Here is a 57,671-nt window from a genome sequence, read left to right on the forward strand (position 1 = left end):
AGGAGGCGATTTTGCTTCCCGAACTCGCTGCAGCATAATCAGAGAACTGACCTGCACGGTGTCGAGAAACTCCACCACTCAGCGGGACGTAACCATCCGCTTCGTGTCGATCTGCTTTGCTCGGAGGCTATCGAGGGCATCGGCCAACAAGCACAACAGCCCCAGTACGGAGGCTCGAGCCATGTTTTCCGGGCTCATTGACGCTCGTGTGAGACCGACGAGACTGCCTGTGGCCTGGGGAAGGTTGGGAGTTCGTTCCCCATCCAGGTAGGGGACGAGGGTCAGCCCCTGGGCATCAAGGGGCGCCGCCGAGGCCAGGGCGTCAAGACCGGCCAGATCGACACCGAGCATGGCCGCGGTCGAGCCGAGAACCCGTGCGCCGTTGATGGTAGCCAGCAGCGGCAGCTTTTGGCCGCTGGCGTCGGCGAATCCGGCGATCGCACCGGAAGGATCACTGATCTGGTGTTCGGTCGAGGCGAAGACAGTTCCGCTCGTTCCAATGGATACGGCGACTTCACCGGGCTGCAGGGCGAGGCCCAGGGCAGCACCGGCATTATCGCCGCAGCCTGCGGCGACCAGTGTCCCGGTTGAAGTTTCGCCTGCCGGTTCGGCGGGCCCGATCACCGTGGGTAGATCGGGAGATCTTCCGAACGCCCACTTCAGGAGATCCTGCCGGTAGCAGTCTTGGGGCACCGAGTAGTAGCCGGTGCCTGAGGCATCGCTTCGGTCCGTAGTGGGATAGCCATTTCGGCCCAGGATCTGCCATGTGAGCCAATCGTGGGGAAGCAGCACTTTACTGACGCGGTCGGCAAGATCGGGGTGGTTTTCGGCTAACCAGGCCAGTTTGGTGATGGTGAATGAAGACACCGGGACGAGGCCGATCTCGTCGGCCCACTTCTGCGCGCCCAGCTCTTCCCGTAGCCGTTGGGCCTGGGGTGCACTTCGGACGTCGTTCCACAGCAGTGCATCGCACACGGGGGCATCATCCTCGTCCAAAGCGACCATGCCATGTTGTTGAGCGCTGACTGCCAGGGCGGTGACGTCGGCGAGTCCGGCCCCGGCTGCGGCTTGTAGTGCTTCCAGCCAGCGATCGGGATGGACAGCGGTTCCGTCAGGGTGGGGAGCAGAGGAGGTACTGAGGACCCGACCTGTTTCGGCGTCGACCCTGACAACTTTGCAGCTCTGGGTCGACGAGTCGATGCCAGCGACAACGGTGCCGGTAGTCATGGATAGCTCCTATCGTTTCCGCAAATGGCTGGCGGGTCAGGGATCGAGGGTGGTTGTAGGTGTGGCTCCGTCATGGCAGGCACCTGTTGCGCCAGGAGGCGGTCGATGGGAGGCCTTGCCTGCTTTACGTGTAAGGCCTCCCACGGTAGCCGGAGTTTCAGATGCTGGAGTAGCCACCGTCGATGAGGATGTTTTCCCCGGTGATCATTGCTGCTTCATCTCCGGCAAGGTAGGCGATGAGCGCGGCTACTTCTTCCGGTTGAGCGAACCGTCCCACAGGTATGAGCTTCTTCATGGCATCTCCCTTGTCTCCGGCCCACGCTTTTTTGCCCAAGGGAGTTTCGACGACTGTGGGGGATACGGCATTGACGGTTACTCCCCGGGGTGCCCATTCCATGGACAGGACTTTGGTCATCCCGACAAGTCCGGCCTTGCTTGCGCAGTAGGCAACGTGCTGGTCCAACCCGATTACGCTGGCTTGGGATGCAAGGTTGATGATGCGGCCGTGCCCTTTGTCGGTCATGACACGGCCGGCGGCCTGTGCCATCTTGAAGCTGGCGCTGAGGTTAACGCTGATGGTTGAGTCCCACATCATATCGGACAGGTCGAGGGCGCTGTCGAGCAGTACGACGCCGGCTGAGTTGACGAGGATGTCCACTGTTCCTGCTGCCCGCAGCGCCTCGTCGATCACCTGTGGGGCTGCGCCTTCGGCCGTCAGGTCTTTGGTAATCCCATGATGTCCGTCGCCGGGAAGGTCGGCCATCGCGGCAGTGATGGAATCACTGAGATCAACGCCGATGATCCGGGCGCCGCGTTCTGCGAAGTAAGCGGCAACCGAGTTGCCGATGCCGCTCGCGGCACCGGTGATGATGGCCACTTTCCCTGAGAAGTCTTGTCCCATGTCTAGCCCTCGTAACTGCCGATGGCAGCGACCTTTTGGGCGGAAGTGCTTTGCGGGTCAAACCGGTAGGCTACCCACTCCCGGACCAGATGGCGGGCCAGCTCGATTCCCACTACCCGCTGCCCCATGCACAGTACCTGGGCATTGTTGCTCAGTACCGAACGTTCAACGGAAAACGGGTCGTGGGCGGTGACGGCGCGGATACCTTTGACCTTGTTGGCGGCGATGGCAACTCCCAGCCCCGTACCGCAGACCAGCAGGGCGCGGTCGGCTTTGTCTTCGGCGATGAGCGTGGCCGCGTCAACAGCAATGTGGGGGTAGTCGGTATGGCCTTCGGCATCGACGCCAACATCTGCTACAAGTTCCACGTCCGGGTGGTCGTTCAAGTCCTTCTTGAGGATCTCTTTATAATCGAAGCCGGCGTCGTCGCAACCAATGACTACCCGTAGTTTCTTGTCCATAGTTGTACTCCTTGTGGTTGTGCTGTCAAAGACGTTTGAGTCCGGTGAGAATGAGGGCCATGGACGTGGCGCCGGCATCGGGAGTTCCAATGCTCTTTTCCGCTAAGGGCCGGGCCCTGCCGAGTTTTGGCTTCAGAGCGGCTGTTGCGGCTGCCGCTTCCGTGGCGGCGGAGGCCGCGTGCTCCCACGCAGACGGTAAAGGTGAATCGTTGCCCACCGAATGTCGAAGCTCGTCCAGGAATGGCACGAGGGCGTCGACCAAGGTTTTATCTCCGGGCTTGGCCCCGCCAAGTTCCGTGATGGCTTGGACGAAAGCCTCGACGGCGTTCACCGCGTCAACATCCGTGTAGTGTTCACGGGTATCAGTCAGCGAGGCGGCGGCGGCCTCAAGGGCGGCACCCCATAAGACGCCGGAGGTTCCACCGGCCGATTCAGCCCATGCGCGTCCGGATCTTGTCAGCAGCCAGGCGCCGCCGGCAGCTCCAGGGTATTCCGTTTGGGCGGCGGCCAGCGCCGCATCGATGCCCTTGACCATTCCCCGGCCGTGGTCGCCGTCACCGGCTACCGCGTCGATGTCGCCCAGCAGGGTTTCGTTGGTGTGCAGTATGTCCCTGGCCGTCTGGAGTCCTCGGTACACGGTCCCGGCCAGGGTGCGGGCGGCGCGCGTGGCGTGGGGGGCTTTTTCCTGCTCCGCTTCGGATCCGGCGTCTGTGTGTGCTGCGGCAAGCAGGGATGCGGTGGCTTCTTTTTGCTTACGGTAGGCCGGCGTGTAGGCGTCTGCAGTCCAATATGTTTCCAGTTCTTCGGTCAGCCAGGTGAGGGTCAGGGAGCAACCTCCCATGTCCAAGCTGGTGACGAGTTCTCCGACTTCTACGTCTACAGGTTCCAAGCCGGCGGTTTCCAGTTCGGTGGAAACGTGTTTCCAGAGTAGGAAGAGTTCTTCATATTTAGTGGTTCCGAGGCCGTTGATGATGACTCCAACACGGGTGCCGGGTTGGTCGGGTGCCTCTTTGAGGACGGACGTAACCAGGGTTTTGGCGAGTTCGTCGGCCCGCGGCAATGGTTCGTCGCGGATGCCGGGTTCGCCGTGGATGCCCAGCCCTAAACCGAGGTGGCCGTCGGGCACGCTGAAAAGGGGTTTGTCCGACCCGGGCATGGTGCAGCCTGAAAAGGCGACTCCGAGTGTCCGGGTAGCTGCATTTGCTTCCCGTCCAACGCGTTCTACCTCGTCGATGTCCAAGCCGGCAGCTGCTGCTGCCCCCATGATTTTGAAGACGGTGAAGTCGCCGGCGATCCCGCGGCGCTTGTCCTCTTCGGGAGCGGATGCGATGTCGTCGGTGACGACGACGATGCGGGTGTCGATGCCTTCCTTGCGGAGGCGTTCGGCGGCTATGCCGAAGTTCATGTTGTCGCCTGCATAGTTGCCGAAGCTGAGGATCACGCCCTGGCCTTGATGGGCTGCTTTTGCTACCGAATAGACGTGGGCGGCAGATGGCGATGTGAAGATATTGCCGACGACGGCGCCTGTGGCGAATCCGGGTCCGACAAGGCCGCAGAAGGCCGGATAGTGGCCGGATCCACCGCCGATGATGACGGCCACTTGCGGTTTGTCGGTCCGGAGGCTTACCGCGCCGCCCGGCACGCCGCGGATCCGGTCCTTGTAGAGGGATAGAAAGCCTGAGAATTGCTCTTCAGCGAACTCAGCGGGGTCATTGTATAACTGGGTCAAGGCGTGCTCCGCATGGGGGTTGGGGTTTTGTGGCAGGTGGACAGGGCCCGGAATGATCCGATCCGGGCCCTGCCGGTCGCCGGGGAGTTACTGTTCCTGTCCGGGGAGCCCCTCGTAGGCGATGTTTCCGCTTTCGAGGTTGCTGTCGATCATCTGGGGAAGTTTTTCCAGGAAGGCTTCGCGTTCGGTCACGACGTTCTTCATGGCGGCGTCGACGTTCTCGGGTGTGATGGCCGGCATGATGTACTGGGGCGTGGCTTCTACGGTTTCCCCACGGGCGAGTTTCGCCGCGACGGCGAGGCCTGCTGCCATCTCAACGGTTCCGTGCTGGAGGGATGTGCCGATGAAGTCTCCGCTCTTGACGGCCTTCAGGCCGTCTTCAATGCCGTCGATCCCGACGATTTTGACGTCGTCAATGCCGGACTCGTTCAACGCCTGAAGCGCACCCAGACCCATGTCGTCGTTCTGGGAGATCACGCCGTCGATGTCGGAGCCAAATGCCGAGATCCAGTTTTTCATCTTGTTGACCGCTTCATCGCGCTTCCAGTTGGCCGTGTCTTTGGCGAGGACCTTCACATCGGGGTTTTCGGCCAGTACCTTGTCAATTCCGGCGCCGCGGTCGATCTGGCCGGAGCCACCGATGGGGCCTTCCAGAATGACGACGTTGCCTTTACCTCCAAGGGCCTCCATCATCATCTTTGCCTCCTGTTCGCCTGCGGCGACGTCATCCGGCTGAACTGAGCCGGCGAGCTTGTCGCTCTTGAGGGATGAGTTGACATCGATGACAGGGATGCCGGCTTCTTCAGCGGCGGCAATCTGCGGCTGGAGCGAGTCTGCCTGCACCGGGTTGATCAGAATCGCGTCGACTCCCTGGTTGATGTACTGGTCAACCTGGTTGGCCTGGGTAGCCACATCGAGACCTGCGGAGTTCCACAGCATTTCGATGTCATTGGCCTTGGCATAGGCCTCCATGCCTGACTTGCCCTGCGTAACGAAGGAAGACATGTCATAGACGGTGACGCCGATGGTGGTCGCGCCGTCTTCGCTACTCCCGGCGGAGGTGTCTCCGGCCCCGCACCCGGACAGGGCGAGGGCCGCCGCTGCGGCAATGCCAGCGGTTTGGAAGATCCTTGAGGTGCGCATGGCTTTCATCTGTTGTTTCCTTCTCTTGTTCTTACGTTTGACGGGATGCGTGTCTAGCTGGTTCGGCGTTTGGCAGCCCAGACGTCGATGGCGACGGCCAGAACGATGAGCACACCCTTGATGACGTCCTGCCAGTACGAGGGGACGATGAGCAGGTCAAGGCCGTTGTTGAGCGTCTGGATCAGGAGGAGGCCGATGGCTGTTCCCCAGATCGTGCCCCGGCCGCCCATGAGAGACGCGCCGCCGATTACGACGGCGGCGATGGCGTCGAGTTCGTACCCGACACCCAAATTGGGTGCACCGGAGATGACGCGGGACGCGAGCATGAGGCCGGAGACCCCGGCCAGGACGCCGCTGATGGTGTAGACGCTGAAAAGGATCCGCTTGGACTTCACTCCGGCGATTTCAGCGGCGAGCCTGTTGCCGCCTACAGCGTAGACGCGCATGCCGTAGGAGGTGCGCTTCATGACGATGGCCAGGCCCACGATGCACAGGATCATTAAGAGGACGGGAATTTTCAGGCCCAGGACTTCCGTGTTGGCGATCGATCCGAAGCTGGCCGGCAAGCCGTTGATTGGTGCGCCGCCCCCGATAACGTAGGCGATGCCCGAAGCGAGGGTAAGCATTCCCAGTGTGGCGATGAAGGGAGGCACGTTCATCCGGCTGACTACGAAACCGTTGATCGCCCCTGCAGCCAGCCCGACGGCTACGGCGATGAGGATCGTCAGGAGGAGGTTGCCGTTGGTGGCTTTAGCAACGTATGCGGCTGCCATTGCGCTTGCGGCGATAACGCTGCCGACGGACAAATCGATGCCTCCGGTCAGGATGACCAGTGTCTGTCCCAGCGCGATGAGCGCGAACGGTGCGGCGGCGATCAGGATGGTCGTCAGGTTGTCCATCGTCCCGAAGCGGGCGCTCTTGTAGAGGAAGAACGCGATTACGAACAGCATGACCACGACCATCGCGTGGCGGATTGCGAATCCTTCCATCTTGGCCCAGGTAAACCGTTTGCGGGTCTCCTGTTGGCCGGGTCCGGTGACAGAAGGTTCGAGCGTAGTGCTTCGATTACTTGTCATTGTTTTCGATGTCTTTCTTTGTGGAGGCTTCCAAGCCGGACGCCAGCCGGAAAATCTTTTCTTGGGCAGAGGGCTCCAGCAGTTCGGCCTTGTCCAGTTCCCCGGCCACGGCCAGACCGCGCATGACAAGGGCCCGATGGGAGAGGCTAAGGATCTCCGGCATGTCGCTCGAAGCCATGACCACCGCCATGCCTTGCTCGGCGAGATCGACGATGATCCTATAGATTTCACTGCGGGCGCCTACATCCACGCCCCGGGTGGGCTCGTCCAGGAGGAGAACATCCACCGGGCCGGTCAACCAACGGCCGAAGACCACTTTTTGCTGGTTTCCGCCCGAGAGCGTCTCCATGCTCTGTCCAAGACCCCGGCTCTTAAGGTTCAGGGATGTCATGATTTCGCCGATGCTGCCGGAGCGCTTTTTGTTGTTGATCCAGCCTGCACTGCTGAAGGAACCGATCCTCGGCAGTGACGCGTTGTCCAGCACGCTCATGGACAGCACGGCTCCCGCGCCCTTACGGTCTTCGGGAACAAGTGCGATCTTTGCCGCGATCGCGGCTGCCGGATTTCCCGACGCGACCGTCTTACCCCCCACTTTTACGGAACCGCTCGAGGCTTGGCGCATGCCGAAAATGCTTTCCAATAATTCAGTGCGTCCGGCGCCGACGAGCCCCGCCAGTCCGAGAATCTCACCCCTGCGGACGGAAAAGCTGATCGGCGGCGTTCCGGAACCGATCACGAGATTGTTGACAGAGAGCGCGGTCTCTTCCCCGGCAGTGCCGATATCCGGGAACATGTCCTCGAGTTCCCGCCCGATCATTGCCTCGATAATGTCGTCGTCCGAGAGCTCACGTAAGGGCTTGTCTTCAACGAGGTTGCCGTCGCGGAGGACGATGACCCGGTCCGCCATGGCCCTGATCTCTTCCATCTTGTGAGTGGTAAAGAGCATGGCTACGCCCTGGTCCCGCAGTGACCGCACGACACTGTACAGGCGTTCGACCTCCTGCTCGGCGATGGCGCTGGTCGGTTCATCGAGCAGGAGGACGCGGGCGCCTCGGCTTGTGGCTTTGACAATCTCAATGATCTGGCGGATTCCTACGGGCAAAGATCCCATCCGCAGAGCCGGGTCGATGTCCAAACCGAAGGGCTTCAGGAATTCCTTGGCTTTGCGTATCATCGCGCGCCGATTGAGCAATCCTATGGGAGACCGCAGCTCACGACCGACGAACAGATTCTCGTAGACGGTCATCTCGGGGATGGAAGCCAGTTCCTGCGGAACGATGGCTACCCCGAGCCGGTGTGCCGCTTGGATGTCACCGGAATGAAGCTGTTCTCCACGGACTTCCACGCGGCCTTCATCAGGTTTGTATTGGCCGGAAGCGATTTTCATCAATGTTGACTTTCCAGCGCCGTTTTCACCCGCCAATGCGGTGACGGTACCGGGTTCGAGGGCAAGGGAGAATCCCTTCAACACGGGGATTCCGCCGAAACTCATGCGTATTCCGTGGCACTCGATCATCGCGGTGGAGACCAGGGTCGCGTCATTTGGGTGCATTATTCACACCCCCGGGCGCACGATGGTTTTCATGCTTTCAGGTTTAGTGGAATTCAGGAGGGCCTGCGGGACTTCGGCCAGCCCGTAGACTCCGGTGACCAGACTATCCAGATCGACCTTGCCGGTCCGCACCAAGTCGATAGCGATGGGCCAGGTGTTCGCGTACCGGAAAATGCCCGTGACGACGAGCTCCTTGCTTTGAATCAGGGAGATGGGCAGGGCAACTTCATCTGCTCCCATGCCTACCAGCACGATCCTGCCGGCCGGTGCGACATTACGGATGCCGCTCTGAAGCGCCGGAGTGGCCCCGGAGGCTTCAATGAAGGCGTCAACATCAAGTCCCAGATTGACCATGTCGGTACTCATGGGGTCGATTACCCTATCTGCGCCAAAGTGCAGCGCTTTCTCCCGACGCTGGCCGTTGAGATCGGAAACGATCACCTCCGTGGCGCCATATGCCTTGGCAACCTGGGCGCAGATGATGCCGATAGGCCCGGCACCTGTAATCAATACTCTCGCGCCGGGGGTTACCTGTGCTTTTTGCATGGCGGCGATGCCCACAGACAGGGGTTCCATGAGGGCTGCCGCCTCGTCGCTGATCTCGTCCGGCACGGCAAAAGCAAAGTGAGACTGGATTTTCACGTACTCCATGAAGGCACCGTCTACAGGAGGTGTGGCATAGAACTCCATGGACGGATCCAGATTGTATGCCCCCGCAAGTGTCTGCTTTGAGTGGGGGTTGGGCCGCTGCGGCTCAATCGAAACACGCTCGCCCAACCGCCCCGGGTTCACCGCCGTCCCCACGGCTACGATGGTGCCGGCCGCCTCGTGTCCGAGGACCAACGGTGACTTCACCACGAAGTCGCCGATCCGGCCTTCATTGAAGTAATGCACATCAGAGCCGCACACACCCACTGCGGAGATGCGGACAAGAACCTCGTCCGCCTCCAACTCGGGCAGCGGACGGCTTTCGACCTCCACCGAGCGGGGTCTGACCAGCACGCTGGCCTTCATGCTCTCCGGCAATTCAGTTTCCACCGATTGCTTCCCTCCGTACTTGGATACCGATCGCAGATCAGAAGGCTGACGTGGCCTGCGACACCTGCTGGGAATGAGTATGACCTATATCTCCTCATATGTGCAAGTGATTGCTCACATGAGCAGGCTGTGAAAAGATACTTGTATGCGCGAAGGTGAAAAGATGAGATACGGGGCGAGGAAATGACGCCGCTGGGGCCGGACGCTCTCGTCCGCGCGGCATACATTGCCCAACAGCATTTCATCGAAGGAAAAACGCGTATCGAGATTGCCGAGGCTACCGGGCTCAGTCGCTTCAAGGTTGGCCGGTTGCTAGATCAAGCTATAGCCATGGGCGTAGTGAAATTTGAGATCGCGAGCCCGTCGTCCATCGATCTTGAGCTTTCCGTCGAGCTGCAGAAGGCCTACCGGCTTGATCGGGCTGTCGTCGTTAATCTGCCTTCACAGACCCCCGACATTGTCCAGCAACATCTTGGCAGCACCGCCGCAGATCTTCTGTCCGAAATTCTGACCGACGACGACGTGCTGGGCCTGACTTCGGGCCGCACCGTCAATGCTCTGGCCCGTGCTCTTCGATTCCTGCCTAGGTGTGAAGTCGTACAGCTGGCCGGTATCGCAGGTCCGATACAGGAGACCGGAGTCGAAACCATTCGGCGGGTGAGCGCTGTGGCCGGGGCCAAGCCATGGACCATATATGCGCCACTGATCGTCAGCGATGCGGCTACCGCTGAAGGCCTGCGCAGGCAGCGCGATATTCAGGCAACCTTTGAGCAGTTTGACCGGGTAACCGTCGCCGTGGTGGCGGTGGGCAGCTGGTCACCAGCCGACTCCCAGATGGTAGAGAACCCCGCCCTTGAAGAGCATGACCGCGACAGTCTGGTGGCTCAAGGTGTACGCGCGGAAGTTTGCGCAACTCTGATTACTGACGAAGGTCAGATCATTCATGACGTGGATGAGCGATGTGTTGCAATTTCTGAAGCCCAGCTTCGGCGAATCCCACATGTAATAGCCGTGGCCGGTGGCAAACTAAAAACCGCAGCCGTCCGTGCTGTACTGGCTTCCGGACTGGTACATTCGCTGGTAACCGACGCGGATACGGCACGCAGTCTTCTTCCAAAGTAGGAAGCCCGAAAGTGGAATGCTCCGGCAGAGGCCTCGGCGCCCATCCGACTGATGTCCTCGGCCGATCCGTATAGGACCACGAATGCGCAAGGGAGGCCGCCGGCAGTTTTGGCGGCGGAACGATCCGCCAAGCCTGCTTTCTCTCATTCCACTGCTGGTTGTCCTGTGTCGATAACCGCTGATCTGTCCGAGCAAATACTGGTTGGGAATACTTCACGTGAACGATAACTAGTGATTTCGGCGGCGTTGCCAGCGGGCGCGGAGGCGGAGCGCCAGCGCCTGTCCGCGGGTTCTGCCGCAGGTTCTGTCGCGCGGTGCGGCATGATTATGGCGGGGCGTCCGGAGAGTCACGCTGGAGACGTTTTCGTGTGCTTGGGGTCCGTCGTCGCCGGCAGGTTACCGGTCCGTTCATCGTCGAAGGTGTTCAGGTGTGCCAGCCGGTACGCCAGGCGCATTGCTTGGCGGGCGGCTGCGATTTCGGCGTCGGGGCTGCCGGCGCTTCGGTGCAGGGCGGCTGCCCATTCGAATTCCTGCGCCGCTTCCAGATGGCGGCCTTCTTCGAGGAGTCGGCGCCCGGTGTGGTGGTGGACGCCGGCCTCCGCGGACGGGGTTCGGGCCAAGCGTAGGGCTTCGCCCTGCAGCCATGCTGCTTCGTCCCAGCGGTACTGGCATTGGTAGATATGTGCCAGCAGCAGCAACGGGCCGAACCGGTTGTCGGAGCCGGCGAGCAGTTCTTCGGCCTCGGCTGCGGCGTCATTGAGGCGTCCGAGCTGGCACAGCGCCCAGATCCGTTTCGTCGGCGTGCCCTCCCTGGCCTGCGCTCGGGCAGCGTCCGGTTCCAGGAGGACCTCGCGCAGGGTGCCCTGGTCCGGGACCCCGATCGGTACGGAGGCTTTCTCATCCATGGCTCTAACGGGCAGGCTTTCTGGAACGGGGAACAGGGACGGCCGCGCGGAGCGGATATGTCAGCCTAGGGCATAGCGCAGGCAAGTTGAAACGTTTAATTGATTTTTGTTCCAGAAATTAGGGTAGCCGCCCAGCTCTGAGCCTGGCTGGTGCACCAGCCAGATCGGGTTGGAGGGGCACCGGGCTGAGCAGTACTGCAGGTCCCCGGTGGAGGATGCCGTCTGATAGTGGTTGGCAGCGCAGGCCTCCTCGCCCGCGCATTACGGCGTGGGCGCCGGGAGCCAGCATCCGGTCCATCCAGACGCAGGGATGGGCATGCCGTCCGCCTCGGAGCTGCACGGTTTCCCCACGGGATTCCAGTGCGAATTCCTCACCGATGAGTGGAGCCAGATGGGCTCCGCGCAGGACCACGTTGCGCCGGGCCAAGAGCGGATCAAACGGCGGGACCTCGAGCTCGGCGGCGATGGCTTCGAGGGATTCGACGGCCATCAGCGTGACCGCCGCATCCATGTGCGCTGCCTTCCCGAAGAATCTGTCGCCCACAATTCCTTTGCCCGCTACCACTTCGACCCGGTCGAGATCCGACGTGGGGACGCTGGCAGCGCCGTCCTTTGACCGGCCGAAGTAGGCGTGGCCCGATGACACCAGCAGGTGAAGGATCTCCACGCTGTACCTGTACGTCGTCGTCATTTCACTGTGCTCTCTCGGACTGCTCCACGTCTGTAGGGCGACCCTATCGGTCGGGAGTGTGTCGTGTATACGGCGCCGTGCTGCTGCGGATTCGGTAGTTGTGATCGGTTATCTGACGGGCAGGGTCTCGGGGCTGGTGGTAACCGGAGGGCGGTTTCCGGTGCGGGTGGCGCCGATGCCGGCGGTGATGACCAGGACGATCCCGAGGATCGCGAAGGGACTGGGCGCCTGGCCGAGGAAGGCGAGGCCGACGGCCATGCCGATGGCCGGTTCCAGGCACATCAGCGTGCCGAAAGCCGCGGCGGTGAGCCGGCGCAGGGCCAGCAGCTCGAGGCTGAACGGCACTACCGGCAGCAGCAGTGCCAGTCCGACGCCGGCCAGCAGCAGGCGCCAGTCGAGGTGTGTGAACGCTTCCGGTCCCACTGTGAATGTTGCGACGAGCGCCGCGACCGGCATGGAGACGGCCAGGGCGCCCAGTCCTTCGGCGGCGTCGCCCGCGCGCTGGGTCAGGAGGATGTAGGCGGCCCAGCAGAGGGCCGCACCCAGCGCGAAGAGCACGCCCACGCCGTCGGTCTGGCCATGCCAGGGCTCGGTTAGTGCGACTACGCCTGCGCCGGCTACGAGTGCCCACAGCCGTGACACCCCTCGCCCGCGCACCAAGGCCACGCCCAGCGGGCCGAGGAATTCAAGCGCGACGGCGGTGCCCAGAGGCAGTCGCTCGGCCGCGGCCATGAACAGGATGGTCATGCCGGCCGTGGCGACGCCGAGCAGGACGCAGGTGCGCAACGCCGCAGGGCTGAAGCGGATCCGCCAGGGGCGTGCGATGGCGACCAGGATCACGGCCGCCCACGCAAGGCGAAGCCATGCGACGCCTCCGGCGCCGAGTCGGTCTACGAGTCCCACCGAAACGGCCAGACCTATCTGAACGCAGCACATGGCGGCGAACGCCATGGCGGTGCCGGAGGTCGTGCCGGAGATGCGGAGCGTAGTTGTCATCCCACTAGTAGAACCGGAATTCTCTCTTCACGTCCACGTGATGATTACGCGCATACCGTTCATAAAACATGGACAATCAAGGAGTGGATATTCGACGGCTCCGAACGCTGCTTGAGCTCTCGCGCAGCGGGTCGATGCGGGAGGTGGCCGACCTGCTCGGCACTACGACCTCGACGGTCTCGCAGCAGATCGCGCTGCTCGCCCGCGAGACGGACACGGTCCTTCTGGAGCCTGAAGGCAGGGGCGTGCGCCTCACTCCAGCCGGACGGCGCTTGTCCGAGCACGCCGCCACTATCCTCGCCGCGGTCGAGGCCGCGCGGGCCGACCTTGACCCGGAGGCCGCACCATCGGGCACGCTCCGGGTGGCTGGCTTCGCCACCGCGATCCGCAGGAACATCATCCCCACCGTCAAAGAGGCCGCCGTCAGCCATCCGGCGCTCAGGATCGCCGTGCAGGAACATGAGCCGGCCGAGGCACTTGAAATGCTCCTGGCGGACAGGACGGACCTCGCACTGACCTACGACTACAACCTCGCCCCGGTCCTCGACGATCCCCGGCTCGACAGACTTCCGCTCTGGTCCACGCCTTGGGGCCTTGGCGTCCCTGCACATGACAAGCAATTGGTGCAGGGAAGCGCCCCGGAGGTCTTCAGAGCCTTCCGCGACCGGGACTGGGTCGGCAACTCCCGCAACCGGGCCGACGAGGTTGCGGTGCGGTCTATCGGCTCCCTCGCCGGCTTCGAACCCCGCCTGCGCCACGAGGCCGACAGTCTCGATCTAGTCGAGGACCTCATCCTTGCCGGTATGGGGGTCGGGCTGCTGCCCGCGGATAGGAAGCCGCCACCCGGCGTCGTAATCATCCCGCTTGCCGAGCCCGAAGTCCGGCTGCGCGCCTACGCCCATACGAGGAAAGGGCGCACCACGTGGCCGCCGTTGCGTTACGTGCTTGCCCGGCTCAAGGTCCTGAATGGACCTGTCTCACAGCAACAGGGATTCCGCCAGAAGGTTGTGAGGCACACTTAACGAGAATCCTCGTCCCGGAAGAAATTTAAGACGATGAGCCGTCTCATATCTTTAGGGATGCGAGACGCCAGAATAACGACGCGCTGTGGCCAAACGGCCAGTATCATCGAAACATGCCTTATCAGCCCATCGTTCCCGAGGGCCAGCACCTCGGGACTTCACACAAAGTCGATGGTGCTGTTACTGGCCACCTCTTCGAAGATGGCACCAACGAACTCAAAGGACACGCCGCCTGGCAGTGGGTCGACGAGCCCGAACCGGACTACTCGCCGAGCTACGAATACGAGTGGTCTCGTGAACCGACGCCAGCAGAGCCGCGTCAACTGACGCCAGAAGAGCGGGAGCTGGCCGAGAAAATTGCTGCACTGATCGTGGCAGGCACCGTTCGGGCCGTCGCAGCGGCGACGCCGCACATGAAACGCTGGTGGAACGAGAAGGCCGTTCCGCCCGTGAAATCTGTCTGGAAGCGCGTTACCTCGCCGCGCAGGGCGAACAGCCAGGCCGCTGCTGCCACGTCTTCCTCTCTGAGCCAGGCCACGTTCGTAGCGTCCGCAACGGGAGTGGAGGTTGCGGTCAGGGAATCCAAGATCAGTATGGGAAGTGCCGAGTGGGCGCAACGCTTCCGAGCAATGCTGGCAGCTGGTGCTTTCAAAGACGAGCAGCTGCGAATTCTCTCCAGCGCCCGAATCGAGGATGGCGACCCACTCCTGGAAACGCAGAGCAAAATGGAGCAGCTGACGCCTCAGCAGTTTGCCGATCGCATCAAGTTGATGCTTGAGGCCAATCCCTCGTTGCTTGACGAAGAGACCTCAGCGGAGTTGACGAGAGTCTTTAGCGCGTTGTCAAAGCCTTCTAATGACCCTGGACTGACGCAATCAATGCAGTGACGACGCGGTTGGTCGCTCATCCAGCGAACTTGACGATCTTCATCAGGCATTCGAGCTGACAGGCCGGGCTACAACCTCTGCCCATGGCCTTGAGTCAGAGTTCCTTGAGCCAGTGGAACGCGGTCAAGGGAGAGTAGAACGCCTCATCCCATGCCCCCAACACGGGGATTCCAGCGTCTCCGACAAACGTTACCGCGAGTCTAGTTCCTAGGTTTCGCGCACGGTTGGTGGCGGAAGCTTGATCGCTCCCGCCACCAGCGATTAGACGAGGGACGCGCTGAGGTTCGCGTCCGCCGTCGTTGTTTGGATGGTTTGGCTGGCCTGGATGAGGTCGGCGCAGCGCTCGCCGATCATCATGACGGTGAGGTTGGGGTTGACCGTCACGTGCTCGGGCATGACCGAGGCGTCGGCGACGCGCAGGCCGGTGCGGACGAGGTTTTAGTGCGGCCATCGGTTCCCTCGCAGGCTTCGATCTCCGGCTGCGCCACGAAGCTGACAGTCTCGATCTCGTCGAAGACCTCATCCTTGCAGGCATGGGCGTCGGATTGCTGCCCGCGGACAGGAAGCCGCCGCCCGGCGTCGTAATCATTCCCCTCGACGAGCCCGAAGTCCGGCTTCGGGCCTATGCCCATACGAGGAAAGGGCGTACGATGCGGCCGCCGTTGCGCTACGTGCTTGCCCGCCTCGAACGGGGAGCGCGCTAGACGCCCTCTCCGCAGTAGCGAGGAACGGGGGGCCAGTTACCAGCCGTGGGCTTCCAGTCATCGCGCGCGGACGAACTCGTACGGTTCTACGACATCGGGAGGACCCGAATCTGGGCTAGGCGTAGGGTGGAATCTAGACGATAGGAGCACTTCATGAAGAAAATCCTCATGGTACTGACCAGCGTTTCCGAGTTCGGCGATACAGGCGAGAAGACCGGCTACAACGTGGCCGAGGCTGCACATCCCTGGAAGGTCTTCAAAGATTCCGGGCATTTCGTCGACTTCGCGTCCATCCAGGGCGGCCAGCCCCCGCGCGACGAGGTGGACTCGGAAGATCCTATCCAGGTTGCCTTCACGAAGGACGAGGTCACGCGCGCTGGGCTTTACAACACTGCCCGCGTCGACGTTATTGATCCCGGTCAGTACGACGCCGTCTTCCTCGTGGGAGGCCACGGCACCATGTGGGATTTCCCGGATAGCGAAGGCTTGCAGAATCTGGTGGCCAGCGTCTACAACGCCGGCGGCGTGGTGGGCGCGGTCTGTCACGGGCCGGCCGGCCTGCTGAACGTGGAATTGGAGAACGGGCTTCGCCTCGTCGAGGGCCGGAGGGTGGCGGCCTTCACCAACGAGGAGGAGGTTGCCGCGGGGAAGGACAAGGTCATCCCGTTCTTTTTGGCAGACCGACTTGAGGAACAGGGGGCCACCCACGTCTCCGCTGATGTCTTTGAGGAGAAGGTCGTGGTCGACGACCGGCTGGTGACCGGCCAGAACCCGGCTTCAGCCGCCGGCGTGGCCAAGGAGATGGAGAAGCTCCTTGCGGAGGTCATCCACCAGGAAAAAGCCGAGGAACAGCACGAGACGGAGACTCTGCGCGCCGAGAAGGACGCCGAGAAAAACGCCAAGAAGGCTGCCGCAGAAGCGGAGCACTAAAACCAAAAGGGCGGACCACGTGGCCGCCGTTGCGCTACGTGCTTGCCCGCCTGGAACCGGGAGCGAGCTGACGGCTTGCGGGCACCTTGTTCGGGATGCGGTTGTTCATCCAACGAACGCCATTCAGGATCCCGCCGAATGGGTAAAGGTGGTACATGACGGTTCCGAGATTCCCGCCGTCCATCCCGGCCGCGAGGTGATCCCAATAGCGTTCCGGACCGATGTGCTGGTCAAGGTTGGACATGGACAGTCCATACCGCCGCGCGACAGCTGCCGACGGTTCCACGCCAAACTGCTTGGCATACCTCAGGAGCTTCCCGGCATCTGCTGGCCCCGGCACGCCAATGCGAACGGGCGCGTCGATTCCTTCACGGCGCAGGCGCACTATCCATTGCACAACGGCATCGGCGTCAAATCCGAACTGCGTGGTGATCTCAACCGAGCAGCCTTCGTCCTGAAGAAAGCGGACTTTCCACTTCAGACAGCGCCAGAGCGTGTTCGTGTCGATCTTCGGGTGTCCTTCCGGGTAGCCCACGATGCCCACATGATGAATGGAATGGCGTTCCAGGAGGTTGCTTCTCAGGAGGGCCAGGGAATCCTCAAAGGGGCCGGCTGGGACCGCCGGGTCTCCGCCCACCAGAATGACCCGCGACGGGGTAGCCGCTGCGATGAGGGCGCCGAGAAGATCGTCGCGGTCCCTTTCGGAGCGCAGGCGTCGCGAGGAAATAATTGGGACAGGATCGAAGCCGCTGGCTCGTATGACCCGTGCTGCATTGACGCGCTGGGCATGGTCTTCATTTCCGAGGAACGCGATGTTGATCGGCGTTCCTGGTGGAATGTCAGCCTTGGCGGCCTCGACTTGTGCGATGTCCTTCCCAGTAACCTCCAGCGCGTAAAGCCCGCCTTGGGGCGGCGGTGCGGATTGGTACTGACTGTCGAGGTTAGGCACACCATCACCAGGCTTTCTGAAAGAAACGTTCAACTTGTCAGGGTAATGCCGGACTGGAAAAAACGCAGGTTGGTGGCGGAAGCATGATTGGCTTCCGCCACCAACTTTTTAGACGAGGGACGCGCTGAGGTTCGCGTCCGCCGTCGTTGTTTGAAGGGTTTGGCCGGTGCAGATGAGGTCGGCGCAGCGCTCGCCGATCATCATGACGGTGTTGTGCGTCTTGCGGATGTAGTCCTGCAGTTCCTCGTCGGTCTGTGGCTCGATACCGGGGGGACAGCTCGCGGCCAGCCCATTCGGCCATGGCGGGCTGGAGGGGAGCCGTGGCTCCCCCTCCATCGTTTATTCCAATACTGTCTACTTCGGTTGGTGAGTTGGGTCGCTACCCGAGTTCGTTGATGCCCATCTCTGGCACAAGGGGGAGTTGGTTGATTTCATTGTTGGTTGCGTCGTCTAGCAGCTTTGCGAGGTGGATTCCCCGCCTGTCGCTTAAATCCTCCAGTTGTGTACGGCAGGAGTAGCCGTCGGCGAGGATAAAGCTCTCGGCAGCTGCTGCCTTGACGGCCGGGAGCAACTGTTGCTCGGCGACAGCCAAGGAAACGTCGTAATGGCCCTTCTCTACGCCGAAGTTCCCAGCCAACCCACAACAGCCGCCTAGTCTCTGGACCTCGGCGCCGGCACGCTTCAGGAGCGCTTCATCGGCTTCCCACCCCATGACCGAATTGTGATGGCAGTGCGGTTGAGCCACGATATTGGTCCCGTTCAGTGCTGGTGGTTCATATCCTGCCGTCGTAGCCAGCAACTCAGCGAGGGTCCTGGTCGCGTCAGCGACGGACCCAGCGACTTCACCCCCAAGGAGTTCTACGGCATCTGAACGCAGAACCGCGGTGCAGGATGGCTCCAGACCGACGATGGGAATTCCTGCCTTAGCCGTCTCAGTCAAAGAAGCCACGGTTTGTCCCAAAACTGCTTTGGCCTTGTCCAGTTGGCCCGTCGATATGAAGGTCAGGCCGCAGCAAGTTTGGCTTTCAGGAATGCGTACCGAATAGCCGGCATTTTCAAGTACTCGAACTGCAGCAGCTCCGATCTCGGGATTGAAATAGTTAGTGAACGAGTCGATCCATAGAAGGACGGGGGGCCTGCCGGTTGCCTCCGAGGCAGGCCGTCTCTGCATGAACCACCTGCGGAAGGTCCGAGAGGGGAATTCGGGTATCCGGCGGCGCGCATCTATGCCTGCGGCCCATAGGGCGATGCTGCGAAGACCCGGAAATTTCGTTACAGCATTAGCAAGCTGCGGCGTTGCTGCCGCCAATTTGGCCCACACCGGCAGCCATCCGAGTGAATAGTGCGAACGCGGCCTGACTCTCCCCTTGTAAGTCTGATGCAGAACTTCGGATTTGTAGGACGCCATGTCAATGCCCGTGGGACAGTCCGAAAGGCAGCCTTTGCAGGACAGGCATAGATCGAGGGCTTCGTGAACCTCCTTAGAACGCCATTGCGGCGGGGCGCCGGAGGCGATCATTTCCTGAAGCACGCGAGCCCTGCCGCGAGTGGAATCCTTTTCTTCCTTGGTCGCCTGGTAAGACGGGCACATGACCGTCTGGCTATGGCGGGTTTCGGCCCTGCACTTGCCTACCCCGGTACACCTATGTACAGCCTGGCTGAAGTCTCCGTCGTCACTGCCGAATCTCAATGCCAGCCCCTCACGCAGCGGCTTCGCGCGGGCAACGCGTATATCGGCATCAAGCGGCACAGGATCAACAATGATGCCTGGATTGAGCAGATTGGCGGGATCAAAGATGCCTTTGGCCTTCCCAAAGGCATCGATAGCTTCGCCAGAGTACATCTCGGGGAGGAGTTCGCTTCTGGCGCGTCCGTCACCGTGCTCCCCGGAAAGGGAACCGCCATAACGCGCGACCAGGCGCGCGGCGTCGAACATGAATGCCCGGAACAACGCAGAACCCTCGGGCACGTCGAACGGCATGTCGAGCCGAACATGGATGCAGCCATCGCCGAAATGGCCGTAGGGATAGCCGGACAAATCGTGCTGCTTGATCAACTCGTCGAAGTCGCGCAGATAGTTCCCAAGGTGCTGCGGGGGCACTGCCGCGTCCTCCCAGCCTGAATGCGCCGGCTTGCCGGCAGGCGAACGGCCGGCAAGCCCCGCACCGTCTTCACGGATTCTCCAGAGCGCTGACGCTTGCGCGCTGTCGGACACGAGCAGTGCATCCTTGGCGATGCGGGAACTTTCCAGCAGACGCGCCCGTTGCCGGACCTCCATGGCGTCGTCTCCCGAGATTTCCACAAACAGCCAGGCGCTCCCCGCGGGAAGGTGCGGGACCGCGGCGGCTCCTTTGCGCGTTCGCACGACGTCGACTATCCGTGAATCGAGTCCCTCGCAGGCCGTCGGATAAAACGGGAGCACGTCCATGACTGCATCACCGGCAGCTCCGATGTCGTCAAAACCCAGGACGACCAAGGTCTTGAAGGGGGCGTCCCGCACCAACCGGACGCCCGCCTCCAAAATGACCGCCAAGGTCCCTTCGCTGCCGACCAGCATCTTCTTGAGATCAAACCCTCGCTCGGGCAGGAGATGCTCGAGGGCGTACCCGGAAACTTGGCGGCCGAATTGGCCAAGTTCAGTCCGGATCATTCCGAGATTGGAACGGACCAAGGCCTTGAGTTGCGCAGTCTCGGGCGTTTCCGCGCATTCTCGTTCGTCCAGATGCAGGCGCTGGCCAGTGCCAAGCACGACATCGAGCGACGTTATATTCTCTGCCGTGCGGCCGTACGCCAGAGTACGGGAACCGCACGCGTTATTGCCGATCATCCCACCGATGGTGCAGCGCGTATGGGTGGAAGGATCGGGCCCGAACCGAAGACCATGCTGGACCGCCGCTTTCTGCAGGGTCGCGTGTACAGTTCCGGGCTGAACGATTGCCGTTTTACTCTCAGGATCGATCGACAAGACGCGGTTCATGTGCCGGCTGAAGTCCAGAACGACGCCCGTGCCGAGGGCATTTCCCGCGACTGATGTCCCGGCACCCCGCGAGGTAATCGGGACTCCGCGCTCCTTGCAGATGGTCAGGGCGGCAATCACGTCGTCGGCGTTGCGCGGAAAAGCTACGGCAGCGGGCGTCGCCCGGTACAAGGAGGCGTCGGAGGAGTAGGCGGCCCGGGTCGTGCCGTCGTCCCGCACATCCTGGATGCCTCCGGCACGGAGGGCTGCCGCCAACGTGGAAGGGGTCGCCAGGGATTGGACTTTTGGGCTCATGTTCGGTTCCGTTCAAGTCCCACGGCCGCGCCGTCTCCAAAACCGGAGCCGAGGGCATCTGTCTGTACTTCATCGCGGCCCGGGCCGCTGGCTGCCGCCGACATCGTTGCTGCATCCACCGACTCTGTGTACAGGTCGCGGGAGCGAATCGCCATTGTGCAGACCGCGCTGATGACGCAAACGACGGCTATGTAGCCGATAATGGGCCCGATGCTGCCGTTCGACCGGCTGAGCAGGAAAGTGAGAATAAGCGGAGTCATTCCCGAAGCAACGATTCCGGAGAGCTGATAGACAACGGAGATGCCGCTGTACCGGACACGTATGGGGAAGAGTTCCGCGAACAGGGACGCTTCGGGCGCGTAGACCATCGGATAGATGATTCCGAGCACAACCACGATCGTTGCCGAGATGACCAGTGCGCTGCCCGTCCCCAAAAGAAGGAAAGCAGGATATGCAACTACGCCGAGCAAAATCGAGCCCCAGGTGTACAAATGCCGCCGGTCGATCCGGTCGGACAGCCGACCAAAGACGGGGATGAAAACTACCATCGTGACGGCGGCACACATGACCGCGATGAGCATCGTTTGCTGGCTCAACTCCAGGAGATCGGTGCCATAGGCGATGGCGAAAACCGCCCAGGTATTGAAGGCGACGCCTTCGATCCAGCGGCTGCCCATCCCCAGCAGGATATGGCGGCGGTTCTTGCGGTCCCTCGCCAGTTCCAGGGCCGGAATGGTGGCCTTCGCCTCGGTCTCCTGGAGCTTCCTGAAGGCCGGAGTCTCCATGACCTTCAACCGAATGAAGAGGCCGACGCCGACAAGAACGGCGCTCATGATGAACGCGATCCGCCAGCCCCAGCTGAGGAACGCTTCGTCAGAGAGGACCGCGCCCAGAAGCGCGAAGACGCCCGTCCCCAGGACAAGGCCCAGTGCAAGGCCTACCTGCGGCAGGCTTCCGTAGAGACCGCGCTTCCCCTTGGGTGCATATTCGACCGCCATGAGGACGGCGCCGCCCCATTCGCCGCCGACCGCGATGCCCTGAGCGAGCCGGAGAATCACGAGGAGAATGGGCGCCAGAATCCCGATGGTGCCATAGGCAGGAACAACGCCGATCAGGAAGGTGGCCACACCCATAATGATCATCGTGGTGACGAGGGTCTTCTTTCGGCCGATCTTGTCACCGATGTGACCGAAGATGAGGCCGCCCAGAGGACGGGCGACAAATCCGACCGCGAAGGACCCGAACGCCAGCAGCGTTCCGATGAGCGGGTCTTCACTGGGGAAGAAGAGGACATCGAAGACCAGGCCAGCGGCCATACCGTAGAGGAAAAAGTCGTACCATTCGACCGTTGTCCCGATGACTGTTGATACGACGACGGTCCGCAGCTCGGCTTTAGAGACGTGGACTTCCGCTTCGGCACTCACAGTGACTCCTTGAAGATGCTCCTGAGCGCGTCCTCCGAGACCGGCCGCGGAACGACCGCCAGCTGGCGGGTCTGCTTCATCGTTCCCGCGACCAGTTCATCCAAATGATCTTCGTGGTAGCCGAAACTTCTCAGGCCTGCCGGCATCCCAATGTCGGTCATCAGCTCCGTCAGCACGTGCGCCAGTGCGTCCGCGCCGTCGGTTGCCGTGAAGGTACGGCCGCTCAGCAACTCCGCAGCGCGCAGGTGGCGGGCCGGGTCGCTGGGGTAGGTCCAGCGGAAGACAGCTGAGGCGGTGGAAGAGACCGCCTGACCGTGGGGCACCATGGGCATCTGCGGATATCCGTTGGCCTGGTAATTCTTTACCGCTCCTGCGATCGGGTAGGCATTGGCATGGGGCAGGTGCGTTCCTGCGTTGCCGAAGCCTGTGCCTGCCGATGTCGAGGCCAGAGCCATCTGGTACCTGGCTTCCAAGTCCCGGCCGTTCATTACGGCCCGGCGCAGGTACTTTCCGACGAGCCGCAGCGCCTGTTCGCACCACACATCGCTGATCGGGTTGGAACCGCAGAATGCGGGACGCTTCGTGGGATCCTCGGGCGCGGGCTTGGCGTCGAACTTCACGCTCGTGTAGCTCTCCAAAGCATGGGACAGGACGTCCATTCCGCTCGCTGCTGTCACCTCCGCCGGCATCGTCAGGGTGGTCAGCGGATCAACGACGGCGAGGGTGGGCCGCAGCTTGGCGTGGCTGACGCCCGCCTTAAGGTGGAGCCCCAGAAAATCGATGACACAGATTGTCGTCGACTCGGAGCCTGTCCCCGCAGTGGTCGGCACGGCGATGAGCGGCTTGAGTGGCAGCCACGGGGCCTTTCCGCTGCCGATAGGTGGCGTGACGAAGTCCAGCAGTTCTCCTGGATGGGTGGTCAAGAGATTGACAGCCTTTGCCGTGTCGATGGCGGAGCCTCCGCCTACGGCAATAAAGCAGTCCCAGTCCTGTTCGCGCGCCCAGGCGACGGCTTCGTTGATGCTGTCGTCGGTGGGCTCGACTGCTACGCCGTCGAAGATTTCGGTCTTGACTCCATTTGCAACCAGCCGCTCGTGGATGCGGTCCGGTGTCCCGGTGTTCCGTACTCCCGGGTCCGTGATGATGAGGCAGGACTTCGCTTCAATGGCCAGGACCTCGGAATGAATTTCATCTAGAGCTCCAAGCCCGAACTTGAGCGGGGGAGCGGCCCAAGTGAAAACGCTTTCGTTGGAGTTTGCCGTATGCATCTTTGGCTACCGCCTCTCTATGTGGGCACCCTGCCCACATTGTGTAAACCAATGTATAGGCGCAGAGGCAGGTTGTGAAGTGGCTCACAAAGAAATTCGGCTGATTTTTGAAAGAGGCGAAGTTCAGGGGGAGAGCGGACGGTCCACGGGGACAAACATCTCGGCTTCCTTGGCGGCCGCCATCACGAGGGCTGCCAGCTCCGGGACTCGCGTTACGGGAAGCCTCACCGTAGGCACCTGGATAACCAGCGCGGCTTGGGCCCTGCCCTCGGCATCCAAGACAGGTGCTCCGACGCACCTGACGCCCTCGACGTTCTCCTGCTCGTCGATGCTGTACCCCCGTTCCCGCGTTGCCTTCACCTGATGGGTAAATTCTTCGCGGCTGCGGATCGTGTAAGGAGTCAGCGGGGGCAGTTCATCGGGTAAGGATGCCGTGTATTCATGGCAGTCGGGAGAGAAAGCCATGATCGATTTTCCCGAGGCTGTAGCGTACAGCGGGAAGCGTGCCCCCGCCCGCTGCTCGAAGCGGAGCGGCAATTGTGACTGGACCCTGGTGAGCACCACGGACTCGTTCCCCTGGCGGATGGCCAGGTTGACGGACTCGCCCGTGGCGGCATGGAGTCCCTCAAGAATGGGGATCATCTTGTCGACGCCGAATCCGCGCTGGGCGGCCTGGCCGAGTAGCACCGTTCCTGTGCCGAGATAATAGCTGTCCGTCTTGGGATTGCGGGACACATATCCGTTGGCCATCAGGGCTCGCAAGATCCGGTTCGTTGTTCCGGAGGCGAGCCCGACTGCTTTAGCGATGGCGCCGCTGCTCATCTCTCCGGACGAGGCAGCAATGGCCTGCAGCACGCTCAGTGCCCGTCCGATCGCCTGGGTGCCGGGGGGAGGTGCTTCGCTCATCATTCAATACTAGGGGCCCTTGGGCTTGGTGGCGGAAGCATGAACTGCTCCCGCCACCAGCGATCTAGACGAGGGACGCGCTGAGGTTCGCGTCCGCCGTCGTTGTTTGAGTGGTTTGGCCGGTGCGGATGAGGTCGGCGCAGCGCTCGCCGATCATCATGACGGTGAGGTTGGGGTTGACCGTCACGTGCTCGGGCATGACCGAGGCGTCGGCGACGCGCAGGCCAGTGACTCCCTTGACGCGCAGCTCGGGGTCGAGCGGCGACATTGCGTCCTCGGGCGGGCCCATGCGCACGGTGCCGACGGGGTGGTAGACGGTGTTGTGCGTCTTGCGGATGTAGTCCTGCAGTTCCTCGTCGGTTTGCGCCTCGACGCCCGGGGACAGCTCGCGGCCGACCCATTCGGCCATGGCGGGCCGGGCGGCGATTTCGCGGGCCTTGCGGATCCCGGCGACCATAACGCGCATGTCGTGGCCTTCAGGGTCGGTGAAGTAGCGCGGGTCCACCATGGGCTTGTCGCGGAAGTCGCGGCTGCGCAGCCGGACGGTGCCGCGTGAACGGGCATGCGTGACGTTCGGGGTGAGGCTGAAGCCGTTCTCCGTGGTGGGGTAGCCGTGCCGCAGGGTGTTCATGTCGAAGGGCACGCTGCCGTAGTGCATCATCAGGTCCGGGCGGTCCAGGCCCTCCTCGGTGGGCGTGAAGATGCCGATCTCCCACCACTGGGTGGAGGTTTCGACCATGGGCTGCTTGGCCTCGAACTGGACGACGCCTTCGGGGTGGTCCTGCAGGTGTTCGCCGACGCCGGGGGAGTCGACCAGGACGTCGATGCCGTGCTCGGCGAGGTGCGCGGCGGGGCCGATGCCGGAGAGCATCAGCAGTTTCGGCGTATCGATGGCGCCGGTGGAGACGACGACTTCCTGCCGGGCCGTCAGCCGGTGCGTGCGGCCGAAGGCGGAGTCCACAATATCGACGCCGGTGCAGCGCTTCTCGGCGTCGAACACCAGCTGGCGGGCGCGCAGGCCGGTCAGCAGGGTGAAGTTTTCGCGCTCCATGATCGGGTGGATGTAGGAGACGGAGCTGGAGGAGCGGGTGCCGTCCTCGCGGCGGTTGATCTGGAAGAAGTTGGCGCCGTTGACCACGGTGGTGCCGTTGTTGAACCTGGCGCGCGGAATGCCGGTCTGCTCGCAGGCGTCCAGGAGGGCGACGCCGGCCGGGTCAGCCGGGGGAACGTTCATGACGTGGACGGGGCCGGAGTCGCCGTGGTGCGGGGCGGCGGGGCCGGCGTCCTCGTTGGTCTCCAGCCGCTTGTACAGAGGCCAGGCGTTTTCCGCGTTCCAGCCGGAGGCGCCGTGCTTGGATTCCCATTCGTCCAGGTCCTCGCGCGGGGCCCAGAACGCGATGCAGGAGTTGTGGCTGGAGCAGCCGCCCATGACCTTCGCGCGGGAGTGCCGCATGAAGGAGTTGCCGTTCTCCTGCGGTTCGATGGGGTAGTCCCAGTCGTAGCCGGATTCGAGCAGCTCCATCCAGCGGTCCAGCTGCAGGACCTCGGGGATGCTGCGGTCGTCCGGGCCGGCCTCGACCAGCGCCACGGTCACCTCGGGATCTTCGCTCAGCCGGGCCGCGACGGCGGCGCCGGCGGATCCGCCGCCGATCACGATGTAGTCGAACTCCCGGTCCATCAGGTTGTCGATGTTGTCGAGGTGCATTTAGCTCTCCTTGCCGTGGTCAGCGAACCAGCCGGTCACCTGCGGGCTGGTGTTCTGGTAGATGTGCTTGGCTTCCTGGTACTCGGCCAGGCCGGTGGGGCCCAGCTCGCGGCCGACGCCGGACTGGCCGAAACCGCCCCACTCGGCCTGCGGCAGGTAGGGGTGGAAGTCGTTGATCCAGACGGTGCCGTGGCGCAGCCGGCCGGCCACGCGCTGCGCCTTGCCGGCGTCCTGGGTCCAGACCGCGCCGGCCAGGCCGTAGATCGTGTCATTGGCGGTGGCCACGGCCTCGTCCTCGGTGCGGAAGGTTTCGACCGTCACCACCGGGCCGAAGGCTTCATCGACGACGACGGACATTCCCCTGGTCACGCGGTCCAGGACCGTCGGCTGGTAGTAGAACCCGCCGTCGTACTTTTCACCCTCCGGGACAGCGCCGCCGCAGCGCAGCCGCGCGCCCTCCTGCACGCCGCGCTGGACATACGCGTCCACCTTCTCGCGGTGCGCCGCGGAAATCAGCGGTCCGGTTTCAGCGGCGTCGTCGAAGGGGCCGCCGAGGCGGATGCCCTCGGCGCGGCGGACCAGCTCGTCGACGAAGCGCTCGGCGATCGATTCCTCGACCACCAGCCGGGCCCCGGCGGAGCAGACCTGCCCGGAGTGCACAAAGGCGCCGTTCAGCGCATTATCGACGGCGGCATCGAAGTCCGAGTCAGCGAACACCACGTTGGGGTTCTTGCCGCCGAGCTCCAGGGCCACCTTCTTGACCGTGCCGGCCGCGGCCGCGGCGATGCGCTTGCCGGTCTCCAGGCCGCCGGTGAAGGAAACGAGGTCGACGTGGGGATGTTCCGAAAGCGGTGCGCCCGCCTCCGCGCCGGGGCCGGTGACGAGGTTGGCAACGCCGTCCGGCAGGCCGAGGTCCTGGAGCAGCTGCATGGTCAGGATGGCCGTGGATGGGGTGAGCTCGGAGGGCTTGAGCACAAAGGTGCAGCCGGCGGCCAGTGCGGGCGCGATCTTCCACGCGGCCTGCAGCAGCGGATAGTTCCAGGGCGTGATCATGCCGCAAACGCCCACCGGCTCGTGGACAATGCGGCTAACGACGGCGGGGTCTCCGGCATCGACCACGCGGCCCGCATCCTGCCCGGCGAGCTTGCCGAAATACTCGAAGCAGGCGGCAATGTCGTCCATGTCGATGCGGCTTTCGGCCATGCGCTTGCCGGTGTCCAGCGACTCGGCGCGGGCGAACTTCTCGCGGCGTTCGCGCAGGCCGGCGGCGACCTTGAGCAGGAAGGCGCCGCGCTCGGGCGCCGGGTTGGAGGCCCAGACCCCGGAGTCGAAGGCGGCGCGGGCCGCGGCGATGGCGCGCTCGGCGTCTTCCCGGCCGGCCTCGGACACCGTGGCGACCAGTTCGCCGTCGGCCGGGTTGCGGATCTCCCGCAGCGCGCCGGACGCGGCCGGCTCCCAGCTGCCGTTGATGAACAGGGTGGAGGCGGTATCGGTCATGTTGTCTCCTTTGTAGGTGCGGCGACGGATTCGTCGACCGTGTTGTAGTCGGTTTCCCAGTCCGCCTTGGGCGGGACATTTTCGGCGACGGTGCTGTAGGCGAGGGTGTCGCAGTGCTGTTGCAGGAACTCGAGGTGCACTTCGTAGTGGTCCAGTACGTCGGCGATGACCTCGTCCTTGCTGTAGCCCATGAGGTCGTAGCCGTGGCTGCCCTCGAGCGCGAACACCTCGATCCGGTAGTACCTTCCGCCAACGGCGCTGGACCGGGCGTGGGACGGGACGCTCCGCTGGACCGGGTAGATCTGGTACTTGAAGGTGCGCTCGCCGTCATGCTCCACGCACAGGTCCGCGGTGTCGATTCCGAAGGCTTCCACGGTGCTGGTCTCCAGCGATGCCTTCAGTCCGCGGGCACGCAGGTCCTCACACACCTCGTTCAGCGCGGGAACCGCGACCTCGGAGACGAAGTTTTGGACCTGTTGGTGTCCGGGATAGTTCATGGCCCGGGCCAGGCGCTGGCGCCAACCCCGGCGGCTGTCCGCGCCGCCCGGGACGTTGGTGCGCGAGTTGAGCACGGCGTGCAGTCCGGTCTGGTAGCTGTCCACCAGTGCGGTTTCCAGTCGCAGCGCCTTGTAGAGGCCCAACATGATGAAGACCAGCACCACGGAGAACGGCAGGCCCATGATCACGGTGGCGCTCTGCAGCGTGGGGACACCGCCCACCAGGAGCATTCCCAACGTCAGGAGGCCGGTGGCTACGGCCCAGAAGACACGCAGCCACTTGGGGCTGTCCGAGTCGGCGTCCTTCAGGTGTGAGCTGAAGTTGGCCATCACGAGGGCGCCGGAATCTGCACTCGTGACGTAGAACAGCAGTCCGGTGAAGGTTGCCACGGCTGCGCTGAGCGGAGCCAGCGGATACTGCTCGAGCAGACCGTAGAAGGCGCGCTCCGGGTTGCTCATCGCCATTTCCCCGAACGCGGCGTTGCCGCCCATCACGATCTCGAGGGCGCTGTTGCCGAAGATCGAGATCCACAGCAGGATGAAGCCGAACGGCACCACCAGCACTCCGAAGACGAACTCGCGCAGTGTGCGGCCGCGGGAAATGCGCGCCAGGAACAGTCCCACGAAGGGAGCCCAGGCGATCCACCAGGCCCAGAAGAACAGTGTCCAGCCGTTGAGCCACTCGTCCGGCCGGTCGTAGGCGAACGTATTGAGTGCCATCGACGGGAAGCGGGACAGGGTGTCGCCGATGTTGTTCACGATGCCGTCGAAGAGAAAGCGCGTGGACCCGGTGACGAGGATGAAGATCATCAGCGCGATGGCCAGGATGATGTTGAGCTCCGACAGCCGGCGGATCCCCTTCTCCACTCCGGTGAGTACCGAAACGGTCGCCATCACCACGGCCACGGCGATCAGCGCGATCTGCACGAGGGTATTCTCGGGGATGCCGAACTGGAAGCTTAGTCCGTAGTTGAGCTGTGCGACGCCGATGCCCAGGCTGGTAGCGATGCCGAAGATCGCGCCCAGCAAGGCAGCAATATCGACGGCGTGCCCCAGCGGCCCGTGGATCCGCTTGCCGAGGATGGGGTACAGCGCGGAGCGGATGCTGAGCGGCAGGTTGTGCCGGTAAGCGAAGTAGCCGAGTGCCAACCCCATCAAGGCATAGAGGCCCCAGCCCAGGATGCCGTAGTGGAACAACGTCCAGACCATGGCCTGCCGGGCGGCCTCAACAGTGGAAGCTTCGCCTCCGGGCGGGGCCAAGAACTGTGTCACGGGCTCCGACACCGAGAAGAACATGAGGTCGATCCCGATGCCGGCGGCGAAGAGCATCGCCGACCACGTGAACATGTTGAACGTCGGGCGCGAGTGGTCCGGCCCCAGGCGGGTTTTTCCTACTCTGGATACAGCCACAAAGAGGACGAACGCGAGCACCGCGACGACGATCAGCGAGTACCACCAGCCGAACGTCTCGCCCACCCACGTCACGGCCGTGCCAATCACGGCATCTGCCGATTCGCGGTCCAGCATGGCCCAGAGCGCGATGCCGAGGACGCCCGCCGCCGAGCCGATAAAGACGGTCTTGTTCACCCGCGTCCGCGCTGCGGGATCGGGCGGGGTTTTGTACGAAGGCAGGACGGTGTCCGGCGATGGGCGCTTGTTGTCTGCGTCGTCGAGTTGGGGCTCGACGGTTTTGGGCGGCATGCTCATGTTGGTCTCGTACCTCGCATCGATAGTTTGTGCTGGTCGCGGTCTCACTGATAGCCAGGGGCCCCATCAGGGGCGGAATCAGACGCTAGCAACAGCAGGAAACAGCCGTCTCCGCGCGCTTAGCACATCCAAAAGGTGGTCAGAATCACTTGTCTAGTAGAGAAACATCACTCATTGCATGGCTCCCGAACGGCGTCCGGGTTGAGTTTTCTTCAGGCCGAACAAGGGGATCAGCCAGGCAGCCGCTTCGATCCTGCGGACTCGAGTTGATGTGACATGGATCATATCGTGCACAGTAGTCGAGTTTGAACATCTGTTCAAGAGTATCTTTGAACGATTGTTCAAGAAAATTTGGCCAGACGTCCCCAAGACCCTGCTCGAGTCCCGTTACGAGGCGAAGGCAATCTCTTCTGTGCGGCTGATGCTTCTCTCGGTGGACGCCCGGTTCAAGCCAAGGAGTGCCGTTATCCACATGCCGTTTTGGATTACCACTATGTCATCTGCCCGCTTCCTGCACTCTTCGGGTGGCAGCTCAGGCCTGGCATTCCCGATCAACACAGCGAGTCCGTCGACATAGCGCTCGAACGCTGCGTCATTTATTGCAGCAAAGTCTTCATTGGCCTGCGCGAGCGCCCATAAGTGGAGGCGCAGCGACAAGTATGGCGTGGTCAGCAGTCCCGGATCGGCAACGCGCCGAAGGGCCTCGAGAAGCCGCTCCTTTGGCGGCGACGCCGGATCGGGCTTGACCAGCGCAACGTCATGCTCGTCAACGCGCTTCAATGCCGCCCGGATCAGGCTTGTCTTGTCTTCGTAGTAGTAGTTCACAAGCCCCAAGGCGACACCGGCTTCACGCGCGACGGCACGCATGTTGACGCCCGAGATGCCATGGCGCGACAGCAGGTCCATGGCGGCCTGAAGAATGCGCGCCTGCCTGTCAACCCGTTCGCCGGACTTCACGGTGCTTGTATCCATGCGGCCAGACTATTGCGAAAACTCGGGATGAGTGAATTGTGGGACGGCCGTGTTTGGCGATGCCGGAGTGCGGGAGGATGCTGACCGCGTCCGCAACGCCGTCATCCAGCGGCCCGCCGTGCCCATCGCCCGCATGGACAGGGCCCAGTACGTTACTCCTGCGGCCAGCGAAGCGGCCACCGCCCGGGCAGGACTGACGGGCGCCAGTCCCGGGTAGACGAGCCAGTGCGTGAGGTAGGCATACAGCGACGAGGCGGCAAGCACTCCCAGCAGTCGGTGGAGGCCGGACGGGACCGGGATCGCGGGCAGCCAGGTGAGTAGGAGGATGCCGGCGAGGATGGTCGCGTCGCGATACGGGTCACTGAAGAAGCCAGGTACGGTGAGCACGGCAATGGCCGATACCGCCAGCCGTCTCGGCAGGTTCCTGGCCCGCGCCACCGCCCAGCCCAGGGCGAAGAGCCACAGCACGGGTGCGGGGTTCGGTGCTGGCGGGTTGAGGATCTCGAAGCGGGTCAGCAGGCCGACGGCGGTCAGGCCTAGCGCAAACGCGAAGGGGAAGCGGCTCTCCGCCCGGGCCGCCCAGGGAATGGCGAGCAGCGCCGCCACGGAGATCAGCACATAGACCAGCATCTCGATGAACCAGAAGTCCCAGCGGGTGGTCCACGTCTCCGGCCCCACGAAGGAGTTGAGGAGCGCCAGATTCTCCGGGCCGTACCTGTCGGTGAGCACGTAGGCGACGGCGATGAAGGCCACGCTCGGCACGATGATCCTTCCGAGGCTGCGCAGTTGCCGGCGCAGACGTGGCATGCGGTCGCCGTTAAGCTGGAAGCGGGCGAAGTTGTAGCCAGCCACTGCGAAGAGCACATGGGCCATTCCCGGCCAATGCAAGAGCTGTGCATGGGTTCCGATGATCAGGACAATCCCCGCCGCCCTGAGCAGGATGCCGGTCTCCAGCGGCGCGAACCAGCGTCTTCCGCGCCCGGCTGCCCTCGGCCGCGGTGCCAGTTCGCCGATGGGTGTGACGTGCCAGTCCGGAGGCAGGTGCCCTAGCGCTTTCTCCAGCCGGACCGAGGCCGCCACGTAGGACAGCGAATCGCCGCCCAGCGAGACGAACGTGTCCGTGTCCTTGACGTCGTCGCACTCCAGCGCCTCGGCGAAAATTGTCCGGACGTCCGCCGGTCCAGCTGGGGAGCGCTCTGGTGCCGCAGGTTGAGGTTCAGGTTCCGGGTTCGGCCGGGCGAGGGCCAGCACGGCCTGGTAGTCAACCTTGCCGTTCGCCAGGCGAGGGAAGCTAACGACGGCGTGCAGCTCCACGGCACCGCGCGGGAGCCCGAGTTTTTGGGCCAGCACCTTGCCCAACAGGGCCGCGTCGTGGTCGCCCTCGACTGCGACCACGAGCCCCCTGTCGGATCCGGCGCTGGCTGCCGGCACACCAAGCTCGGCGAGGATCTTCTCCACCTGGCCGAGGTCGATGCGCAGGCCGACAATCTTCACAAAGCGGCTGCGCCGGCCCACCACCTCGTACACGCCGGACGCGTGCCTCCGGGCGAGATCCCCGGTACGCAGCTCGTCACTCGTGCGGCCGGCAGCGAGGTCTCCCGGGCACTCGGCGTAGCCCAGCATGACATTCGGCCCGGTGTAGACAAGCTCGCCGTCCTCCAGTCCGGGCACCGGGTCGATGCGGAAGGCGCCGCCAGGCACGGGAATGCCGATGGTCCCCGGGTTCTCGGCCGCGAGCTGCGGCGGCAGGTACGCCATGCGGGCGGTGGCCTCGGTCTGCCCGTACATCACGAACAGGTCCCAGCCGCCGCGCTGGCCCAGCTCGCGGTACCGGTGCGCGGTTGCCGGATCGAGCCGGCCGCCGGCCTGGGTCATGTACCGCAGACCCGGAAGGTCCATACCGACGAATCCGACCCGGTCGAGCAGCTCGAAAGTGTACGGAACTGCCGCGAACGTCGTCGCGCGCTGCTCCCGGAAAAGGTCCCAGAAGCATGGGTCCACCACGGACAGGTCCGTGAGTACCAGCCCCGCGCCGCGCAGCAGGTGGCTGTTGATGACCGAGAGTCCGTAGCAGTAGGACATCGGCAGCGTCGTGGCCGCGCGGTCGCTGGGTTGGATGTCCAGATACTCGGCGATCGCCCCGGCGTTGGACTGCAGGTTTTCCCGGGAGAGGCGCACCAGCTTGGGTGAACCCGTGGAGCCGGACGTACTCAGCAGCAGAGCCAGCTCGGGATGCAGTTCATGGGCCGTGCCCTCACGCCGGACTTCCAGCACCGGTTCCCCATTGCCCGAGCGCATGACGACGTCCGGATCGTAGCTCGCCAGGATCGATTCGAGGGCAGCAGGTTTGTCCGCCGGCACGAGGATGAGCGGGTGGCCTCCCGAGAGCGCGGCCAGGTAGGCGACGAGCGAATCCAGGTCATTGGCCGCAGCCAGCACGGCCAGCCGCCGTACCGGTCCCAGCCGCTCCGCGACGTCGTCGACGCGGTTGGCCAGCTCACGGTAAGTCAGAACGCAGTCCTCCATGAGGACGGCGGGTTGGTCGCCGTGGCGCACCAGATTGGCGGCGAACGAGACACGGGCAAGGTCCAACTGGATAGTCACCGGGAAAGCATAGGCAGGTAAGCCTTACCTAACCTCATAGATTACGGAACTGTTGCAACGGACACATCTGGGTCCACCCGTAGGTGCTGCGCGGGAGCAACAGGAATCTGCGAAGGAGCGTGTCCGGCACTTGGCTTCCACCGCTGACCAGAGGACGATTAAAGGACCGAGATGAAGGAGGTTCGTGATGTGCTACGCCTCGAATCAGGATTTCGGTTGGGGCTTCAGAAAGGATGCCGTGCGCACGCCGGAAACCCGTCCGAGAGACCAGGAAACCGAGGCCGAGACCTGGACGAAGTCCGATGATTCCGAAGTTAAGGCTTTCCTCGACAAGTCCGAAGTGGAAGAGCCGGCCAGTGACCGGGCCCCATAGCCGAATACCGTACAGAGCATTGAAGCCCCGCAGGGTTCTGCGGGGCTTCAATTGCGCGGGAGCCACCCGGGATAGGCGCGAACCTGCGCCGGTTCCGTCAGGCTGGCCCGCCGCCGAAGCCGATCTCGTTGCCGTCCGGGTCGCGAAAGGTCGCCTTGCGGACACCGTTGTCGTAGGTTTCGCACATAGCCGGCTCAAGCCCCCGTTCGGCGATCTGCGAGATGCGGGTGTCAAAGTCGCCGAGGAAGACTGTGTGCATGGCGTGTCCGGCATGCTCGGGCCGCACTTCGATGAACAGATACCGGTGCTCGGCGAGCTCCCAGACCGCCTCGGTGTCGTTGGGCAGGAACGATGGCGGGGCTCCCAGGAGCCGCTCATACCAGGCTGTCGCTTCGGCGTAATCGCGGACGGGAATACCGGCGAACAGGTCTATCTCCATGACTTCCTTCTCAATCGAGTTGGACTGCAGTGCTGTCCGGCACCGTACTCCTGACAGGATTTGAAGACCAGAGTGGGCCGGTGGCTTAAGCCTGAGTTCTCCCGCCACTTCGGGTTGTTGCGGACATCGTCGGTCATGGCTGCGGGTCGGGGCGACGTCCTGCAGCGGGTAGTTCTGGTTCTTGGACGTGCGCTCGCCATCCATCTCCACACGCGCGTTCGCCGTCTCGATCCCGAAGGCCTCGACTGTGCTGGTCTGACCTCAAGGCCGTGGGTGGCACTGAATCTCACGGACCCTTCGCCGGCGCCAGTGCAAGCGCGAGGTCGATAAAACAGGGTCTTCGGTCCGACCGCGAACTGCCGCATAGAAAACTTTGATGGCATGAGGCCCTTGCTGACACATTTCCCGTGGTGGTACGCGTCACATTCGCGGGATTTTTCCAATCTTTCGCGTTCTCGACCAAAAAGTATTGACACTTCGGACTCCATCCCGGAGGCTGGTCCGCATAGTGAAATGAATTGCGGATGGCGCAACATTTTTCGTTTTGATCCAACCGGCTTTCGGAGGACAGATAACTTGTTGAACTTTATTGCCGACCGCTGGGAACAGGTTCTTTTCTCCTCCTGGCAGCATTTCAGCCTCGTAGTACAATGCGTGGTTCTAGCGAGCGTCATCGCCGTCGTTCTGGCTGCGCTGGTCTACCGCAACGGAGCTTTGGCTTCAGTCGCTAACGCCGTATCGGCGGTAGGCCTGACCATTCCGTCCTTCGCCTTGATCGGAATTCTTATCGTTCCGTTCGGATTCGGTGTGGTTCCGGCCGTCATCGTCATCACGTTCTTCGCTGCTTTACCTGTCCTCCGAAATGCCGTGGTCGGGCTGAGCGGCGTGAACCCTGCCCTGGTGGAATCTGCGCGGGGGGTGGGGATGGGGCGCATGAAAACTTTGCTTCGGATCGAACTGCCACTCGCGTGGCCCGTTATCTTGGCCGGCGTGCGGGTATCCGCGCAGATGGTGATGGGAGTCGCGGCAATTGCTGCGTTCGCCCTCGGCCCAGGCTTGGGTGGGTTTATCTTCTCTGGGCTGGCCCGTCTTGGAGGGGCTAACTCTCTCAGCTCGGTCGTCACAGGAGTTGTTGCAGTCATCATTTTGGCCCTGATTCTTGACCTTGGATTCATCGGTTTAGGCCGTCTGACTATCTCGAGAGGTATTCGTGTCTAATACAATCGCCACCTCCAGTAAAGGAACCTATAGAGAGGGGTCCACCAGTGACTCCGGCGCCGGAATACTTATTGATCGGGTGACTAAGCGTTACCCGGGCCAAAAGGCCCCGGCTGTCGACGGAATTACCCTGGAAATTCCCGCCGGTAAGACGGTCATGTTCGTCGGCCCGTCCGGTTGTGGCAAGACCACGACGCTGAAAATGATCAATCGGCTCATCGAGCCAAGTGAAGGACGCATCATTCTTGGTGACGACGACGTCACCGATATCGACGGCGATGAGTTGCGTCGCCGGATCGGCTACGTTGTCCAATCCGGGGGACTGTTTCCGCACATGAGCGTAGCCAAGAACATCGGGCTGGTGCCCAAGATGCTTGGTTGGGACAAACAGCGCATTTCCGCCAGGGTCGATGAGCTTCTGGAGCTAGTTTCGCTGGATCCGGCAACTTACCGGGACCGTTACCCGAAAGAGCTGTCCGGGGGCCAACAGCAACGCGTGGGAGTTGCTCGGGCACTGGCCGCTGATCCGCCAGTGCTCCTAATGGACGAGCCTTTTGGAGCTGTAGACCCGATCACACGCCAGCGGTTGCAGGATGAACTCATACACATCCAGAGCGAACTGCATAAGACCATCGTGTGTGTCACGCACGACTTCGATGAGGCTGTGAAGCTCGGTGACTGGATTGTTGTCTTTTCCGAACGGGCGGAAATCGTCCAATACGACACTCCCGAGCGTATTCTCGCCGAACCAGCCAACGAATTTGTTGAAGGCTTTATCGGATCTTGCGCCGGGTTGAAGCAACTAACACTGAGCCGCGTCGGTGACGTGGGTCTGCTTGAGGGAATTACGGCCAGGCCGGGAGATCCGGTCCGCGAAGTCATCCCCCGAATGGAACGCGCGGGAGAACATCGCGTCGTCGTCCTCGATGGCCGTGACCGTCCCATCCAATGGCTTTCACGTCGGCAACTCTCCCGCATCAATGTTCTAGACGGAGTGACCGATCCCAAACTGCCAGTTGTCGGCAATCGTGCCACCCTGAACGATGCCTTGGACACTATGCTGGTCTGCGGCGAAGGTGCTGCATTAGTGACCGGTCCGCGGGATAAATTCCTGGGTGTCATCGATGTTGAAACCGTGATGCGTGCGATCACAGCAATACGCCAGCAAGTAGCCCGTTCGGTGCCTGCCGACACGCCAGTCGGCATCAACACCGGATCTGTCCCGACAACAGCCAGCGGAGCGCGCCTGTGAGCGCCACTGCCGCTGCGGAGATCAGTGCGGAGACGTCAGGACGCTCGAAGTCTTCGCGTGGCCTTGTCATCCAGCCTGCGGCAATTCTTGTTCTGCTGGTCTTATTCACTATATGGCTGCTGACGGTCGACCTAACCCCTACCGAGTCGGCCACGTTGAACCCCGCAGCCTTGTGGGGCTATGCCGCTGAGCACCTTTTTCTAACGTTCTCCGCCGCAGCCATCGTCCTCGTCATCGCTGTTCCCCTCGGTGTCATCCTGACCAGACGCCCTTTCAGGTTCCTGACGGGTCCGGTTCTGGCCCTAGTCAACGTCGGCCAGGCTGCACCTGCCATCGGACTGATCGTTCTTCTAGCGTTCTGGCTCGGGTTCTCGCAAACCGCCGCCACCGTTGCACTCATCTTGTATGCGCTGTTACCAGTCCTGCGCAACACGATGGTCGGCCTCGACGGCGTCGATCCACGGCTTGTGGAGGCTGGCAGAGGCGTCGGAATGAGCGCCACAGCGGTCCTGTTCAAAGTCGAACTGCCCCTGGCTGTTCCCGTGATGCTGGCCGGAATCCGCACGGCACTAGTTCTCCTGGTCGGAACTGCGGCGCTGGCTGCCTTCGTCAATGGCGGCGGCCTTGGCCTACTCATCACGACAGGCGTCAACCTCTACCTTCCCAAGGTGCTTGCCACCGGCGCCCTGCTAACAGCCCTCCTGGCACTCTTTCTGGACTGGTTGGGTGGGCTCGTCGAACACTTCGCCCGTCCGAAGGGAATCTGATTAATGAGAAGAAACCGATTCGGACAGTGCACTGTCAGATTGCTGGCCACATTGGCGACATTGTCAGTGGCTAGCTGCGGTCTCCAACCCGCCACGTCCTATGTCCCGGAAATAGCGCCGGGATCAATCAGGGAACTGGACCTGCCTAAAGGCGCATCCCTAACCGTGACCGGCAAGAACTTCACCGAGCAGCTCATATTGGCAAAGATGGCAGTGCTCGCCGCCCGTGCCGCGGGCTTTGAAGTCAGCGACATGAGCGGCCTTCCGGGGAGTGTTCCCGTGCGTAATCTCATGCTCTCCGGCCAGGCCCAGATTCATTGGGACTACACGGGCGCAGCCTGGCTGACCTACCTTGGCCAGGACCGAGGCCTCCCGGACCAGACGGAACAATGGGAGGCAGTCCGCGACGCCGAGCTGGAAAACGGGCTGACTTGGCTGGAACCGTCGGGGTTGAACAACACGTATGCCATCGCCGTGAGCGAGGACGTGCAGGAAGAGCTGGGTCCCATCTCCAAGCTGTCCGACATTGCGGGTTTGCCCATCGAGGAACGCACCTTCTGTGTCGAGTCGGAGTTCAACTCACGGACAGACGGACTGACGCCGATGCTCATGCACTATGGCATCGCTCGTGGGACCCCGAGTGGCGTGCCTAATTCCAACATCGCCATCCTCGATACCGGTGCCATCTACGAGGCAACGGCCAGAGGCCAATGCAATTTCGGTGAAGTCTTCGGTTCCGACGGGCGCATCCTGGCGCTGGACCTTACCGTCCTCGAAGACGACCGCAAGTTCTTCCCGGCGTACAACGCGTCGGCCATCATCAATACCGAAACGCTGCAGCAATACCCCCAGCTGCGGGACATCTTCGACAGCATTTCAGCCGAAATCACGACCGAGACGATGCAGGAGCTGAACCGAAAGGTGGACGTGGAAGGCCAGGAACCGGCAGAAGTCGCAGCGGATTGGCTGACCGAAAAGGGCTTCATCCGCCCTTCCTGACCCCTGATTCAAGAGAACGGAGCAAGACGAATGGACGCAAAAATCCGAGAAATCCTCCCTATCCCGGAAAGGACAAACCCTGTCACTACATCCATGGGTATTCAGGGACAAAGTGCCGCATTCACGCCTGTTGAGGCACTGCGCCCACCCGAGAACGCTCCCAATGTGGTCCTTGTCCTCATTGATGACATGGGATTCGGCGCCTCCAGCGCCTTCGGGGGGCCGTGTGAGATGCCAACGGCTGAGCGTCTTTCAGGCGGAGGGTTGCGGTACAGCCGCTTCCACGTGACGGCTCTTTGCTCCCCGACCCGGCAAGCGCTGATGACCGGCCGCAATCATCACTCCGTGGGAATGGGCGTCACCACGGAGATGACAACCTCGGCTCCCGGCTACACAGGGTTCCGGCCATCCAGCGCCGCCACTATCGCCCAGACCCTGAGCGGTAACGGCTACAGCACCGCAGCGTTCGGGAAATGGCACCAAACTCCGCCACGGGAAGTTTGCGCGTCGGGCCCCTTTGACCGCTGGCCCACCGGCGAGGGCTTTGATAAGTTCTACGGCTTCATGGGCGCGGAGATGAATCACTGGTACCCACAGTTGTTCGACGGAACAACACCAGTGGAACCGAGCCGCCGGCCAGAAGAGGGCTATCACCTCTCCGAAGACCTCGTCGACAACGCTATTGACTGGGTCCACACCCAAAAAACCCTCACGCCGGACAAGCCATTCTTCACGTACATAGCCTTCGGTGCCACCCACGGCCCATTTCACGTGGGCAAAGATTGGAAGGCTAAATATCGGGGCCGCTTCGACCAAGGCTGGAATGCCCAACGCGAAGAGACCCTGAACCGGCAAAAGCAGCTGGGCATCGTGCCCGAATCTGCCGATCTTTCCCCATGGGCCGATGTTGTTCCGCAGTGGGATGAATTGGATGAAACCGAGCGCTCCGTCGCCTGCGGTTTCATGGAAACCTACGGAGCCTTCGCTGAGCATACCGACGCACAGGTCGGCCGCTTCGTCGACGCATTGGATGACATCGGAGAGCTGGACAACACGTTGTTCATCTACATTCTGGGTGACAACGGGGCCTCGGGCGAAGGCGGCATAGAAGGAACCACCAGGGAACACCTCGTCGGCCACGGGTTCGCCGACAGCACCGAGGTCATGGCTGCAGAAATGGAATCCCTCGGCGATGCCAGCACCTACGCAATTTACCCTGTGGGTTGGGCGCTGGCCATGAACACCCCGTACCAATGGACCAAGCAGGTGGCTTCCCATTACGGCGGCACACGCGACGGCATGATCATGCACTGGGGCAACGGCATCAGGGATGGAGGCGGCATCCGCCATCAGTGGCACCATGTCATCGATATCGCCCCGACGATCTTCCAAGCCACAGGGGTGCCGCATCCGGTCATGGTCAACGGTGTCACCCAGCAGCCAATAGAAGGCACCAGCATGGTCTATACCTTCAACGATCATGCCGCGGCCGATCGCCGTCGGACCCAATACTTCGAAATGTGCGGCAACCGGAGCATTTACCACGAGGGCTGGACCGCGGTCACCCGGCATGGGACCCCTTGGCTGATGGTGCCCGAGGGTCTGCCTTCCTTTGAAGACGATGTTTGGGAACTTTACGACACCACGACCGACTGGACCCAGGCACATGACGTCGCCCACCTCTATCCGGAAAAGCTCCGGGAACTTCAACAGCTCTTTCTCATTGAAGCGAGCAAGTACAAGGTATTTCCCCTGGACGACCGCGTGACTGAACGGGAGAATCCGCAAGTTGCTGGCCGCGTTGACGTGTTCGCCGGACGACAGGCCGTTACATATCGGGCCGGAATGGGACGTTTTACAGAGGAGACGGCCCCGAATGTAAAAAACCGGTCCCACCGAATCACCGCCCATGTGGACATCCCGGAGACCGCGGCTGAAGGGGTGATCATTGCCCAAGGAGGACGTTTCGGCGGCTGGTCGCTGTATGTCCTGAACGGTTACTTGAACTATGCCTATAACTGTTACGGCCGCCACCTCTACACCATCCGTTCGCAAGAGCAGCTCCAGCCCGGAAACCAGAAGCTGGTGTTCGAATTCCAATACGACGGGAACGGCATCGGTATGGGCGGGGACGTTCAACTTGGCGTTGATGGCCGGAACATTGGCCGCGGACGTGTAGAAAAGACCACGGCTTACTACTTCTCCTTCGACGAGACACTCAATATCGGCATCGATAGGGGCACACCAGTGACGGATGATTATCCGGCATTGGATAATGCGTTCACTGGCACTATTCATACTGTGCGCATCGATCTGGACAGTGATGCTCCGGAAATGCAACTGAGCCCAGCGGATCATCGGCGACTGCTGCTGGCGCATCAGTAGGAAGTGAGCTCAGCGTTCCTGGAGCGTAACCGACGGCTAGTCATGTTCCAGGAACGCCGGCAGCAGCCCAAAGATCAACGGACCGGCCCTTTGCAGGATGCCAGCCACAAACTGAGTTCGGTACAGGACCGGATGGAAAGGAAACTCAAGGTGAGCAACTGTTGCGGCCCTTCAAGAGGCTCTGTTGAACCGGCGGCGCTCATAAGCCAGCAAAGCGTCACCGCGAGCCGTGACCGTCTGCAGGCGCATACCGAAGCGCGTATTCCAGCTGGAAATTTCCTAATGGGAGACCATTTCAATGAAGGGTATGACACCGACGGTGAGACACCGATCCATCGCGTAGAAGTAAATTCCTTTTCGATTGATGTCACCACGGTGACTAATGCTCAGTTCGCCGATTTCGTCTCCGCCTCCGGCTATCGCACCGAATCAGAAGTTTTCGGATTCTCCGCTGTCTTCCATCTGGCTACGAAGGCGAACTCGGCCGATATACAGGGAACGGCAACTGGTACTCCTTGGTGGCAGGTAGTGCGCGGCGCTGATTGGGCACATCCCGCCGGGCCGCAAAGCACTTGGGAAGACATGCCTGATCATCCTGTGGTGCAGGTCTCATGGAACGACGCCATGTCGTACTGCCACTGGGCGAACCGGAGATTGCCTACCGAAGCCGAGTGGGAATATGCGGCGCGCGGTGGTTTGGAGGGATGCCGTTACCCATGGGGAAACGACCTTCTCTTGGATGGCAAGTACTTATGCAACATTTGGCAAGGGCATTTTCCCGTGAGCAACACCGAGGAGGACGGGTTCCTCACGACGGCACCAGTGCGACACTTCCCAAGCAACGGGTACGGGTTGTTCGAGGTCAGCGGGAATGTTTGGGAGTGGTGCTCGGATTGGTACCTTCCCAAGTACTACCGGAATTCACCCGCCGCTAATCCGGAGGGCCCGACGATTGGCAAAGGGCGCGTCATGCGCGGAGGCTCATACCTCTGCCATGACTCCTACTGCAATAGATACCGGGTTGGCGCCCGCAGCTTCAACACGGCAGACTCCGCGAGTGGAAATATTGGCTTTCGGACGGTCGCCTTATGAGCGTCTATCTCCGATCTGGTCATTTGTCATCCAGGGACGCTAGAGTGGCCGTCGCTTTTGAAGCGGACCTAGGCAAGAAGTGACAAAGGGTTCAGCGGAGAAGCCGATAGACATTGAACTTCTGTCTCTTCCGCGCCGTATAGGATTGGCCACCATGGAGCGTTCGGATTCATCGGGACGATCGGCAACTGAACAAGCCGGTGCGTCTCCAGGCGGTGTGCAATCCGTAGACCGGGCCATTACAGTGCTGGAAATTCTGGCACGAACCGGCGGCGCCGGAGTAATTGACGTCGCACGGGAGATGGGCGTACACAAGTCCACGGCCTCCCGTTTGCTCGCGGCCTTGGACTCACGGGGTATGGTCCATCAAAACCGAGAACGTGGTAAATATCAGCTCGGGTTCACAGTCCTTCGGCTCGCTAATTCGATCCCCCGCAGGTTAAGCCTCGTCAAGGAAGCTGGGCCCATACTTGAGGAGCTCGCCGAACGGTTCGAAGAAACCGTAAACCTAGCCGTGCTTCGGTCTCGCTATGCCGTCAATGTGGATCAAGCAATGGGGCCCTCATCGCTTGCCACCACAAACTGGGTTGGAAGACTGACACCACTTCATGCGACATCCAGCGGGAAAGTGCTGTTGGCAGGTTTGACCGCCGATAGGCGCGAAGAGATCATCAGGGAGACAGGCCTTCCCGCTAGGACAGCCAGAACCACTACGTCACGCAGTGAACTGGAAAAGGCCCTTCTAGAGATTGCTGCCGACGGCTACTCCATCGTCCACGAAGAATTCGAAATTGGCCTAAATGGCATTGCCGTACCGGTATACGACCACACCGGCGCTGTCACGGGAGCGCTCAGCATCTCCGGTCCCTCATTCCGATTCACGCCTGAAAAAACACCTGGTTTGATTGAAAATCTTAAACAGGCCGCGCAACACATCAGCACCCGAATGGGTTATCCCGGCTGACTCCGCGTACAGGAACGTAGGACCTTCCGCGAAGCTATGGATCGGTGGCGCGTTGACCTCGTTCTCGATGTCTTCCTTGCCGTGCTGAGTGATGAGCTCCCGGGCCAGCTGCATGGTCTCTTCCAAGGGGTGGGCGCGCTCTGCGAACCAGGCGTCGACCTCCGGTCGCTTATTCAACTGGTGCTCCCGTCCGTTGATCAGGCCGAAACGCTCCGGCCGGTGAACGCCAGGAGCCGTTCCAAGCTTCCGGCCGTCTCTGCCACTGGCTGGGCTGCAGCGAAGCTGCCGCTGGCCCGGACCTGATCGGAGATGTTTCTTCGGCAAGGCGCGTGACATGGTCGCTAACCATGTCGGAAACGTGGAGTTCCTGGCCGATGGCCTTTGCAAAGTCCCAAGCGTGCATGAGCAGCTCCAGATTTACGATGCCGGCCACGACCGTTGCGGGCAGTTCGGCGAAGCCCATGTCGATGGTGCCCTCGGCGCCCCTGTGGGTGAAGGCCTCCAGCGTCGGTTGGGCGAGACCGGCGATGCGCACCTCTGCTGAGGCATCGGTGCGGTCGGTCGGGTCGGCGCCAAGCGCGGTGCCGACGCTCTTCAGCGATCCGGCCAAGTGGTCCAGCAGTTGTCCGGTGTTGAAGTCCTGGCACGGGGTGGGCTTGCCATAGTCCTCACTTACCGGGCTCGATCTCTTGGAAGGTTCCGGATGCGTGGTGGCCGGGAGCGACGGTCCAGCGGTACTCGCGGATGACCGGCAAGCACCACGAGATCTACCTGAGCGATCCTCGCCGCACGGCCCTTGACAAGCTCAAGAGACCATCCTTCGCCAGCCCGTCGTTCCCGTGGAGGAGTAGCGCTGGGCATCCGAAACCGGTAGTTCAGTAGCTGATTGCCTCGATGCCGAGCTGTTTGAGCTCTTCAAGGTGGTTCCGCATGTTCTGCAGAACCTCGGGGGAGTGCGGCTTCCAATCCAGGAATTCCTCAACAACTCGCAGTGGTTCCTAGGTGCGGTAGGACCGCGTCGGGTTGCCTGGGAACCTCTTGTCCGTCAGATTGGGGTCATCCTCAAATGGGCCCGTAGGTTCCACGTGGTAGATCCTGCCCGGCCCCTCGCCGACCCCGAGTTCGGCTCCCCAAGTAGCAGCATCCACGGTTGCGGTGAGATAGATGTAATTCGCCCTTCTGCGCTCCCCGTAATTCGAGCTATAGCCAGGTTCCAGCGAGTCCCCAGGCTTCAAGTCGGCCTTCGTGCCGTGGTAGAAGGGCCCGGGATCAGCGGCCTCGGACGGCATCGGTTCGTTCTCCATACGCACGTTCCTCGAAGTTGGCTCCCGCTCTAGCTAACGGAGCGACGGTTACCCGTTGTCGCGGACGAGCGTGAAGTGGGCAGCGGACGTCGAGCTGGTGATGTCCGCGCGCCGGTAGTGCTGGATCTGATCGCCAAGGTCCGTGAGCGGCCGTTCGCCCGAACCGAGCAGGATTGGCACAATGCTGAGCTGCAGTTCGTCGACGAGCCCGGCCTGCAGGTACTGCCGGATAGTCGACACTTCATCGCCGAGCTTCACATCGAGGCCACCGGCGGCGTCGATCGCCTGCTCACGGGCGGCGTGAATGCCGCCGCTGACGAAGTGGAAGGTGGTTCCACCCTCCATCTCAAGCGGGGCGCGTTTGTGATGGGTGAGGACGAACACGGGGTGGTGGAAGGGCGGATTATCGCCCCACCAGCCGGTCCAGGCGTCACTGTCCTCCCACCGACCCCGGACGGGTCCGAACATGTTCCGGCCCATGATGGTGGCCCCGATGCCGGCGTCCGAGCGGTCGGCAATGTCGTTATCGACACCCGTTTCGCCGTCGTCGCCCATGCCGTGTTTGCTCCGGAAGGCCCGGGTGGGCAACACCCACTCATGCAGACGTTCGCCACCCACACCAAGCGGGTTCTCCGCGCTCTGATCCGGCCCGGCACCGTAGCCGTCGAGGGATATGCAGAAAGGAGCTACGCGCAGCTTCGCCATCATGTTTCCTTCGTTGCAGCCCGTTACTCGGTCGCTTCGGACTCCGGGGTCTCTTCGAGGTAGCGCTCGCCGTGGCCGGCATCGCGCACGGTGAATTTCTCTTCCATGTACTCCATTGCCGCGGCATCAACGGGACCCGGAGGCGTGACGGGGTCATCCGTGTTGGTGCGGTCCGCATCGCCGTAGACCTGGGCGAGGCCCTTTGCATCCGGAGTGACTTCGCCGGGCGAAAGCACTTCTTCGTCCCGTGACACGCGGCCTGCGTCGTCCGAGTTCTCTTTCCGTTCCTGGCTCATGGTTCTCCTTCGTTCAGGGCAGGTACGCCCGGTTCCAGCTAATCACTCCGGCGCCGGAAGTTGGAGAGAACAGGGTAAATTCCCAGCGAATTGGTTGTGGCGTTCCGGCGGCGGTCCTCCCCGCGGAAGGCCTAGGAGCGGTCGCGGACAGTGAACCGCTGCTTGTAGTGGGCCGGGCGCTCGATCTCGTCGAGGATGGCCTCGGCCATAGTGCCCGACGTCGTGTGGGAGGTTCCGTCGTCGGCGACCAGGAGCTCGTCGATGCCCAGGACAACGCCCCGTGCCTCGCCCGGTTCGAAAGTGGCCGACGGGGAAACGCCGACCCAATCGACGTCGTCCACGGTGCGCAAGTACTCAAGTTCCTTGAGCTGGTTCTCGGGGATGGAGACCCAGGCCTCAGCTCCCGGCACCTTGCGGATGTCCTCCACGAAGAGGTGTTTGTCCTCGCCCGTAGTCAGGCTGCCGGCGCCGAGGATAAAGACCAGACGCAGCGACTCATTGCCGTCCGCGTGTTTCACCAGTGCCCGGGCGAGGTCGACGTGCTGCTGGGCCTGGTCCGGAGTCGTGCCGACCGCATTAACAACGACGTCGAAGGCGCGAAGGTCTTCGGCGGTCAGGTCGAAGGCATCGCGGGCCATGACGGGGACGCCTCCGCCGAACAGTTCGGCGGCCCTCGCCGGATTCCGGACGATGGCGGTGGTCTCGTGGTCGCGCGAGAGGGCCTCCATGACGACGGCGCGCCCCGCCTTGCCCGTTGCTCCGATGATGCCGATCTTCATGAATGATCCTTCCCCTGTTGCCTGCCGGGCAGCGGACCACTTTCTAAATTGTGCCGCTGCCGTCGCGTAGCCTCGCGTTCTGTCCCAACATACTCCTGCAAGCGCTGCCGCATGGTTGACACTCAGCCGCCCGGTCGTAGCACATCCGTGGCACACGGCATTAAGGTGAAGGCATGGCGACTGTAGGTGTGAGGGATCTGCGCAACCGAACCGCGGATCTGGTGGCGCGCGCCCGTGCGGGCGAGGACATTATTATCACCAGCCACGGCATACCGTCGGCCCGTTTGGTGCCTATCCGCGCAAAGCGCCGCCCGTACCTGACCAAGGCGGACCTGCGGGAATTTCCACAGGCCGACCCTGGGCTCAAGGACGACCGGGAGCAACTGGCCGGCGACTCAACCGATGACCTTGGCAAGATTCTTTGATCGGCAGGCCGGGCGCTGCGGTATCGGCTGGCGGCGGCCGGCGTCGTTGTTTGTGCTCTGGTTGTGGTGTTTTGCGACCCCGGCAGGGCTGGAGTGAGGAAGCCCGTACGTTTCGCGCAGGGCGGCGGTGTTGGGCTCTGGCGTGCGGTGATAAAGTCAGAGACAAGTATGCCGTCCCGCAGTTGTTGCTGTGGGGCAGGCCGCCGATCCGTCGCAGGGCGTCTCGGCCCCGGAATTTCACTGCCGGTAAGCCGGCTTGGGGCGTTGCCGTCCCGCCATTGCAGAATCACATAGAGATCGGATCCCATGACTAGGACTTCACGCCACTCCGCACCCGCTGGGCCACAGACACCCCCCAAGCTGGACAAGGGTGCCATGCGCATCGTGTCGCTGGGCGGGCTGGAGGAGATCGGCCGCAACATGACCGTGTTCGAATTCGGCGGCAAGCTGCTGATTGTCGACTGCGGCGTACTGTTCCCCGAGGAGCACCACCCGGGCGTGGACCTGATCCTGCCCGATTTCTCCTACCTGCGCGACCGGCTGAACGACATTGTCGGCATTGTGCTGACCCACGGGCACGAGGACCACATCGGCGGTGTGCCGTACCTGCTGAAGGAACGCTCGGACATCCCCCTGATCTCCGCGAAGCTGACGCTGGCGTTCATCAAGACCAAGCTGCAGGAACACCGCATCACCGCCAAGACCGTGCAGGTCAAGGAGGGCGACCGGAAGAAGTTCGGGCCGTTCGACCTGGAGTTCCTGGCCGTGAACCACTCGATCCCGGACGGTATGGCCGTGGCCATCCGCACCGGTGCCGGACTGGTGTTGGCGACGGGCGACTTCAAGATGGACCAGTTCCCGCTGGACGGCCGGATCACCGACCTCGCCGGGTTCGCACGGTTGGGCGAGGAGGGCGTGGACCTGTTCCTGCCAGACTCCACGAACGCCGATGTGCCCGGTTTCCAGATCTCCGAGCAGGACCTGGCCCCGGCGATCGATGAGGTGTTCCGCACAGCTCCGCGCCGGATCATTGTCTCCAGCTTCGCCAGCCACATCCACCGCATCCAGCAGGTTATCGACGCCGCCCACCTGTACGGGCGGAAGGTGGCCTTTGTGGGCCGCTCGATGGTCCGCAACATGAAGACCGCGCGCGAGCTCGGCTACCTGAACGTGCCGCGCGGCATGCTGGTGGACTTCAAGGAACTGGACAAGATGGCTCCCACGAAGGCCGTGCTGATCTGCACCGGCTCGCAGGGCGAACCGATGGCGGCGCTGGCACGCATGGCGAGCCAGGACCACATGATCGACTTGACCGAGGGCGACACCGTCCTGCTGGCCAGCTCGCTGATCCCGGGCAACGAGACCTCCATCTACCGGCTGATTAACGACCTGACGAAACTCGGGGCCAACGTGGTGCACAAGGGCAACGCGAAGGTCCACGTTTCCGGCCACGCCAGCGCCGGCGAGCTGGTCTACTGCTACAACCTGGTGCGCCCGCGCAACGTGATGCCGGTGCACGGCGAGCACCGCCACCTCAAGGCCAACGCCGAGCTGGCTGTCCGCACGGGTGTGGACCCGAAGCGCGCGCTGGTGGTCGAGGACGGCACCACCATTGACCTCAAGGACGGCGTGGCCCGCGTGTCCGGCCAGGTCAAGGCGGACTACGTGTACGTGGAGAACATGATTGCGGGAGCCGCGACCGAGGAGTCGCTGCAGGACCGCATCCGGTTGGCCGAAGACGGCGCGGTGACCGTGCTGGCCATCGTCAATCCGGATTCCGGGAAGCTGGAGGAGGACCCCGAGTTCTTCCCCGTCGGCTTTGCGCCTGCGGCAGGCGAGCTGGAGAAGGCCACCGGCATCGTCGAAAAGACGCTTGCCGGGCTCAAGGGCGACAAGACCGGCCCGGATGCCGAAAAGGCGATCGCCGAGGCGCTGGTGCGCTGGTCCGACCGCCAGCTGCGGCGCAAGCCCGTGGTCACCGTGGTGATCGTCGAGGCCTGATCCGTTCAGAGCACGCGAAAACGCCCGGCCGGGATAACTCGGCCGGGCGTTTTTGTGTGAGGGGCGGCGGGGCAAATAGCATATTCCGCTCGTGTTCATGGATTATGTATCAGCAAATGACCTGCTGTGACGCGGCATGTCTATTCGTTGAGCAGCCAGCCGTCATTGCGACACATAAATCTTTTCTGGCCTCTTCACATTGGTTCAATCGAATCAGCCATCCAGAGCGGCCGAGAGACCTGGCTCGTCGACGCCGCAGCAAATTTCGTGGATTCCCTCCACGAATAGTGCTTCGGCCAGGACCGATGGAGATCTCACGATTCGGGCCGCACCATGGCGCCGTGTCAAGCGGCCAGGTTCGTTGATTTCTTCAGTCTAGAAATGAAGGAACGCGACACATGGTCCATACAGACATCGAATCCACCACCGGGCGTAAAGAACGCCCGTTGCCCAACTTGCTCCTTAGAGGTGCTGGCTTTGCGGTAGCCGCAGCCTTGCTCGTGACCGGCTGCTCGCTGAAAGAACCGGCTCCACAGTCCGGGGGCGCAGCCGCCGGTACAGGCGGAGATCCAGCGGCGGCTGCCGTTACCCAGGCCGAAGAGATTGATCCTGCCAACGCGCCCTCCTTGGAGGGCAAGACGATCGGCATAGCTGCCAAGGACATCGTGCACGACTTCAGCCGCGTCGTCTACGAAGAACTGCAGGCAAGCGTCGAGAAGCGCGGCGGCAAGGTGATTGCCACCCAGGCCGAGGCCAAGGACGGCAAGCACGTCACCGACGTCGAAAATCTTGTCACGCAGCGTCCCGATGCCATCGTGGTGATCCTGGGCGACGCGCAGACGCTCACGCCGGCCCTCAAGAAGGTCGACGACGCCGGCATCCCGCTCTTCACCGTGGACTTCCAATCGGAATACAGCGTCAACAACGTCACCAGCGACAACTGGGTGATCGGCTCTACGCTGGCGCGCACGCTTGCCGAGGATATCGGCGGCGAAGGCAAAATCCTAGCGTTCAACGGCTTTCCCGGCGTCGCCCCGTGCCGCATCCGGTACAGCGAGCTGGAGGTTGTGCTCGAGGACTATCCCGAGATCGAGATCCTGCAGCCGGAACTGCAGGACAAGTACGAGGGAACCATCGAGGACGCCAAGAAGCAGATCCAGGACCAATTACGCCGGTTGCCCGAGGGTGAAGTCGACGCGGTCTGGAGCTGCTGGGACATCCCGCTGATCGGCGCCGCGCAGGCGATCGATTCAGCGGGCAGGGACGACATCAAGCTCTATGGTGTCGACGCCGAACCCGGCGCATTGGACCTGATTGCAGATCCGTCGAGTTCCTACCAGTTCACGGTGGCCCAGCAGACCAAGGCCATGGCCGCGAAATCGGCCGAGAACGTGGCTCTGTTCCTCGGCGGCCGCGAAGCCGACGTACCCAACACCAGCTACCTGACCCCGGTGTTCGTCGATAAGTCCAACGTGAACCAGGTGCGTAATGAACTCGGCATCTAAGACACCGCTGCTCGCGATGCGGGCCATCAACAAGTCCTTCGGCTCTGCCCAAGTCCTTGCCGATGTGGACCTGTCCCTCGACGCCGGCGAAATCCTGGGCCTCGTGGGGGAGAACGGCGCCGGCAAGTCCACCCTGATCAAAATCCTCACGGGGCTCTACACGGCCGACGGCGGCATCATCCTCATCGACGGCCGGCCCGTTTCCATCGACAAGCCGGCCGCTGCCGAAGCCCTCGGAATCCACGTCATCCACCAGGACCGGCACCTCGCCGGCCGGCTGACGGTCGCGGAGCAGCTGTATCTGGGCCAACCTTCGCTGGGGCGGGGCTGGATCCACTCCCGGAAGCTTGAGGCCCAGGCCGCCGCGGACATCTTCAGGACCACCGGACAGAAGATTGACACTTCCCGGCTGGTCGACCAGCTCACCGTGGCCCAGCAGCAGCTGATCCAGATCACGCGGGCACTACTGTCCGAACCCCAGGTGCTGATTCTGGACGAACCCACCGCACCGCTGGCGGCCCGCGAGGTGGAGCAGCTCTTCGGCACGCTCCGGAAGCTGCAGTCCCACGGTGTTGGCATCATCTACATTTCCCATTACCTGCAGGAGCTCACGGATATCACCGCCCGGATCACCGTGCTGCGCAACGGGCGTAATGCCGGCGACATCGACCTCCGCGACGGCGGAACCTTGGACGGCGTCGTGGAGCTGATGGTCGGCCGCAAGGTGGTCGAATTCGACCACGCCCGGACCCCGCGCAACCCGCAGGGCGATAAACCCGCCCTGAGCGTCCGGGGACTGAGCGTGCCGGGTGCACTGGAAGGTGTGGACCTGGAGGTCAGGCCCGGCGAGGTGGTCGCGGTGACCGGCCTCGTCGGTTCAGGAGTGGAGGTGCTGGCAGACGCCGTCACGGGCATTTCCAAGTGCCGGGGGGACGTGACGTTGAAGGGCAAACCTGTCCGGGCCATCGCGGATTTCGTTGCCCGCGGCGGCGCCTATGTCCCGTCCAACCGACGCCGGGACGGCATCTTCGTACGCAACACGGTCCAGGAGAATATCTCGGCGGCCAGCCTGAAGCGCGTCTCGCGGTGGCTCGGGTTCGTCTCCCCGAGCCTGGAGCGGAAACTGTCCGCCGGGCTCATCGAGCAGCTTGATGTTCGGCCGGCTGACGGAGGGGCCGTAGCGGGAAGCCTTTCCGGCGGCAATCAGCAGAAGGTCGTGCTGGCCAAATGGCTCGCCACCGGCCCCTCCGTCCTGGTCCTCGACCAGCCGACGTCGGGCGTCGACGTCGGCAGCCGCTCGCAGATCTACGCACAGATCAACGAACTTGTCGACGCGGGCGCCGCCGTGCTGGTTGTGACCGTGGACTTGGAAGAACTGGTCGGGATCGCGGACCGGACCCTGGTCCTCTACCGGGGCAACGTCGTGGCCGAGCTCGCGGGTTCCGACGTCACCACTGACCGCATTCTGGAGATCGCCTCTGGGGCAGTCGCCACCGAGAATACGAGGGAGGCCGCATGAGTGCCGCCACGCTGGAAGAATCCGCACAGGCAGGACACGACACCCCTCGACGGACGCGTCCCGCACTGATCACCTGGGCGGGCTACGGCATGGTGCTGCTGGTCCTGGCCCTCTTCGCCATCGGCTCACCGCATTTCCTGCAGTGGTCCAACCTGGCCTCGGTCCTCAACCAGGCCGCGGTTTTCGCCGTCGCCGGAATCGGCCTGGCCATCGTCATCATTACCGGCGGGGACGACGTCCTCAAGGGCGGCATTGACCTGTCCCTCGGCGCGGTCGCGGGCCTTGCCGGAACGGTAACCGCGGTCGCCGTCGGAGCCGGGGCGGGCGTTCCGGTTGCGGTCCTGGGCGGACTAGTGGTCGCAGTAGCCATCGGAGCGGCGAACGGAGCCGCCGTAGTCCTCGGTCTCCGGCCCCTGCTGGCCACCTTGGCGACCATGGGCATCGCCACGTCGCTGGAACTCGTCGTGAGCGAGAACCTCAAGGTCGCGCTGGAGGGGAGCCTCTTCCTGTGGCTGCGGCAAGGCACCGTGCTTGGCCTCCCCGCAGCGGTCGTGCTGCTGCTGCTCGTCGCAGCCGCGGCCTGGTGGGCTCTTGGCAGGACAGCGTGGGGCGTGAACAGCTACGCGGTCGGGCAGAACGCCACTGCCGCGTCGGTCGCCGGGCTCGATCCGGCACGCTACCGCTTCTTCAGCTACGTCATCAGCAGCCTGCTCGGCGGCATCGCGGGCGTGCTGCTCGCCTCGAGGCTCTCGGCCGCCGTGCCGGGCATCGGCGCGCAGATCCTGCTGGACATCATCCTGGTCGCCTACATGTCCACCGTGTTCTCCCGCCGGCTGGTGGTCAACATCCCGGGAACCGTCGTTGCGGCGGTCTTCGTGGCCGGCCTGGCCAACGGCCTGACCCTCCTGGGGGTCGCCAGCCAGTGGATCGGCGCCGCGAAGGGCGTGCTGATCCTGCTTGTACTCGCAGTCGTAGTCGTCCGAGGAAGGAGCGCCGCCAAATGACGCTGACCCAGCAACAACCTGTCCGGAATCCGCGCAAGGCTCCCGGCTCACAACCTCAAACTAACGACGGCGCCGCCGCCCGGGCATCGCACGTCCTGCCGCGCCTTATCGCCCCGGTGGCCCTGGCCGGCATCCTGCTGACCTTCAGCCTTCTCTCGCCCAACTTCCTGGTGCCCGGAAACCTCCTGAGCGTCCTCAGCCAGATGGCCATCCTGGCACTTGTGGCGGTCGGACTGACCGTCGTTGTGCGGGCCGGCGGCATCGACCTGTCGATCGGCGTCGCCTTGGACCTGGCGGCGCTGGGGGCGGCGGCACTCATCGCCGATGGCTACCGCGCCTGGGTGGCCATCGCCGTCGGACTTCTCTTCGGGTTGCTCGTCGGTGCCGTGAACGCCGCCCTCATCGTAGGCCTGAAGATCCCACCGTTCCTGGCTACGCTCAGCGTCTGGTTCATCGGCACCAGCGTCCAGCAGTTGCTGACGGGCGGCGGCGCCCCGATCTATCTGTCCACGCCCCGCGTGCCGATCGAGTTCGCGCTGCTGGGCCGCGGCTACGTGCTGGACCTGGACGGCGTTGTGCTGACAGCGGCCATCGTGGCCGTCGTGGTCGCCGTTCTCCTTGGCCTGACGCGGTGGGGCCGGGCGGTCACGGTGGCGGGCGAGCAACCCACGGCGGCGCGCATTTCCGGCTTGAGGGTCAACCGGTTGAGCGTCAGCGCCTACCTGCTTTGCTCCCTGGTGGCAGCCTTTGCCGGCGTCATTCTCGCCGCGCGGACCAACGGGTTCGTGCCCGGCAGTGGCCAGGCCTACCTGATGGATGCCATCGGCGCCGTCTTCATTGGCGCGACGTTGAGCAGGTTCGGCCGCGTGTCGGTGCCCGGCACCTTGGTGGGGGTGCTGATCTTCGGATTGCTCAGCAACGGCATGAACCTCATCGGCCTGTCCTTCTTCTGGCAGGGACTGGGCCGCGGGATCGTCCTGTTGGCCATCCTGCTCCTCGGCGTTCTGCTGGCCCGAAATTCCGGCCGGCCCGGCCCGTTCGGACGCCTTTTCACCCTGACCGCCGCGCCTCGACAGAAAGCCGACTAGCCATGGCACAACGCATCAGCCTCAACGCCTTCGACATGACCACTCCCACGCACCAGAGCCCCGGGTTGTGGCGGCATCCGGAGAACCGCGCCCATACGTACAACACCTTGGAGTACTGGACGGACCTGGCGCAGACCCTGGAACGCGGCACGTTCGACGCCCTGTTCCTGGCCGACGTGCTGGGGATCTACGATGTCTACAAGAACTCGTCGGCGCCCGCACTGCTCGACGCCGACCAGGTTCCGCTGAACGATCCGTTCATGCAGATCTCGGCGATGGCCACGGTCACGAAGAACCTCGGCTTCGCCGTCACCAGCGCACTGACCTACGAGCAGCCCTACGCGCTGGCCCGTAAGTTCTCGTCGCTGGACCACCTCACCCGCGGTCGCATCGGCTGGAACGTGGTGACCAGCTACCTCGAGTCCGCGGCGCGCAACCTCGGCATGACCAGGCAACTCGGACACGACGACCGCTACGACCTGGCCGAAGAGTTCATGGACGTGGTGTACAAGCTGTGGGAGGGCTCCTGGGAAGAAGGCGCCGTGGTCCTGGACCGGGAGCGGGGTGTCTACACCGACCCGTCCAAGGTCCACCCGATCAACCACCACGGCGAATACTTCGACGTGCCCGGCATCCATCTCTCGGAGCCGTCCCTGCAGCGGACACCCGCGATCTTCCAGGCCGGCGCTTCGCCGCGCGGCCGGGCCTTCGGGGCGAAGCATGCCGAGGGCATCTTCCTGAACTCGATTCGGCCGGAGATCACCCGCAAGGCCACGGACGCCACCCGGGACGCCTTCGAGGCCGCCGGGCGACCGCGGAATGCCGGGAAGTTCTACGCATTGGTGACGGCCGTCGTCGCCGATTCGGACGCCGAGGCGGAGAAGCTGCACCGCGAGTACCAGTCCTACTCCTCCCGCGAGGGTGCCATGACCTTCTACGGTGGTTGGTCTGGTCTGGACCTGTCGCGCTACGCCGGCGAGGAGGAGTTGAAGTACCTGGACACCAACGCCGCACGCTCTGCCCTCTCCATCTTCACGACGGCGGATCCTGAGCGTTCCTGGACGCCTAATTCGGTTGCCGACTACCTGGGTGTCGGCGGAATCGGCCCCGTGCTGGTCGGCTCGCCGGAAACGGTTGCCGACGAGATCGAGCGTTGGGTGGACGTGGCGGGACTGGACGGAATCAACCTGGCCTACGCCATCACCCCGGGCTCGTTCGAGCAGTTCGTGGACCTGGTGGTTCCGGAGCTACGCAAGCGTGGCCGCGTCTGGGAAGACTACGAAGGCTCGACCCTGCGCGAATACCTTGACGGGCCGGGCAACGCCCGGGTCGCTCACAACCATCCGGCAGCGGCATACCGCGGAGCCTACGCCGGATCGCCGAGCGCAGCCGATTCCGCTGCCACCAGTACACCCGAAGCCATTCTCGGCGCCCGCTGACCAAGACACGAAGGAAGATTCCATGAGCACGACTGATACCTTGACCCGCACACCCTGGGCCGGAACGGCCGACGACGCCGAGCTCGAGCACTGGCGGGGCGTTGCACAATCCGTGGCCGACCAGCTGGCCGTCGACGTCCTGGAGCGGGACCGGGCCAACCTGCAGCCGGTCGCCGAAGCAGAGCTGCTGCGCTCCTCGGGCCTGTTGAACCTGCTGGTCCCGGCCGAATTCGGCGGGGGAGGCGGACACTTCGAGGCTGCGTTCGAAACCGTCCGCGTCCTGGCCACGGTGGACGGCTCCATCTCGCAGCTGCTGGCCTACCACTACTTCAACCAGGCCTGCATCGGGTTCTACGCCGACCCCGCCGGGCAGGCCGCCTGGTGGCGCCGTACCGTGGAGGGCAGCTGGCTCTGGGGCGACTCGGTCAACCCCGTGGACCCGACGCTGGTACTGACTCCGGAGGGTGACGGCTACCGGCTCAACGGCCTCAAGCGGTTCTCCACCGGCTCCGGTGTGGGCGACGTGATCATCATTAACGCCGCGATCGAGGGCGGTGCCGATCACGGCAAGGTCCTCGCTTTCGTGCTGGAAACATCCAGGGAAGGTCTCGAGCTCGTGGATGACTGGGACAACCTCGGTCAGCGGCTGACCGGTTCCGGCTCCGTGAAGTACACCAACGTGCCGGTTCGCCCGTCGGACATCCTCGGTGAGGTCACCGACGAGCCCATCTCCACGCTTCTCACGCCCGGCGTCCAGCTCGGCTTTGCCAACTTCTACCTCGGGGTAGCCCAGGGCGCATTGCAGCAGGGCCGCGAGATTTTGCTTGCCCGCAAGAACTCCTGGTTCCTTTCCGGCGCCGAAACCTACGCCCACGACCCGGTATTCCAGCGTGTCCTCGGCGAACTCAAGGCCCGCACGGCTGCCGTCGAAGCCCTCGCCGAGAAGCTCAACCGGCGCTATGACCGCGAGGTCGCCCGCTCCGCCAGCCTGAGCGTGCAGCAGCGCGGCGAATTCGCAGTCGCCATTGCGGAGCTCAAGGTGGTGGCCACGGAGATCGGCATCGAGGTCTCCAACCGGATCTACGAGGTGACCGGGGCCAGCTCGACTAAGAGCTCCGTCGGCCTGGACCTGTTCTGGCGCAACGTGCGTACACATTCACTGCACGATCTCGTGGACTACAAGAAGATCGAGGTCGCCGCCTACTATCTGCACGGCGAACTCCAGCCGCTCTCCCTCTATACGTAACCGTAGATGGGGGAACACCTCGAAGGGTGGGCCGGTTCGACGGAACCCGCCCACCCTTCGCGGACACGTCCGGCATCAGGATTTATTAGCGCCGTCTTCCACTTAACGCCGTTCGGATAGCCTTACGGCCAGCAGCCCGCCGACGGCGAAGGCCAGGGTCGCGGCGAGGACCAGGAGCAGCGGTGCAGACCAGCCGCCTGTCACCGAGTTGAGCCACCCGGCCAGGGGCGGCGCACAGGTGGCCGCCAGGTACCCGCCGGACTGGATGCGGGCGGAGGCTGAGGCCGCCTCTTTGTCGCTATGGGCGATCCGCGGGATGAGGGAAAAGATCGCGGTGAAGCCGCCGCCCTGGGCAATGCCGCCGATGATCGACCAGAGTACATAGGCCTCCGGCGCGATGAGCAGTCCGATCGGCAGCGTGATCCAGCAGAGCCCGATCACCGCGACCGGAATCCACGAACGGGCCCGCGCGGCCAGCAGCGGCACGCCGAACGCGCCCGCGATGGCGGCAACTTGGAACAGGGAGGCCGTGGCGCCTGACGCCGCGAGGCCCAGTCCCCGTGTCTCGGACAGCAACAGGGGCAGCCACGCGGTGGTGGCATAGTAGGCGGCGGACTGACCGCAGAACGCCAGGATCAGCAGGCCGACAATCCGCCGGTTGTGGTTCCCAGCCATCGCTGCCCCTGGGCCATCCGAAGCGGGTTCCGCCGTCGTTCGCTTGGTTTGGGTCCCCGCGGGCGCGGACTTCGCGGCGGCTGCTCGGGTGCCAAGCTGCCGCCGTCCCCACACCAGCCAGTAGGCCAAGCCTGCGGCGATGACCACGCCCCAGGATGCGATCGCCCACCGCCAGCCGAAGAGTGCCGCGAGCGGCGCGGTGCCCAGCAGGGTGGCCATCGAGCCGACGTTCATCGCGGCCGAGTATGCGCCGGTGACCGTGGAGACGTGCCGCCATGACACGTCGCGCCGGATGATGACCGGCACCACGATATTGCCGAGCGTCATGGCGATGCCGATGAGCGCGGTCCCTGCCAGTACGACGACGGCGGGGCCGGCCGAGCGGATGATCGTGCCGGCGAGTACACCGGCCAGGCACAGGACTACCGTTGCCTCCGGGCCGAAGCGGCGGATGGTGCGGGTGGCCAGCGGGGTGGCCAGGGCGAAGAGCAGCACCGGAAGTCCGGTGAGCAGGCCGGCGCCGATGGCGTTGAGGCCGGTGCCGGCCTGGATCTCGCCGATCACCGCCGTCGGGGCGATGATCGGGGCGCGCAGGTTCAGGGCCAGGACCACAATCCCGGTGATCACCCAGGGCAGGGCGGGGCGGGCGGCTGATGGGCGGTGCGTAGGAGTCTCCTTGGCGTTGGTGGGGCGTCGGCGCCGCGGGCGGAGCTGTCCGGGTCCAACAAAACCATATGCCACGCGGGACCACCGAACGTCTTCCCTGCAACTGCAGGTGGCGCTAGCCTCAAGTTGTGACCCCTGATGAACTGGCCAACCTGGCCCATCTGCGCGGCGCGCGGGACCTGATCGACCGGGACTACGCGCGGCCGCTCGATGTGCCGACGATGGCGGCCAGGGCGCTGATGTCGTCCGCCCATTTTTCCCGCCGGTTCAAGGCCGCGTACGGCGAGACGCCCTACAACTACCTGATGACCCGGCGGATCGAGCGGGCCATGGCGTTGCTGCGCTC

49 protein-coding genes and 4 pseudogenes (1 of these 53 running past the window's edge) are annotated in these 57,671 nt (G+C 63.1%); 23 read left to right on the top strand and 30 right to left on the bottom strand.

Annotation, left to right across the window (positions count from 1 at the left end; all coding sequences use genetic code 11):
• Positions 1-78 precede the first annotated feature (78 nt).
• The 8 genes from B0G38_RS18350 to B0G38_RS18385 all read right to left on the bottom strand — a co-directional run bounded on the left by B0G38_RS18350 (position 79) and on the right by B0G38_RS18385 (position 9,103).
• Positions 79-1,227 (bottom strand): FGGY family carbohydrate kinase, encoded by a 1,149-nt coding sequence (locus B0G38_RS18350; RefSeq protein WP_264670761.1) that lies wholly within the window; start codon positions 1,225-1,227, stop codon positions 79-81.
• 157 nt (positions 1,228-1,384) lie between these two features.
• On the bottom strand, positions 1,385-2,128 hold the full coding sequence (locus tag B0G38_RS18355) for a GolD/DthD family dehydrogenase (RefSeq protein WP_264670762.1): 744 nt from the start codon (positions 2,126-2,128) through the stop codon (positions 1,385-1,387).
• Between the two features lie 2 nt (positions 2,129-2,130).
• Positions 2,131-2,589: a ribose-5-phosphate isomerase gene (locus tag B0G38_RS18360; RefSeq protein WP_264670763.1), complete on the bottom strand. Its 459-nt coding sequence runs from the start codon at positions 2,587-2,589 to the stop codon at positions 2,131-2,133.
• A 25-nt stretch (positions 2,590-2,614) separates the two neighbouring features.
• Complete coding sequence (locus B0G38_RS18365) at positions 2,615-4,318, bottom strand: dihydroxyacetone kinase family protein (protein WP_264670764.1); 1,704 nt, start codon at positions 4,316-4,318, stop codon at positions 2,615-2,617.
• Positions 4,319-4,405: 87 nt separating this feature from the next.
• Positions 4,406-5,470 carry a substrate-binding domain-containing protein gene (locus tag B0G38_RS18370; RefSeq protein WP_319801265.1) on the bottom strand — a complete coding sequence of 355 codons (1,065 nt, stop codon included), beginning with the start codon at positions 5,468-5,470 and terminating at the stop codon, positions 4,406-4,408.
• A 44-nt stretch (positions 5,471-5,514) separates the two neighbouring features.
• Positions 5,515-6,537 (bottom strand): ABC transporter permease, encoded by a 1,023-nt coding sequence (locus tag B0G38_RS18375; RefSeq protein WP_264670765.1) that lies wholly within the window; start codon positions 6,535-6,537, stop codon positions 5,515-5,517.
• Positions 6,527-8,089: a sugar ABC transporter ATP-binding protein gene (locus B0G38_RS18380; protein ID WP_264670766.1), complete on the bottom strand. Its 1,563-nt coding sequence runs from the start codon at positions 8,087-8,089 to the stop codon at positions 6,527-6,529. The genes B0G38_RS18375 and B0G38_RS18380 overlap by 11 nt, the downstream gene beginning before the upstream one ends.
• Before the next feature lie 3 nt (positions 8,090-8,092).
• Positions 8,093-9,103 (bottom strand): NAD(P)-dependent alcohol dehydrogenase, encoded by a 1,011-nt coding sequence (locus tag B0G38_RS18385; protein ID WP_264670822.1) that lies wholly within the window; start codon positions 9,101-9,103, stop codon positions 8,093-8,095.
• 207 nt (positions 9,104-9,310) lie between these two features.
• On the opposite strand from B0G38_RS18385, the gene B0G38_RS18390 reads away from it, so the two are divergent.
• Positions 9,311-10,249, top strand: a complete 939-nt coding sequence (locus B0G38_RS18390; protein ID WP_264670767.1) for a sugar-binding transcriptional regulator — start codon at positions 9,311-9,313, stop codon at positions 10,247-10,249.
• Between the two features lie 347 nt (positions 10,250-10,596).
• On the opposite strand, the gene B0G38_RS18395 is transcribed toward B0G38_RS18390, so the two are convergent.
• The 3 genes from B0G38_RS18395 to B0G38_RS18405 all read right to left on the bottom strand — a co-directional run bounded on the left by B0G38_RS18395 (position 10,597) and on the right by B0G38_RS18405 (position 12,841).
• Complete coding sequence (locus B0G38_RS18395) at positions 10,597-11,154, bottom strand: hypothetical protein (protein WP_264670768.1); 558 nt, start codon at positions 11,152-11,154, stop codon at positions 10,597-10,599.
• A 118-nt stretch (positions 11,155-11,272) separates the two neighbouring features.
• The gene (locus B0G38_RS18400; protein ID WP_264670769.1) at positions 11,273-11,845 is read right to left on the bottom strand and encodes an MOSC domain-containing protein; all 573 of its coding nucleotides are present in this window, start codon (positions 11,843-11,845) and stop codon (positions 11,273-11,275) included.
• 108 nt (positions 11,846-11,953) lie between these two features.
• Positions 11,954-12,841, bottom strand: a complete 888-nt coding sequence (locus tag B0G38_RS18405; protein WP_264670770.1) for an EamA family transporter — start codon at positions 12,839-12,841, stop codon at positions 11,954-11,956.
• A gap of 83 nt (positions 12,842-12,924) precedes the next feature.
• On the opposite strand from B0G38_RS18405, the gene B0G38_RS18410 reads away from it, so the two are divergent.
• Positions 12,925-13,863: a LysR family transcriptional regulator gene (locus B0G38_RS18410; protein ID WP_264670771.1), complete on the top strand. Its 939-nt coding sequence runs from the start codon at positions 12,925-12,927 to the stop codon at positions 13,861-13,863.
• A gap of 113 nt (positions 13,864-13,976) precedes the next feature.
• On the top strand, positions 13,977-14,750 hold the full coding sequence (locus tag B0G38_RS18415; RefSeq protein ID WP_264670772.1) for a hypothetical protein: 774 nt from the start codon (positions 13,977-13,979) through the stop codon (positions 14,748-14,750).
• Positions 14,751-15,011: 261 nt separating this feature from the next.
• On the opposite strand, the pseudogene B0G38_RS18420 reads toward B0G38_RS18415, so the two are convergent.
• Positions 15,012-15,176, bottom strand: a pseudogene (locus tag B0G38_RS18420) (GMC oxidoreductase); the annotation flags it as partial.
• Between the two features lie 53 nt (positions 15,177-15,229).
• On the opposite strand from B0G38_RS18420, the gene B0G38_RS23360 reads away from it, so the two are divergent.
• The gene (locus tag B0G38_RS23360) at positions 15,230-15,454 is read left to right on the top strand and encodes a LysR substrate-binding domain-containing protein (protein ID WP_413542092.1); all 225 of its coding nucleotides are present in this window, start codon (positions 15,230-15,232) and stop codon (positions 15,452-15,454) included.
• Between the two features lie 153 nt (positions 15,455-15,607).
• Positions 15,608-16,384, top strand: a complete 777-nt coding sequence (locus tag B0G38_RS18425; RefSeq protein ID WP_264670774.1) for a type 1 glutamine amidotransferase domain-containing protein — start codon at positions 15,608-15,610, stop codon at positions 16,382-16,384.
• Between the two features lie 34 nt (positions 16,385-16,418).
• Here B0G38_RS18425 and B0G38_RS18430 read toward each other — a convergent pair whose 3' ends face one another.
• The 11 genes and pseudogenes from B0G38_RS18430 to B0G38_RS18480 form a co-directional block, all read right to left on the bottom strand.
• Entirely contained in the window at positions 16,419-17,333 is a 915-nt protein-coding gene (locus B0G38_RS18430; RefSeq protein ID WP_264670775.1) for a methylenetetrahydrofolate reductase, read from the bottom strand.
• Positions 17,334-17,441: 108 nt separating this feature from the next.
• Positions 17,442-17,643, bottom strand: a pseudogene (locus B0G38_RS18435) (choline oxidase); the annotation flags it as partial.
• Positions 17,644-17,712: 69 nt separating this feature from the next.
• Complete coding sequence (locus B0G38_RS18440) at positions 17,713-20,604, bottom strand: FAD-binding and (Fe-S)-binding domain-containing protein (protein ID WP_264670777.1); 2,892 nt, start codon at positions 20,602-20,604, stop codon at positions 17,713-17,715.
• The gene (locus tag B0G38_RS18445; protein ID WP_264670778.1) at positions 20,601-22,028 is read right to left on the bottom strand and encodes an MFS transporter; all 1,428 of its coding nucleotides are present in this window, start codon (positions 22,026-22,028) and stop codon (positions 20,601-20,603) included. Before B0G38_RS18445 ends, B0G38_RS18440 begins: the two co-directional genes overlap by 4 nt.
• Positions 22,025-23,296: a hydroxyacid-oxoacid transhydrogenase gene (locus B0G38_RS18450; RefSeq protein ID WP_264670779.1), complete on the bottom strand. Its 1,272-nt coding sequence runs from the start codon at positions 23,294-23,296 to the stop codon at positions 22,025-22,027. The genes B0G38_RS18445 and B0G38_RS18450 overlap by 4 nt, the downstream gene beginning before the upstream one ends.
• Before the next feature lie 123 nt (positions 23,297-23,419).
• Positions 23,420-24,202, bottom strand: coding sequence for an IclR family transcriptional regulator (locus B0G38_RS18455; RefSeq protein WP_264670780.1), 783 nt, complete (start codon positions 24,200-24,202; stop codon positions 23,420-23,422).
• A gap of 64 nt (positions 24,203-24,266) precedes the next feature.
• Positions 24,267-25,907 carry a GMC family oxidoreductase gene (locus B0G38_RS18460; RefSeq protein ID WP_264670781.1) on the bottom strand — a complete coding sequence of 547 codons (1,641 nt, stop codon included), beginning with the start codon at positions 25,905-25,907 and terminating at the stop codon, positions 24,267-24,269.
• Positions 25,908-27,404, bottom strand: coding sequence for an aldehyde dehydrogenase family protein (locus B0G38_RS18465; protein WP_264670782.1), 1,497 nt, complete (start codon positions 27,402-27,404; stop codon positions 25,908-25,910). It lies immediately after the preceding gene.
• Positions 27,401-29,608 (bottom strand): choline BCCT transporter BetT, encoded by a 2,208-nt coding sequence (betT, locus tag B0G38_RS18470; protein ID WP_264670783.1) that lies wholly within the window; start codon positions 29,606-29,608, stop codon positions 27,401-27,403. Before betT ends, B0G38_RS18465 begins: the two co-directional genes overlap by 4 nt.
• A 387-nt stretch (positions 29,609-29,995) precedes the next feature.
• Positions 29,996-30,580 (bottom strand): TetR/AcrR family transcriptional regulator, encoded by a 585-nt coding sequence (locus tag B0G38_RS18475; protein ID WP_264670784.1) that lies wholly within the window; start codon positions 30,578-30,580, stop codon positions 29,996-29,998.
• A gap of 9 nt (positions 30,581-30,589) precedes the next feature.
• Complete coding sequence (locus B0G38_RS18480) at positions 30,590-33,184, bottom strand: AMP-binding protein (protein ID WP_264670785.1); 2,595 nt, start codon at positions 33,182-33,184, stop codon at positions 30,590-30,592.
• Between the two features lie 238 nt (positions 33,185-33,422).
• On the opposite strand from B0G38_RS18480, the gene B0G38_RS18485 reads away from it, so the two are divergent.
• Positions 33,423-33,557, top strand: a complete 135-nt coding sequence (locus B0G38_RS18485; RefSeq protein WP_264670786.1) for a hypothetical protein — start codon at positions 33,423-33,425, stop codon at positions 33,555-33,557.
• 97 nt (positions 33,558-33,654) lie between these two features.
• Here the strand turns inward: B0G38_RS18485 and B0G38_RS18490 are convergent, their stop codons facing one another.
• Positions 33,655-33,996, bottom strand: coding sequence for a VOC family protein (locus tag B0G38_RS18490; RefSeq protein ID WP_264670787.1), 342 nt, complete (start codon positions 33,994-33,996; stop codon positions 33,655-33,657).
• A 576-nt stretch (positions 33,997-34,572) separates the two neighbouring features.
• Between B0G38_RS18490 and B0G38_RS18495 the strand changes: the two genes are divergently transcribed.
• The 7 genes from B0G38_RS18495 (at position 34,573) to B0G38_RS18525 (ending at position 42,673) form a co-directional block, all read left to right on the top strand.
• Positions 34,573-35,214 carry an ABC transporter permease gene (locus tag B0G38_RS18495; protein WP_264670788.1) on the top strand — a complete coding sequence of 214 codons (642 nt, stop codon included), beginning with the start codon at positions 34,573-34,575 and terminating at the stop codon, positions 35,212-35,214.
• Positions 35,207-36,466, top strand: a complete 1,260-nt coding sequence (locus B0G38_RS18500) for an ATP-binding cassette domain-containing protein (RefSeq protein WP_264670789.1) — start codon at positions 35,207-35,209, stop codon at positions 36,464-36,466. Before B0G38_RS18495 ends, B0G38_RS18500 begins: the two co-directional genes overlap by 8 nt.
• Entirely contained in the window at positions 36,463-37,233 is a 771-nt protein-coding gene (locus B0G38_RS18505; RefSeq protein ID WP_264670790.1) for an ABC transporter permease, read from the top strand. The genes B0G38_RS18500 and B0G38_RS18505 overlap by 4 nt, the downstream gene beginning before the upstream one ends.
• 165 nt (positions 37,234-37,398) lie before the next feature.
• A complete protein-coding gene (locus tag B0G38_RS18510; RefSeq protein ID WP_264670791.1) occupies positions 37,399-38,232 on the top strand; it encodes a glycine betaine ABC transporter substrate-binding protein in 834 nt (277 codons plus the stop codon).
• 30 nt (positions 38,233-38,262) lie between these two features.
• The gene (locus B0G38_RS18515; RefSeq protein WP_264670792.1) at positions 38,263-40,617 is read left to right on the top strand and encodes an arylsulfatase; all 2,355 of its coding nucleotides are present in this window, start codon (positions 38,263-38,265) and stop codon (positions 40,615-40,617) included.
• 132 nt (positions 40,618-40,749) lie between these two features.
• Positions 40,750-41,709: a formylglycine-generating enzyme family protein gene (locus B0G38_RS18520; protein WP_461610110.1), complete on the top strand. Its 960-nt coding sequence runs from the start codon at positions 40,750-40,752 to the stop codon at positions 41,707-41,709.
• A gap of 154 nt (positions 41,710-41,863) precedes the next feature.
• Positions 41,864-42,673 (top strand): IclR family transcriptional regulator, encoded by an 810-nt coding sequence (locus tag B0G38_RS18525; RefSeq protein ID WP_264670794.1) that lies wholly within the window; start codon positions 41,864-41,866, stop codon positions 42,671-42,673.
• Positions 42,674-42,842: 169 nt separating this feature from the next.
• On the opposite strand, the gene B0G38_RS18530 is transcribed toward B0G38_RS18525, so the two are convergent.
• Complete coding sequence (locus B0G38_RS18530) at positions 42,843-43,283, bottom strand: DinB family protein (protein WP_264670795.1); 441 nt, start codon at positions 43,281-43,283, stop codon at positions 42,843-42,845.
• 134 nt (positions 43,284-43,417) lie between these two features.
• Here B0G38_RS18530 and B0G38_RS23415 point away from each other — a divergent pair.
• Positions 43,418-43,524: pseudogene (locus tag B0G38_RS23415) on the top strand (GyrI-like domain-containing protein); the annotation flags it as partial.
• Between the two features lie 24 nt (positions 43,525-43,548).
• Here the strand turns inward: B0G38_RS23415 and arr are convergent.
• From arr to B0G38_RS18550, 4 genes and pseudogenes are all read right to left on the bottom strand, one after another.
• Positions 43,549-43,977 (bottom strand): annotated as a pseudogene (gene arr, locus B0G38_RS18535) (NAD(+)--rifampin ADP-ribosyltransferase).
• 48 nt (positions 43,978-44,025) lie between these two features.
• The gene (locus B0G38_RS18540) at positions 44,026-44,685 is read right to left on the bottom strand and encodes a dihydrofolate reductase family protein (RefSeq protein WP_264670796.1); all 660 of its coding nucleotides are present in this window, start codon (positions 44,683-44,685) and stop codon (positions 44,026-44,028) included.
• A 20-nt stretch (positions 44,686-44,705) separates the two neighbouring features.
• A complete protein-coding gene (locus tag B0G38_RS18545; RefSeq protein ID WP_169992651.1) occupies positions 44,706-44,978 on the bottom strand; it encodes a hypothetical protein in 273 nt (90 codons plus the stop codon).
• Positions 44,979-45,109: 131 nt separating this feature from the next.
• Positions 45,110-45,757, bottom strand: a complete 648-nt coding sequence (locus B0G38_RS18550; RefSeq protein WP_264670797.1) for an NAD(P)-dependent oxidoreductase — start codon at positions 45,755-45,757, stop codon at positions 45,110-45,112.
• 173 nt (positions 45,758-45,930) lie between these two features.
• Between B0G38_RS18550 and B0G38_RS18555 the strand changes: the two genes are divergently transcribed.
• The 8 genes from B0G38_RS18555 (at position 45,931) to B0G38_RS18590 (ending at position 55,984) form a co-directional block, all read left to right on the top strand.
• Positions 45,931-46,182 carry a type II toxin-antitoxin system Phd/YefM family antitoxin gene (locus B0G38_RS18555; RefSeq protein ID WP_264670798.1) on the top strand — a complete coding sequence of 84 codons (252 nt, stop codon included), beginning with the start codon at positions 45,931-45,933 and terminating at the stop codon, positions 46,180-46,182.
• A 306-nt stretch (positions 46,183-46,488) separates the two neighbouring features.
• Positions 46,489-48,183 carry a ribonuclease J gene (locus tag B0G38_RS18560; RefSeq protein ID WP_413542090.1) on the top strand — a complete coding sequence of 565 codons (1,695 nt, stop codon included), beginning with the start codon at positions 46,489-46,491 and terminating at the stop codon, positions 48,181-48,183.
• 398 nt (positions 48,184-48,581) lie between these two features.
• The gene (locus B0G38_RS18565; protein WP_264670799.1) at positions 48,582-49,688 is read left to right on the top strand and encodes a substrate-binding domain-containing protein; all 1,107 of its coding nucleotides are present in this window, start codon (positions 48,582-48,584) and stop codon (positions 49,686-49,688) included.
• Positions 49,672-51,207 (top strand): sugar ABC transporter ATP-binding protein, encoded by a 1,536-nt coding sequence (locus B0G38_RS18570; protein WP_264670800.1) that lies wholly within the window; start codon positions 49,672-49,674, stop codon positions 51,205-51,207. The genes B0G38_RS18565 and B0G38_RS18570 overlap by 17 nt, the downstream gene beginning before the upstream one ends.
• Positions 51,204-52,211: an ABC transporter permease gene (locus B0G38_RS18575; protein WP_264670801.1), complete on the top strand. Its 1,008-nt coding sequence runs from the start codon at positions 51,204-51,206 to the stop codon at positions 52,209-52,211. Before B0G38_RS18570 ends, B0G38_RS18575 begins: the two co-directional genes overlap by 4 nt.
• On the top strand, positions 52,208-53,299 hold the full coding sequence (locus tag B0G38_RS18580) for an ABC transporter permease (protein WP_264670802.1): 1,092 nt from the start codon (positions 52,208-52,210) through the stop codon (positions 53,297-53,299). Before B0G38_RS18575 ends, B0G38_RS18580 begins: the two co-directional genes overlap by 4 nt.
• Positions 53,300-53,301: 2 nt before the next feature.
• Positions 53,302-54,738 carry an LLM class flavin-dependent oxidoreductase gene (locus B0G38_RS18585; RefSeq protein ID WP_264670803.1) on the top strand — a complete coding sequence of 479 codons (1,437 nt, stop codon included), beginning with the start codon at positions 53,302-53,304 and terminating at the stop codon, positions 54,736-54,738.
• 22 nt (positions 54,739-54,760) lie between these two features.
• The gene (locus tag B0G38_RS18590; RefSeq protein ID WP_264670804.1) at positions 54,761-55,984 is read left to right on the top strand and encodes an acyl-CoA dehydrogenase family protein; all 1,224 of its coding nucleotides are present in this window, start codon (positions 54,761-54,763) and stop codon (positions 55,982-55,984) included.
• A gap of 102 nt (positions 55,985-56,086) precedes the next feature.
• Here the strand turns inward: B0G38_RS18590 and B0G38_RS18595 are convergent, their stop codons facing one another.
• Complete coding sequence (locus B0G38_RS18595) at positions 56,087-57,295, bottom strand: MFS transporter (RefSeq protein WP_264670824.1); 1,209 nt, start codon at positions 57,293-57,295, stop codon at positions 56,087-56,089.
• 158 nt (positions 57,296-57,453) lie between these two features.
• On the opposite strand from B0G38_RS18595, the gene B0G38_RS18600 reads away from it, so the two are divergent.
• A protein-coding gene (locus B0G38_RS18600; RefSeq protein WP_264670805.1) for a helix-turn-helix transcriptional regulator crosses the window boundary here: on the top strand, positions 57,454-57,671 show its start. Its footprint extends 223 nt past the window's final position; 218 of the gene's 441 nt are visible here — the first part of the coding sequence; its start codon is at positions 57,454-57,456; its stop codon lies beyond the right edge, outside the window.

The sequence above is a fragment of the Crystallibacter permensis genome (assembly GCF_025960875.1).
GTDB classification, from domain to species: domain Bacteria; phylum Actinomycetota; class Actinomycetes; order Actinomycetales; family Micrococcaceae; genus Crystallibacter; species Crystallibacter permensis.

Excerpts from the sequence above, each read along its gene's own strand:
- B0G38_RS18350 (WP_264670761.1), bottom strand. The coding sequence starts at position 1,227 with ATGACTACCGGCACCGTTGTCGCTGGCATCGACTCGTCGACCCAGAGC.
- B0G38_RS18385 (WP_264670822.1), bottom strand. The coding sequence starts at position 9,103 with ATGAAGGCCAGCGTGCTGGTCAGACCCCGCTCGGTGGAGGTCGAAAGC.
- B0G38_RS18380 (WP_264670766.1), bottom strand. The coding sequence starts at position 8,089 with ATGCACCCAAATGACGCGACCCTGGTCTCCACCGCGATGATCGAGTGC.
- B0G38_RS18400 (WP_264670769.1), bottom strand. The coding sequence starts at position 11,845 with ATGACGACGACGTACAGGTACAGCGTGGAGATCCTTCACCTGCTGGTG.
- B0G38_RS18545 (WP_169992651.1), bottom strand. The coding sequence starts at position 44,978 with ATGAGCCAGGAACGGAAAGAGAACTCGGACGACGCAGGCCGCGTGTCA.
- B0G38_RS18490 (WP_264670787.1), bottom strand. The coding sequence starts at position 33,996 with ATGGAGATAGACCTGTTCGCCGGTATTCCCGTCCGCGATTACGCCGAA.
- B0G38_RS18585 (WP_264670803.1), top strand. The coding sequence starts at position 53,302 with ATGGCACAACGCATCAGCCTCAACGCCTTCGACATGACCACTCCCACG.
- B0G38_RS18565 (WP_264670799.1), top strand. The coding sequence starts at position 48,582 with ATGGTCCATACAGACATCGAATCCACCACCGGGCGTAAAGAACGCCCG.
- B0G38_RS18525 (WP_264670794.1), top strand. The coding sequence starts at position 41,864 with ATGGAGCGTTCGGATTCATCGGGACGATCGGCAACTGAACAAGCCGGT.
- B0G38_RS18550 (WP_264670797.1), bottom strand. The coding sequence starts at position 45,757 with ATGAAGATCGGCATCATCGGAGCAACGGGCAAGGCGGGGCGCGCCGTC.
- B0G38_RS18520 (WP_461610110.1), top strand. The coding sequence starts at position 40,750 with ATGGAAAGGAAACTCAAGGTGAGCAACTGTTGCGGCCCTTCAAGAGGC.
- B0G38_RS18570 (WP_264670800.1), top strand. The coding sequence starts at position 49,672 with ATGAACTCGGCATCTAAGACACCGCTGCTCGCGATGCGGGCCATCAAC.
- B0G38_RS18355 (WP_264670762.1), bottom strand. The coding sequence starts at position 2,128 with ATGGGACAAGACTTCTCAGGGAAAGTGGCCATCATCACCGGTGCCGCG.
- B0G38_RS18465 (WP_264670782.1), bottom strand. The coding sequence starts at position 27,404 with ATGACCGATACCGCCTCCACCCTGTTCATCAACGGCAGCTGGGAGCCG.
- B0G38_RS18560 (WP_413542090.1), top strand. The coding sequence starts at position 46,489 with ATGACTAGGACTTCACGCCACTCCGCACCCGCTGGGCCACAGACACCC.
- B0G38_RS18580 (WP_264670802.1), top strand. The coding sequence starts at position 52,208 with ATGACGCTGACCCAGCAACAACCTGTCCGGAATCCGCGCAAGGCTCCC.
- B0G38_RS18375 (WP_264670765.1), bottom strand. The coding sequence starts at position 6,537 with ATGACAAGTAATCGAAGCACTACGCTCGAACCTTCTGTCACCGGACCC.
- B0G38_RS18515 (WP_264670792.1), top strand. The coding sequence starts at position 38,263 with ATGGACGCAAAAATCCGAGAAATCCTCCCTATCCCGGAAAGGACAAAC.
- B0G38_RS18390 (WP_264670767.1), top strand. The coding sequence starts at position 9,311 with ATGACGCCGCTGGGGCCGGACGCTCTCGTCCGCGCGGCATACATTGCC.
- B0G38_RS18440 (WP_264670777.1), bottom strand. The coding sequence starts at position 20,604 with ATGAGCCCAAAAGTCCAATCCCTGGCGACCCCTTCCACGTTGGCGGCA.
- B0G38_RS18590 (WP_264670804.1), top strand. The coding sequence starts at position 54,761 with ATGAGCACGACTGATACCTTGACCCGCACACCCTGGGCCGGAACGGCC.
- B0G38_RS18415 (WP_264670772.1), top strand. The coding sequence starts at position 13,977 with ATGCCTTATCAGCCCATCGTTCCCGAGGGCCAGCACCTCGGGACTTCA.
- B0G38_RS18555 (WP_264670798.1), top strand. The coding sequence starts at position 45,931 with ATGGCGACTGTAGGTGTGAGGGATCTGCGCAACCGAACCGCGGATCTG.
- B0G38_RS18575 (WP_264670801.1), top strand. The coding sequence starts at position 51,204 with ATGAGTGCCGCCACGCTGGAAGAATCCGCACAGGCAGGACACGACACC.
- B0G38_RS18370 (WP_319801265.1), bottom strand. The coding sequence starts at position 5,470 with ATGAAAGCCATGCGCACCTCAAGGATCTTCCAAACCGCTGGCATTGCC.
- B0G38_RS18455 (WP_264670780.1), bottom strand. The coding sequence starts at position 24,202 with ATGAGCGAAGCACCTCCCCCCGGCACCCAGGCGATCGGACGGGCACTG.
- B0G38_RS18475 (WP_264670784.1), bottom strand. The coding sequence starts at position 30,580 with ATGGATACAAGCACCGTGAAGTCCGGCGAACGGGTTGACAGGCAGGCG.
- B0G38_RS18425 (WP_264670774.1), top strand. The coding sequence starts at position 15,608 with ATGAAGAAAATCCTCATGGTACTGACCAGCGTTTCCGAGTTCGGCGAT.
- B0G38_RS18360 (WP_264670763.1), bottom strand. The coding sequence starts at position 2,589 with ATGGACAAGAAACTACGGGTAGTCATTGGTTGCGACGACGCCGGCTTC.
- B0G38_RS18405 (WP_264670770.1), bottom strand. The coding sequence starts at position 12,841 with ATGACAACTACGCTCCGCATCTCCGGCACGACCTCCGGCACCGCCATG.
- B0G38_RS18460 (WP_264670781.1), bottom strand. The coding sequence starts at position 25,907 with ATGCACCTCGACAACATCGACAACCTGATGGACCGGGAGTTCGACTAC.
- B0G38_RS18395 (WP_264670768.1), bottom strand. The coding sequence starts at position 11,154 with ATGGATGAGAAAGCCTCCGTACCGATCGGGGTCCCGGACCAGGGCACC.
- B0G38_RS18450 (WP_264670779.1), bottom strand. The coding sequence starts at position 23,296 with ATGCATACGGCAAACTCCAACGAAAGCGTTTTCACTTGGGCCGCTCCC.
- B0G38_RS18540 (WP_264670796.1), bottom strand. The coding sequence starts at position 44,685 with ATGATGGCGAAGCTGCGCGTAGCTCCTTTCTGCATATCCCTCGACGGC.
- betT (WP_264670783.1), bottom strand. The coding sequence starts at position 29,608 with ATGAGCATGCCGCCCAAAACCGTCGAGCCCCAACTCGACGACGCAGAC.